This window comes from Pseudomonas sp. B6002, from assembly GCF_013385985.1.
Classification (GTDB): Bacteria; Pseudomonadota; Gammaproteobacteria; order Pseudomonadales; family Pseudomonadaceae; genus Aquipseudomonas.
Window position 1 is genome coordinate 117952 of record NZ_JACAOY010000011.1, and the last position, 53087, is coordinate 171038.

At 59.9% G+C, this 53087-nt stretch carries 54 protein-coding genes and 1 tRNA gene (1 of these 55 running past the window's edge); 39 read left to right on the plus strand and 16 right to left on the minus strand.

Features of this window, described 5'->3' with window-relative positions; all coding sequences use genetic code 11:
- From HX792_RS15975 to HX792_RS15995, 5 genes are all read right to left on the minus strand, one after another.
- On the minus strand, positions 1 to 893 hold the start of the coding sequence (locus tag HX792_RS15975; RefSeq protein WP_176996997.1) for an LTA synthase family protein. The gene continues 1129 nt to the left of window position 1, outside the view; 893 of the gene's 2022 nt are visible here — the first part of the coding sequence; it begins with the start codon at positions 891 to 893; its stop codon lies off the left edge, out of view.
- 68 nt (positions 894 to 961) lie between these two features.
- Entirely contained in the window at positions 962 to 1573 is a 612-nt protein-coding gene (locus tag HX792_RS15980) for a hypothetical protein (protein ID WP_176996998.1), read from the minus strand.
- The gene (locus tag HX792_RS15985) at positions 1573 to 2841 is read right to left on the minus strand and encodes an exo-alpha-sialidase (RefSeq protein ID WP_176996999.1); all 1269 of its coding nucleotides are present in this window, start codon (positions 2839 to 2841) and stop codon (positions 1573 to 1575) included. The genes HX792_RS15980 and HX792_RS15985 overlap by 1 nt, the downstream gene beginning before the upstream one ends.
- A 22-nt stretch (positions 2842 to 2863) precedes the next feature.
- Entirely contained in the window at positions 2864 to 3409 is a 546-nt protein-coding gene (locus HX792_RS15990; RefSeq protein WP_176997000.1) for a cytochrome b/b6 domain-containing protein, read from the minus strand.
- The gene (locus tag HX792_RS15995; RefSeq protein WP_176997001.1) at positions 3409 to 3675 is read right to left on the minus strand and encodes a PepSY domain-containing protein; all 267 of its coding nucleotides are present in this window, start codon (positions 3673 to 3675) and stop codon (positions 3409 to 3411) included. The genes HX792_RS15990 and HX792_RS15995 overlap by 1 nt, the downstream gene beginning before the upstream one ends.
- A 147-nt stretch (positions 3676 to 3822) precedes the next feature.
- Here HX792_RS15995 and HX792_RS16000 point away from each other — a divergent pair, with 147 nt between their 5' ends.
- The 3 genes from HX792_RS16000 (at position 3823) to HX792_RS16010 (ending at position 7014) form a co-directional block, all read left to right on the plus strand.
- Positions 3823 to 4485 carry a response regulator gene (locus tag HX792_RS16000; protein ID WP_176997002.1) on the plus strand — a complete coding sequence of 221 codons (663 nt, stop codon included), beginning with the start codon at positions 3823 to 3825 and terminating at the stop codon, positions 4483 to 4485.
- A complete protein-coding gene (locus HX792_RS16005) occupies positions 4482 to 5834 on the plus strand; it encodes a sensor histidine kinase (protein ID WP_176997003.1) in 1353 nt (450 codons plus the stop codon). Before HX792_RS16000 ends, HX792_RS16005 begins: the two co-directional genes overlap by 4 nt.
- A 607-nt stretch (positions 5835 to 6441) precedes the next feature.
- Entirely contained in the window at positions 6442 to 7014 is a 573-nt protein-coding gene (locus HX792_RS16010; RefSeq protein ID WP_176997004.1) for a hypothetical protein, read from the plus strand.
- Here the strand turns inward: HX792_RS16010 and HX792_RS16015 are convergent.
- From HX792_RS16015 to HX792_RS16030, 4 genes are all read right to left on the minus strand, one after another.
- Positions 6953 to 7513 (minus strand): hypothetical protein, encoded by a 561-nt coding sequence (locus HX792_RS16015; RefSeq protein WP_371319359.1) that lies wholly within the window; start codon positions 7511 to 7513, stop codon positions 6953 to 6955. The genes HX792_RS16010 and HX792_RS16015 overlap by 62 nt on opposite strands.
- A gap of 16 nt (positions 7514 to 7529) precedes the next feature.
- Positions 7530 to 7817 carry a colicin E3-like toxin immunity protein gene (locus HX792_RS16020; RefSeq protein WP_176997005.1) on the minus strand — a complete coding sequence of 96 codons (288 nt, stop codon included), beginning with the start codon at positions 7815 to 7817 and terminating at the stop codon, positions 7530 to 7532.
- 14 nt (positions 7818 to 7831) lie between these two features.
- Entirely contained in the window at positions 7832 to 8992 is a 1161-nt protein-coding gene (locus tag HX792_RS16025) for an S-type pyocin domain-containing protein (protein WP_176997006.1), read from the minus strand.
- Between the two features lie 258 nt (positions 8993 to 9250).
- Positions 9251 to 9622, minus strand: coding sequence for a PH domain-containing protein (locus HX792_RS16030; protein ID WP_176997007.1), 372 nt, complete (start codon positions 9620 to 9622; stop codon positions 9251 to 9253).
- A gap of 123 nt (positions 9623 to 9745) precedes the next feature.
- Between HX792_RS16030 and HX792_RS16035 the strand changes: the two genes are divergently transcribed.
- Positions 9746 to 10381 (plus strand): LysE family translocator, encoded by a 636-nt coding sequence (locus HX792_RS16035; protein WP_176997008.1) that lies wholly within the window; start codon positions 9746 to 9748, stop codon positions 10379 to 10381.
- 8 nt (positions 10382 to 10389) lie between these two features.
- Here HX792_RS16035 and HX792_RS16040 read toward each other — a convergent pair whose 3' ends face one another.
- Positions 10390 to 10719: a hypothetical protein gene (locus tag HX792_RS16040; protein WP_176997009.1), complete on the minus strand. Its 330-nt coding sequence runs from the start codon at positions 10717 to 10719 to the stop codon at positions 10390 to 10392.
- Positions 10720 to 10887: 168 nt separating this feature from the next.
- On the opposite strand from HX792_RS16040, the gene HX792_RS16045 reads away from it, so the two are divergent.
- The 4 genes from HX792_RS16045 to HX792_RS16060 all read left to right on the plus strand — a co-directional run bounded on the left by HX792_RS16045 (position 10888) and on the right by HX792_RS16060 (position 16306).
- A complete protein-coding gene (locus HX792_RS16045) occupies positions 10888 to 11424 on the plus strand; it encodes a sigma-70 family RNA polymerase sigma factor (protein ID WP_176997010.1) in 537 nt (178 codons plus the stop codon).
- Positions 11421 to 12386, plus strand: coding sequence for a FecR domain-containing protein (locus HX792_RS16050; RefSeq protein ID WP_176997011.1), 966 nt, complete (start codon positions 11421 to 11423; stop codon positions 12384 to 12386). The genes HX792_RS16045 and HX792_RS16050 overlap by 4 nt, the downstream gene beginning before the upstream one ends.
- 90 nt (positions 12387 to 12476) lie before the next feature.
- Complete coding sequence (locus HX792_RS16055; RefSeq protein WP_176997012.1) at positions 12477 to 14885, plus strand: TonB-dependent siderophore receptor; 2409 nt, start codon at positions 12477 to 12479, stop codon at positions 14883 to 14885.
- Positions 14886 to 15997: 1112 nt separating this feature from the next.
- Positions 15998 to 16306 carry a DUF3077 domain-containing protein gene (locus HX792_RS16060; protein WP_176997013.1) on the plus strand — a complete coding sequence of 103 codons (309 nt, stop codon included), beginning with the start codon at positions 15998 to 16000 and terminating at the stop codon, positions 16304 to 16306.
- A gap of 165 nt (positions 16307 to 16471) precedes the next feature.
- Here HX792_RS16060 and HX792_RS16065 read toward each other — a convergent pair.
- Positions 16472 to 16556, minus strand: a tRNA-Leu gene (locus HX792_RS16065).
- A 108-nt stretch (positions 16557 to 16664) separates the two neighbouring features.
- Between HX792_RS16065 and queA the strand changes: the two genes are divergently transcribed.
- From queA to HX792_RS16095, 6 genes are all read left to right on the plus strand, one after another.
- Positions 16665 to 17714 (plus strand): tRNA preQ1(34) S-adenosylmethionine ribosyltransferase-isomerase QueA, encoded by a 1050-nt coding sequence (gene queA / locus HX792_RS16070; protein WP_176997014.1) that lies wholly within the window; start codon positions 16665 to 16667, stop codon positions 17712 to 17714.
- A gap of 5 nt (positions 17715 to 17719) precedes the next feature.
- Positions 17720 to 18835 (plus strand): tRNA guanosine(34) transglycosylase Tgt, encoded by a 1116-nt coding sequence (gene tgt / locus HX792_RS16075; RefSeq protein WP_032803964.1) that lies wholly within the window; start codon positions 17720 to 17722, stop codon positions 18833 to 18835.
- Between the two features lie 43 nt (positions 18836 to 18878).
- A complete protein-coding gene (gene yajC / locus HX792_RS16080; protein ID WP_003175975.1) occupies positions 18879 to 19217 on the plus strand; it encodes a preprotein translocase subunit YajC in 339 nt (112 codons plus the stop codon).
- A 62-nt stretch (positions 19218 to 19279) separates the two neighbouring features.
- Entirely contained in the window at positions 19280 to 21148 is a 1869-nt protein-coding gene (gene secD, locus HX792_RS16085) for a protein translocase subunit SecD (RefSeq protein ID WP_176997015.1), read from the plus strand.
- A gap of 9 nt (positions 21149 to 21157) precedes the next feature.
- Entirely contained in the window at positions 21158 to 22072 is a 915-nt protein-coding gene (secF, locus tag HX792_RS16090; RefSeq protein WP_176997016.1) for a protein translocase subunit SecF, read from the plus strand.
- A 123-nt stretch (positions 22073 to 22195) separates the two neighbouring features.
- Positions 22196 to 22738: a glycine zipper 2TM domain-containing protein gene (locus HX792_RS16095; RefSeq protein WP_176997017.1), complete on the plus strand. Its 543-nt coding sequence runs from the start codon at positions 22196 to 22198 to the stop codon at positions 22736 to 22738.
- Positions 22739 to 22935: 197 nt separating this feature from the next.
- On the opposite strand, the gene suhB is transcribed toward HX792_RS16095, so the two are convergent.
- The gene (gene suhB / locus HX792_RS16100) at positions 22936 to 23751 is read right to left on the minus strand and encodes an inositol-phosphate phosphatase (protein ID WP_003175971.1); all 816 of its coding nucleotides are present in this window, start codon (positions 23749 to 23751) and stop codon (positions 22936 to 22938) included.
- Between the two features lie 145 nt (positions 23752 to 23896).
- On the opposite strand from suhB, the gene trmJ reads away from it, so the two are divergent.
- The 21 genes from trmJ (at position 23897) to HX792_RS16205 (ending at position 42698) form a co-directional block, all read left to right on the plus strand.
- Positions 23897 to 24667, plus strand: coding sequence for a tRNA (cytosine(32)/uridine(32)-2'-O)-methyltransferase TrmJ (trmJ, locus tag HX792_RS16105; protein WP_176997018.1), 771 nt, complete (start codon positions 23897 to 23899; stop codon positions 24665 to 24667).
- Positions 24668 to 24669: 2 nt separating this feature from the next.
- Positions 24670 to 25452, plus strand: a complete 783-nt coding sequence (gene cysE, locus HX792_RS16110; RefSeq protein ID WP_176997019.1) for a serine O-acetyltransferase — start codon at positions 24670 to 24672, stop codon at positions 25450 to 25452.
- A gap of 269 nt (positions 25453 to 25721) precedes the next feature.
- A complete protein-coding gene (gene iscR / locus HX792_RS16115) occupies positions 25722 to 26213 on the plus strand; it encodes a Fe-S cluster assembly transcriptional regulator IscR (protein WP_003194020.1) in 492 nt (163 codons plus the stop codon).
- A gap of 50 nt (positions 26214 to 26263) precedes the next feature.
- Positions 26264 to 27478: an IscS subfamily cysteine desulfurase gene (locus HX792_RS16120; protein WP_176997020.1), complete on the plus strand. Its 1215-nt coding sequence runs from the start codon at positions 26264 to 26266 to the stop codon at positions 27476 to 27478.
- A gap of 99 nt (positions 27479 to 27577) precedes the next feature.
- Entirely contained in the window at positions 27578 to 27964 is a 387-nt protein-coding gene (gene iscU, locus HX792_RS16125; protein ID WP_028617851.1) for a Fe-S cluster assembly scaffold IscU, read from the plus strand.
- Positions 27965 to 27992: 28 nt separating this feature from the next.
- Complete coding sequence (gene iscA / locus HX792_RS16130; protein WP_003175963.1) at positions 27993 to 28316, plus strand: iron-sulfur cluster assembly protein IscA; 324 nt, start codon at positions 27993 to 27995, stop codon at positions 28314 to 28316.
- A gap of 8 nt (positions 28317 to 28324) precedes the next feature.
- Entirely contained in the window at positions 28325 to 28846 is a 522-nt protein-coding gene (gene hscB / locus HX792_RS16135; protein WP_038848811.1) for a co-chaperone HscB, read from the plus strand.
- A gap of 53 nt (positions 28847 to 28899) precedes the next feature.
- Positions 28900 to 30762 carry a Fe-S protein assembly chaperone HscA gene (gene hscA / locus HX792_RS16140; protein ID WP_176997021.1) on the plus strand — a complete coding sequence of 621 codons (1863 nt, stop codon included), beginning with the start codon at positions 28900 to 28902 and terminating at the stop codon, positions 30760 to 30762.
- A 3-nt stretch (positions 30763 to 30765) separates the two neighbouring features.
- Positions 30766 to 31107 carry an ISC system 2Fe-2S type ferredoxin gene (gene fdx / locus HX792_RS16145; protein ID WP_017736823.1) on the plus strand — a complete coding sequence of 114 codons (342 nt, stop codon included), beginning with the start codon at positions 30766 to 30768 and terminating at the stop codon, positions 31105 to 31107.
- 14 nt (positions 31108 to 31121) lie between these two features.
- Positions 31122 to 31325, plus strand: coding sequence for a Fe-S cluster assembly protein IscX (iscX, locus tag HX792_RS16150; protein WP_017135947.1), 204 nt, complete (start codon positions 31122 to 31124; stop codon positions 31323 to 31325).
- A gap of 92 nt (positions 31326 to 31417) precedes the next feature.
- A complete protein-coding gene (ndk, locus tag HX792_RS16155) occupies positions 31418 to 31843 on the plus strand; it encodes a nucleoside-diphosphate kinase (RefSeq protein ID WP_060754319.1) in 426 nt (141 codons plus the stop codon).
- Between the two features lie 29 nt (positions 31844 to 31872).
- Positions 31873 to 33021, plus strand: a complete 1149-nt coding sequence (rlmN, locus tag HX792_RS16160; RefSeq protein ID WP_176997022.1) for a 23S rRNA (adenine(2503)-C(2))-methyltransferase RlmN — start codon at positions 31873 to 31875, stop codon at positions 33019 to 33021.
- A gap of 12 nt (positions 33022 to 33033) precedes the next feature.
- Positions 33034 to 33792 carry a type IV pilus biogenesis/stability protein PilW gene (gene pilW, locus HX792_RS16165; RefSeq protein WP_176997023.1) on the plus strand — a complete coding sequence of 253 codons (759 nt, stop codon included), beginning with the start codon at positions 33034 to 33036 and terminating at the stop codon, positions 33790 to 33792.
- Entirely contained in the window at positions 33792 to 34799 is a 1008-nt protein-coding gene (locus HX792_RS16170; protein WP_176997024.1) for a RodZ family helix-turn-helix domain-containing protein, read from the plus strand. The genes pilW and HX792_RS16170 overlap by 1 nt, the downstream gene beginning before the upstream one ends.
- Before the next feature lie 2 nt (positions 34800 to 34801).
- Entirely contained in the window at positions 34802 to 35911 is a 1110-nt protein-coding gene (ispG, locus tag HX792_RS16175) for a flavodoxin-dependent (E)-4-hydroxy-3-methylbut-2-enyl-diphosphate synthase (RefSeq protein ID WP_025859271.1), read from the plus strand.
- Positions 35912 to 35934: 23 nt separating this feature from the next.
- Positions 35935 to 37224: a histidine--tRNA ligase gene (gene hisS / locus HX792_RS16180; protein WP_176997025.1), complete on the plus strand. Its 1290-nt coding sequence runs from the start codon at positions 35935 to 35937 to the stop codon at positions 37222 to 37224.
- Between the two features lie 41 nt (positions 37225 to 37265).
- The gene (locus HX792_RS16185; RefSeq protein ID WP_176997026.1) at positions 37266 to 37907 is read left to right on the plus strand and encodes a YfgM family protein; all 642 of its coding nucleotides are present in this window, start codon (positions 37266 to 37268) and stop codon (positions 37905 to 37907) included.
- Complete coding sequence (gene bamB / locus HX792_RS16190) at positions 37900 to 39051, plus strand: outer membrane protein assembly factor BamB (protein WP_176997027.1); 1152 nt, start codon at positions 37900 to 37902, stop codon at positions 39049 to 39051. Before HX792_RS16185 ends, bamB begins: the two co-directional genes overlap by 8 nt.
- Positions 39052 to 39185: 134 nt before the next feature.
- On the plus strand, positions 39186 to 40655 hold the full coding sequence (gene der / locus HX792_RS16195) for a ribosome biogenesis GTPase Der (protein ID WP_176997028.1): 1470 nt from the start codon (positions 39186 to 39188) through the stop codon (positions 40653 to 40655).
- Positions 40656 to 40770: 115 nt separating this feature from the next.
- Positions 40771 to 41919, plus strand: coding sequence for a pyridoxal phosphate-dependent aminotransferase (locus HX792_RS16200; protein ID WP_176997029.1), 1149 nt, complete (start codon positions 40771 to 40773; stop codon positions 41917 to 41919).
- On the plus strand, positions 41907 to 42698 hold the full coding sequence (locus tag HX792_RS16205; protein ID WP_176997030.1) for an amidohydrolase: 792 nt from the start codon (positions 41907 to 41909) through the stop codon (positions 42696 to 42698). Before HX792_RS16200 ends, HX792_RS16205 begins: the two co-directional genes overlap by 13 nt.
- 159 nt (positions 42699 to 42857) lie before the next feature.
- Here the strand turns inward: HX792_RS16205 and leuA are convergent, their stop codons facing one another.
- The 4 genes from leuA to HX792_RS16225 all read right to left on the minus strand — a co-directional run bounded on the left by leuA (position 42858) and on the right by HX792_RS16225 (position 48070).
- Positions 42858 to 44537 (minus strand): 2-isopropylmalate synthase, encoded by a 1680-nt coding sequence (leuA, locus tag HX792_RS16210; protein WP_176997031.1) that lies wholly within the window; start codon positions 44535 to 44537, stop codon positions 42858 to 42860.
- Positions 44538 to 44964: 427 nt separating this feature from the next.
- Positions 44965 to 45786 (minus strand): peptidoglycan DD-metalloendopeptidase family protein, encoded by an 822-nt coding sequence (locus HX792_RS16215; protein ID WP_176997032.1) that lies wholly within the window; start codon positions 45784 to 45786, stop codon positions 44965 to 44967.
- 3 nt (positions 45787 to 45789) lie between these two features.
- On the minus strand, positions 45790 to 47169 hold the full coding sequence (gene xseA / locus HX792_RS16220) for an exodeoxyribonuclease VII large subunit (protein ID WP_176997033.1): 1380 nt from the start codon (positions 47167 to 47169) through the stop codon (positions 45790 to 45792).
- A gap of 10 nt (positions 47170 to 47179) precedes the next feature.
- On the minus strand, positions 47180 to 48070 hold the full coding sequence (locus tag HX792_RS16225) for a LysR family transcriptional regulator (protein WP_176997034.1): 891 nt from the start codon (positions 48068 to 48070) through the stop codon (positions 47180 to 47182).
- A gap of 98 nt (positions 48071 to 48168) precedes the next feature.
- Here HX792_RS16225 and HX792_RS16230 point away from each other — a divergent pair, with 98 nt between their 5' ends.
- From HX792_RS16230 to guaA, 4 genes are all read left to right on the plus strand, one after another.
- Positions 48169 to 48936, plus strand: a complete 768-nt coding sequence (locus tag HX792_RS16230; RefSeq protein ID WP_176997035.1) for a sulfite exporter TauE/SafE family protein — start codon at positions 48169 to 48171, stop codon at positions 48934 to 48936.
- Between the two features lie 135 nt (positions 48937 to 49071).
- On the plus strand, positions 49072 to 49620 hold the full coding sequence (locus HX792_RS16235; RefSeq protein ID WP_176997036.1) for a sugar ABC transporter ATPase: 549 nt from the start codon (positions 49072 to 49074) through the stop codon (positions 49618 to 49620).
- Positions 49621 to 49841: 221 nt separating this feature from the next.
- Positions 49842 to 51311 carry an IMP dehydrogenase gene (gene guaB / locus HX792_RS16240; protein ID WP_176997037.1) on the plus strand — a complete coding sequence of 490 codons (1470 nt, stop codon included), beginning with the start codon at positions 49842 to 49844 and terminating at the stop codon, positions 51309 to 51311.
- Positions 51312 to 51392: 81 nt separating this feature from the next.
- Positions 51393 to 52970, plus strand: coding sequence for a glutamine-hydrolyzing GMP synthase (gene guaA / locus HX792_RS16245; protein ID WP_028617834.1), 1578 nt, complete (start codon positions 51393 to 51395; stop codon positions 52968 to 52970).
- Positions 52971 to 53087: the final 117 nt, after the last annotated feature.

Genomic DNA, 53087 nt, shown 5'->3' on the forward strand with positions numbered 1-53087 from the left:
AGGGATTCGAGCATCACAAAGACGATGTTGGGCGGCTGGCTGCCGGCCAGGCGATAGGGCTGCACGCCTTGCTCGCGGATGAAGTTCAGTTGCGCTGCGTCAGGTTGATTGACGCCCAGGTAGTGGGCGACTTGCGGGTACAGCTCGCGCACTTTGGTTTCATCGAACTGCGACTGGCCGACCTTGAGTGTGTCGTATAAAAACAGCACCGGGTTCAAACCCACGGCGGCCACTTGGCTGTTGCCGGAAAAGAACGCATCGCTCCAGCGCAGCGGTACCGGGTTCTCCAGGTTGAGGTTAGCCACGCGGCCGAGCAGGGCCAGCAGCACGGTGATCACGCCGACCACTGAAACGGCGACCAGCATCGGCTTGCCGATGGCCTTGGGTTCGCGGTCCAGGGTGATTCGTTCCAGGCACACCAACGCCCACACCCACAGCGCCACGGCGGCCAGCCAACAGGCAGTTATCCACAGCACCGGGTAGGTTTCCCACACCATCTGCCGAGAAATCTGCGCGTCTTGCAGGTAACGCAGCACCGTCGCGTTGATGCGCACGCCGAGGTAGGCGTAGTGGCCGAAGTCGATGATGTACACCAGGCCGACCACGGCCAGCGCTATCACCAGATAACCCCGCGCCAGCCAGCGCAGGGCGGGCAGGGTGGTGAGGTTCCAGCGCGGCAGCCACGCCAGCACGGCCAGCGGCAGCAGGATCAGTACCGCCAGGCGCAGGTCGAAACGCAGGCCGATACCTAGGGTTTCCAGCAGCGCTGGCGTGTTGAACCCGAGGCCCGAAAAGCCCACCACAAACACCAGCCGCAAGGCGGCCAGCAACACAAACACCAACCCGATCGCGCCCACGCCGTAGCGCAGGCGGCGTGATTGCAACGCACTCATTTTTATCCCCATTCTTTAAATCGACGCAGTCTCAATGTGGGAGCGGGCTTGCCCGCGAAAGCGGTGTATCAGTGCCAAATATGTAGCCTGACACTGCGCATTCGTGAGCAAGCCCACTCCCACAGTTTGAGTTGCATGAATCCCGCGATGACGCAGTAGCCCGCCAACAGCGGGTCTACCAGATAATCCCAATAGTTTTCCGACGCCTTGAGCCGCAACGCGAACGCCAACGTGCCCACCGCCAACATCCACACCGCCAACGAATGGCGCAGCCACAGCATCAGCAGCGCTGCCGCACCCACCAGCCCAATCATCGGCCGAGGGTTGAACCCCCAGCGATACGGGTCCACATACGTCAGCCCCAGGGTGGCTGGATACAGCAGCAGGCTCAGCCCGCCAAACAGCACCAGCAGTTGCAGCTTTTGTGGGCAATGCAGCGGTTGCAATACACCCAACCGGCACAGCGCAACCCACGCCAGCAACACCAACGTGCTGAACGCCAGGTCATCGGTAAAGCTGCGCACATACGCCGCCAGGGGCAGTTCATTCACCGGCATAACACTGAGCACCACTAATACTGGCAGTAGCCATGGGCGCCACTTTGCGGTGAATCGAAACGTGCTCAAGAGCACAAACCCCAACAGCACAAAACTCAAATGCGCCTGCCATAAAGCAGTCATCACAAACGCTCCGCCAGCCAGGCTTCGTTGAAGCTGACATGTTTGATAAAGGTGTTATTCCACGAGTACACCACGTGGTACATGCCGTCCGGGCTGCGGCTGAAATACGGGTACTCGTACTCAAAATCGCAGCCACGGGGTTTGCACACGCGGTAATCCAGGTTGCTCAGGAAACGTTGTTCCAGCGGCAGACGCTTGGCACCGCTGGAGGCGCGGAAGCCCTCGCCGATGATGGCCTTGTACGCCTCGGGGGTGAACGGTTGGCCGAGCGGGTCGGGGGACTGGTCCAGCTCGACCACGGTGCGCCATTGGCTGAGCTGGGCGTCGGTGCCGTAGAGGCTGAGTTTGAAGCGGCCGTCCTGCAGGTCGTTGAGGGCCACCAGCAAACCGTCGTCCTCGGTGGCCACGGCCGCGAGCGACGAGTTGGGGTTGGCCGGTTCCAGCGGGTACGGCTCGCTCCAGGTTTGCCCGGCATCTTCGGTGCGGCTGGCGAGTACGCGGTGATGGGTTTCACCGGCGTAGCGCAGCATCGCCACGGCGCGTTGGCCGTCCTGGGGCACGATGGTCGGTTGCAGCGAATGTTTGCCCCGGCTGATGCGGAATTTATCGATCACTGCCCCGTCGGCACTCAAGTACAGGTACTCGGCAAACTTGCCCATGAACTCGTGGTACACCGGCAAGCCAATCGAGCCGTCCGCATGGAACACGGGCGCGGCGCGCACCAGCGTACTGATGTTGAAGAACGGCGAGGTCACCAACTGCTTGGGTGCCGACCAGGTGGCACCCAAGTCTTCCGACACCATCAGATTGATCGCACTGGTGGCCCAGCCGCCGACCGACACCGACACGTAAAACATCCACAGGCGTTTGTCCGGCCCCAGGGCGATCACCGGGTTGCCGAGCTTGCGGATATAGCGCTGCGTGCCGTCGCGGGTACTTTCCCGCGTGGCCAGTACCTGCTCGGCGCCCCATTCGCCGCTGTGCGCATCAAAGCGTGCGCTGCGCACCTGCACATCGGCGGCGCCCTCGCGGGAGCCGGCAAACCACACGGCCATCAGGTCGCCGCCAGGCAGTGCGGTGACGGATGACGCGTGCACAAAATCGGTGAGCTGCGAAGACACAAAACGACTGCTGTACTGCGGAGCCGCTGCCACCTTGGCGGTGTTCGGGCTGGCCTGTGCAAAAGGTGCCAGCATATGGGGCGGATGGCTCAGCCAGGCGGCGAGAAATACCCCCAGCAGGCTGCAGATCAATAAGGCGGAGCGCATAGGGAACCTGTCTGGAAAAGGATTACTGCACAGGCTCATCCGGCAGGCGCTTCCTGCGACCGGTGAGCATGGATAACGGCAGGTTGTCCCGCACCTGGACACTTTCAAACAGCGCCGCCAGTACATGCACACCTACCAAACCGAGCAGCACATTGGCCGCCGTTTCGTGCAGTTGCAGCGGCCAGTCGGCGCCCCACAAGGCATCGACTTCCTGCATCAGGAAGCCACTGACGCCGAGGGTCAGCAGCGCGAGCAACATCAACAGCATCACCAGGGCGCCAATGGGCGAATGGCCCAGACGATGCTGTGGCCGGCCCTTGAGCAGTGAGTGCGCGTGGGCTTTCAGGCGCGCGGGTGTCGGCCAAAAATCTGCCCAACGCGCGCTGCGTGGCCCGACAAATCCCCACACCGTCCGCACCAGCAGCCAGGCCATGGCGTAGTAGCCCAGCCAGACGTGCCAGTCATCGCCAGCCTCATTGAAGAAGTAATTGGCGATGAAGACCCCGGCGATAGACACATGAAACAGCCTCACCAGCGGGTCCCACAGGCGCAGGGATTGCTCTGGCATCAGCCCTTGATCTCAGTCTTCACTGCCTTGCCGGTGACGGGGTCGTGGTAGATCTCGACCTTGCGTTTGTCTTTGTCGAAGCCGTAGATCTCGTAGCAGTTGCCGTCGGTGACCTTGAACTTGCTGATTTCGTAACCTTGCGCCTTGAGCTTGTCCTGGAAGGCTTGCTGGTCTTGCCATTGCGAGCGCTCCGCGGTGGTGCACTGTGGGCCGGCAACGGCCAGGGGGCTGGCGAGAATCAGGGACAGCAGGAGAATTTTGCGCATGGAAAAGCTCTCGGCGTTTGTAGGAGATTTCACAGTGCAAAACCAACCTTAGTGCAACCTTAGTTGGCAACGAGCCGTAACATCTTTAGCGGAATCGCCCGCGCCAGAACCCGGCATGATGCCGCCGTTTCCTACAGAGATTTTGCTATGCGCCTACTCCTTGTCGAAGATGATCGTGCCCTCGGCCAGGGGATTCGTGTGGCGTTGGGCGCCGAAGGCTACACCCTGGATTGGTTGCAGGACGGCGTGGCCGCCCTGCATGCCCTGCGCACGGAAAATTTCGACCTGTTGCTGCTCGACCTCGGCCTGCCACGCCTCGATGGCTTGGACCTGTTGCAGCAATTGCGCGCCGAACAACATGACCTGCCGGTGCTGATCCTCACTGCCCGCGACGGCACCGCCGAGCGCATTGCCGGGTTGGACGCGGGCGCCGATGACTACCTGATCAAGCCGTTCGATGTGGAAGAACTCAAGGCCCGCGTGCGTGCTTTGTTGCGCCGCAGCCAGGGCCGTGCGCAACCGATGCTGGAGCATGCTGGCATCAGCCTCGACCCGGCCACGCAGCAGGTGCGTTATGGGGATGAAGAAGTCGTCGTGACGCCGATGGAGTACCAACTGCTGCACCAATTGATGGTGCGCCCTGGCAAAGTGGTGACCCGTGAACGGCTGTCCCGTGCGCTGTATGGCTGGCAGGACCGGGTCGAGAGCAACACGCTGGAGGTGTTGATTCACAACCTGCGCAAAAAGTTATCCACCGAGCTGATCCGCACCGTGCGTGGCGTGGGTTATGTGTTGGTGCTCAAGCCATGACCTCGGTTCGCGCGCGCATTTTGATCCCAGTGCTGGTGCTGATCCTGCTGGGGGACGCCCTGATCAGCTGGCTGGTGCTGCGCGACAGCCACCACGAAATCGAAGAAGTCTACGACGCTCAACTCGCACAAAGCGCACGTTTGCTGCAGGGTGTGTTGCGCCAGCGTGACCCTGGGGACGCTGATTGGGACCGCCTGCACCAGGCCTTTGACCAGGCCATGAGTCGCGTGGGCGAGGAGGGCGTGGCCCATCCCTATGAAACCCGCCTGACCTTCCAGGTGTGGAACAGCGCGGGTGAATTACTCGTGCGCTCGGCCGAAGCGCCGGTGCTGAAGGCGCCACCGGCGACCCTCGGTTCCCACGACCTGATGGATAACGGTAATGACTGGTGCGCCTTCCTCCTGGCCGACCCGCAGCAGGGGCTGCTGATCTGGGTGGGCGAGCGCGACGACATCCGCCAGGACGTGATCCAGCGCATCATGCGCCACACGCTATGGCCCACCCTGATTGGCGTGCCGTTGCTGGCGCTGCTGATCTGGCTGGTGATTGGCTGGGGGCTTGAGCCGTTGCGTGTCATGGCCCGATCGATCCGCGGCCGTACCACTGACACGCTGCAGCCGTTGCAGCTCAAGCCGTTGCCCAGCGATCTGGAACCGATGCAAACGGCGCTGAATCGGGTGTTGGTGCAAATCGATGACCTGCTGGAGCGCGAGCGCCGTTTTATCGCCGATGCCGCCCATGAGCTGCGCACGCCGTTGGCCATCCTGCGTATTCATGCTCAGAACGCCCAAACTGCCGTTACAGATGAGCAGCGGCGCGAGGCGTTGGATTTTCTGGTGAGCGGTGTGGACCGCGCAACGCGCATTGGTAGCCAATTGTTGACCATGGCGCGCATCGAACCGCACTTGAGCAATCCCGTGCGCAGTCGTGTGCAACTGACGGAACTGGTGCGGGAAGAACTCGCGGAGCTGACGCCCCTGGCGATGGAGAAGGGCGTGGAGTTGGTGCTTGAAGGCGAGGAAGCGTGCTGGGTGGAAACCGAACCGGTGGCGCTGGCGATTGCCCTGCAAAACCTGGTGACCAACGCGCTGAATTTTTCGCCAGAAGGCAGCGAAGTCAAAGTGATCATCGGCGCCTATTGCCTGAGTGTGGAAGACGCTGGGCCTGGCATTGATGAAGCGGAAATGGGGCGATTGGTGGAACGCTTCTACAGCCGTGGCAATGCCAACGGCGCCGGGTTGGGGTTGGCGATTGTCGACATGATCGTCGGCAAGATTGGTTGCCGGCTGGTGTTGCAGAATCTGGAGCAGGGCGGGTTGAGTGCGCGGTTGGTGTTCGGCGAGCGTTGAGGGTGGGGGCATTGCGGGCATTTTCGTTGCCTGACAGGCCGCTTTCGCAGCCTCGCTAAAGCTCGACAGCTCCCACAGGGGGCCGCGTAACGACGACGATCCACTGTAGGTGCTGGCTTGTCAGCGATGGCGGTGGGTCAGTTGCAACGCTGTTCACTGATGGATCGCTATCGCCGGCAAGCCGGCTCCTACAGTGAGGGCAGGTCAGCGGGTGTACTCGGTCAACTGTGGGCGTTTTTATGGCTGTCTTGATGATGATTCTTTAAAACCTTTAAGACAGTTGCTCCCACAGGAATAGGTGCTACTGGCCGCGACGCTGATCAACTGTAGGAGCTGGCTTGCCAGCGATGGCGGTGGGTCAGTCACCGATGATGTGACAGATAAGCCCAGCTCCCACAGGAATAGGTACTGCTGGCCGCGACGCCGATCTAATGTGGGAGATGTCGAGCCCTGGCGAGGCTGCGAAGGGATCACCTCGGTAGGCCTGCCAAGCCACAACTCTTGCATCGCTGATTGCTTGAGCATCAGCCGCTTATTCGGTCCCAGCGGAACAAAATGTTTAAACTCGGGTCCAGTCTTCACTCTCATCCCCGATAAGGACATCCCCATGAAGCGCATCACGCTGCTCTCCCTCGCCCTGGCCCTGGGCGCCTGCCAATCCAACCAACGCGACTCTTCGCCTAGCCTGCTCAAGGACGGCGTGCAATTTCGCCAGAAAACCGTAGCGGTCGATGCCGAACACGCCAAAGTCATCATGAAAGCCTACGGCGGCACCAACCCCGTCGAATTTTCCATCCGCCGCGAAGGCGACCCCGACCAACGCGTGGAAACCTTGGGTACGGTGGTGGACACCGGTGAAGGCCGCGTTTTCAACTGGATCGCCAAACTCAACCAGACAGTCGCCAGCGCCGGGTTCAAACGCTTTCCGCAGTTGGAGATCCAGGCGGACCCAGGCAAGAAACTCACCGTATTTGGTCGGGCGGGAAACATAGGCAATGGCGCTTATTACAGCTGCATACCGCCGGAGAGCACGTTCACCCCAGAGAAAGCGAAGGTGTATCTGGTGGAGTTCCAGTTCACGCCTAGTCGTTCGGCGTGTGCACAGCAGGTATTTGATATCACCGATCCGGCGAATCGGGTGTTGATGGGTGGGGAGGGGAGTGAGACGAAGGCGGGGTAGGCTGAGTTGATTGAATGGTGGGCATTGCCCACCGTTTGTGTGGTAAAGGCTGGGCGAATATCACCCCGTTGAAGGTGTGGGTGTAGCCGTCGTAAAAGGGTTTCATCTGCTCGGGCGTCAGATGCGGATTGACCTTTTGCAGCAGGCCGGCTTCGTCGACCCACAGACCGCTGAAATAGCTGTTCTCATCCGTTCTTACATATTCCTGTTTGTCGCTTTCATGTAGCGCAACCATCCAGAACACCGGCTCCAGGCGATCCAGGCGGGATTTGGCTTCGCTGAAAACCTGACCCCATGGCTGACCGACTTTAGACAGGAGAAAGCGGAACAGCGGGGTGTAATCAAAACCGTGACGTTGATGGCTGTGCATTGAGCCGTGGGTTGATAGTGCGCTTTGTTCTTTCTTGGTGTGTCGGTCGTACCTATAGGAGTGGTGACTTCCATGGTTTACGCCATGGGTTCGGGTGTTGACTGAGCGGTAGAGGAGGGGCTTTTGCATATTTGGCGTCATCGCATTAAGACTCTTTTTTAGGCGGCTTTGGAGTAGGTGGCCAGGCGCCTTGGTATCGGAAGGAAATTTGGTAGTCGAAAAGGCTCGGTTCTATAACGTGCCGGAAATGTGGCTGGAGAATCGCTATCCAGTCTGGGAGAACATCGAATCCTCCGGCATAGATCTGTGGTTCCTCGTGTAAATCGAGTGCTTTAAGAATACTGTCGTCTTCCTCAAAGTCCTCTGAAGGTTCTGCTGCCTCCAAACTTTCAGTTTTTTTGTTGAACCATTGCAGCCGTATCTTCATTGCCATAGAGCAATCTCCACCTATTTTTCTATACGTCGGTCATCTTTTGCCGGGCCTCGCTGCTCGCCGGTGTAAGGGTCAAAAGAGCCTAGGTGTTTCACATCACTGTATCGGTAAACCTCTAATTCACCCTTCTCTGAATCCCACTCAAAAATCCTCCTCCCTTTCGCATCTTTCCAACGCTCCCTTAGACCACCGCCGTTTCGTTTTCGGGTCTTTCTCTTTTGCTCAATTAAACCTGGGAAGCCAGTAATGTCTTCTGTTTTGGGTGCCGGAAAGTAATCGTAATCCGGATTTTTCATGCCCTTCCGTGGTTCATTAACCACCACATACAGCGGCCGAACTCCCGACTCCACTGGGAACACCAGAATAAAATCCCGATACTCCGGCGGATAAATCGGGTTCACCAGAATCTGCGCGGCCTTTTCCGTCGGCGGATAAATCCACATCACCGGCGCTTGCGGCGCAGCCTCCAGAGCCGGAATACCAAGCGTGTCGCCCGGATCAACCGCAGGCGTCCAGACCAGCTCAACACCCTCCCCCAAGTCCGCCACAAACTGATCGCCACTGACGTGAAACTGCACCACATCAATCATTTGCCAATCGGTATGGTTGCCCGTGTAAAACCCATACCCCTTGAGCGTGCCATCCTCACGTTGCTCAACATGCAACCGCATCTGCGAACGCGCCCGCTGCATCGAACGCAACTGTTCTTCACTGTAAAGCGCGCTATCCCCCAACTCCGCTGGCCAGACCAGCGCGACCAACCCCGCCAACAGTCCTGCGGCCACAGTGCCCGCCGCCGCGACTGCCGTCTCCAACGCTACCGAACGCAGCGCCAACTGCCCCAAGCCGACAGGTAGCGCGCTGCCGCTGATCTTGCGTAGGGCAACGCCCTGGCTATTCACCTCGCGCCCGCCCAACAGGCTGAAATGGCCGTAGTCCTTGATCAGTTCAAGCGGCACGTAACCTGTTGGATCGCTATAGCGAATGAGGCCGTCGGGGAGTTTGCAGGGTTTGGTGAAGGTGCAGCCGGGAGGTTTGGCGGGGGGCGGTTTTGGGGCGGGAGTGGGAATGAAAGAATCGATCAACGGCGAATAGGGCACGCGCGATGGTTGCGGGGTCAGGATGCGGTGTTTGAGCAGTTCTTTTTCGGTGGGAGGGTAAAAGCGCTCTGACATGACCGGCTCACTTCCTTGTGTGGGGGAGTGAGCCTACGAGGGGAGAGGTGAGGGTTGATATTGGCTATGTTCGAGGCGGAGCGTGGGAAAAGTCAGCGTGTTTGTAATGGCCGAATCGTCAGGAGGCGTTCTCTTATCTGGGTATAGGGAGAGCGCCGGTCGTTTTGCCAGGGAGGCATATTAGGGGGGCGGTAGGAGATTTGATGGTGTACGGGCAGGCGCCATCGCCGGTAAGCCAGCCCCTACATTTGATGCTGTTCAGCCCAGCAGGTGCTTGGAAATCAACCGCGAGATTTCCACAATCGAGGTCTTCCCGGTGAACTCAAACTTCACTTTCCCCAGCGATGAAAAGTAGATCTCCAACTCCGAGTCCAGATCAAACGTCCCAGCCGTTTCCACCGAGTACGCCACGATGTTCTTGTACGGCAGCGAGGTGAAGTCCTTCTTGCTGCCGGTGATCCCCTGCACGTTGACCGCGATGATGCGTTTGGTGGTGAAGACCACCCCGTCGCGCATGGCCTTGTAGGCGTCGACCACTTCTTCGCCGTCCAGCAGCAGCGCCGAGACGCGTTCGGCGTATTCGTTGTTTTGCTTGAGTTTGAAAAAGCCTTTGTTGTTGAAGTCGATCATATGCCTGTCCTTGTGTATGCCGTTTTGCTCACGGATCTGTATCTAACGCGGGCATTTTGAACGCCCTACCATGGCGGCCAACCTGACAACCTTGGCCAGAAGATAAAAAAGCGGAGCCCCATCATGCCTGAACTGTCCAACTGGCTTGCCTATGCGCTGATCTCCCTCGGCATGGTGCTCACCCCCGGCCCGAACATGATTTACCTCATTTCACGCTCGATCTGCCAGGGGCGCACGGCCGGGTTGATCTCGCTGGGCGGCGTGGCGTTGGGGTTTCTGGTTTACATGCTGTGCGCGGCGCTGGGGATCACGGCGTTGGTGATGGCAGTGCCGTTTGCCTACGACGCCCTGCGTTTTGGCGGTGCGTTGTATCTGCTCTACATGGCCTGGCAGGCCGTGAAACCGGGCGGGCGTTCACCGTTTCAGGTGCGGGACCTGCCGCAGGACAGCCCGCGCAAGCTGTTCATGATGGGGCTGGTGACCAACCTGCTGAACCCCAAGGTGGCGGTGATGTACCTGTCGTTGCTACCCCAGTTCATCGACCCGAATGGCCATGGCAGTGTGCTGACGCAATCGTTGGTGCTGGGCTTCACGCAGATTTTTATCAGCGTGAGCGTCAACGCGATGATCGCCACTATGGCCGGTTCCATCGCGGTGTTTTTCGTCACCCGGCCGGGCTGGCAGGTGGTGCAGCGCTGGTTGATGGGGTCGGTGCTGATGGGGTTGGCGGTGCGGATGGCGGTGGAAGGGCGACGCTGAGTCGCGCTTCACAAAATGGCTTTCAGATAGTCCTTGAGGGTGTTGAGCGGGGCATTGAGTGCTTCAAGTGTTGATGCTTGGCGCACGTCCACCGCAAGCCGTTGCAGCTCGCGGCCCATCACGGTATCGGCGCCGCCCAGGGATATGAGTGCCAGCGTCAGGCACTCATCAACCTTCAGCTGAATAGCAGCCAAATCCCCCTGCCGCACCAACAACCCAAACACCTCGCGGTCATACCCGACCATCATTGGGTCATCACGCAAAACCGGGCTGCCGCCGTCCGTCTCGTGCACCAGTTTCAGTGCAAAGAGCGCCACCGCTTCCAGCGTCAATTCCATGGTTTCGGTTCCTCGGCGTCTTTTGGGAGGGCGATGATCCCTGTTCTGTACCGGAAAAAAAAGACCTCGTGCTTCAAGCCGTCCGCCGCAATGCCATCGCTTTTGCTCGTTGTAGTGGTCAGTTTTTCTCATTACCATTGGGAACAATTCTTATTCGTAGGGCTGTGTATGCCACCGCTTCCCGAGCCCGGCACCGCATCTTTGAGCATCAGCAGCCTGTATTGCGCCCATCACGGCTGGATTCAACGTTGGCTGGCGCGAAAACTCGGCAATGTCAGTGATGCCGCCGAGCTGGCTCATGACGTGTTTGTCAGGCTGTTGAGCCACCCGCGTGAGTTCGGCAGCGAAGGGCATGCGCGTGCGTACCTCAGCACCTTGTCGCGCAATGTGTGTGTGGATTTTTTCCGACGCAAGCACGTGGAGCAGGCCTGGCTTGAGGTGTTGGCGAGCCGGCCTGAAGCGTGCGCGCCTTCGGAAGAACATCGCGCATTGGTGTTGGAGGCCCTGGTGCATTTGCAGGCGATGCTTGATCGCTTGCCGGCCAAGGTGTCCGAGGCATTCTGCCTAGCCCAGATCGAGGGCTTGAGCTATCGCGAGATCGCGCTGCGGATTGGCGTGAGCGAGCGCACCGTTACCAAATACATCGGCCAAGCCATGTTCCAGTGCATGGTGCTGGAGGCTGAGTTGGACGGTGCCTTGGCATGAGCACCAACCCCGGTGGCCTCGACCATGCCACTTTGCAACAGGCCGCCGACTGGTTCGCTCGTCTGAGTGCCGAACCCAACGCCTTGCCGGTGCATGAGGCCTGGCGCCAATGGCATGCCCACAGTGAAGTCAATCGTCTGGCCTGGAGCTATGTCGCGCGTGTGGGGCAACGCTTTGCACCGTTGCAGGACGATGCCGTGGGTGCCAACAAGACGCTGGAGAGTTTGCGGCAGTCCCAGCGTTCGCGGCGCCAGGTGTTGCGCGGGCTGTCGGTGGTCTTGGGCGGCACGCTACTGAGCTGGGCCGGTTGGCAGCAGCGTTGGGTGTCGGGCACCTGGCGCGCGGATTTCCATACGAACACCACGGTGCTGGGCGAGCAGCTGTTGGCCGATGGAACGCGTATTTGGCTCAACAGCGGCACGGCGTTGGATGTGAATTTCAGCGCCGGTCAGCGCGAGTTGAAACTCTACAGCGGCGAAATCCTGATCAATACCGGCAAGGACGGTCGCCCCTTCGTGGTGGATACACCGCAGGGCCGCTTGCGTCCGCTCGGCACACGCTTCAGCGTGCGTGAGCAGGATGGGCACACGCTGCTCAATGTATTTGAGGGCAGCGTGGAGGCCAGCTGCGGCGACACGGATCAACGCCGCATCATACCGGCGGGGCAGGGTGTTCTATTCGACCGTCAGCACCTGGGCGCAATGCAACGTGCGCAACCTGGGCGTGAGGCTTGGGCAAAAGGTGTGCTGATGGCGAACGATATGCGCCTGGGGGACTTTATCGGCGAACTGGCCAGCTATCGCCATGGCCATCTGGGCATCGACCCACAGGTCGCCAACCTTCGGGTGATGGGCACGTATCCCCTGCAAGACACCGATCAGGCTCTGACCATGCTTGAGCAGGTCTTGCCCGTGCGCACCGAGCGGCGCTTCGCCTGGTGGACCACGGTGGTTCCGCGCTGATTTTTTTGCATCGTGTGCTTCCGGTTTTGATTGCTCATTCGAATTAGTGAAGGACAACGGCTTGATGCCTCCTTCGACCGGAACTGTTTTATGTCCTCATTCCTGCGTAACTCACCACAACCCTTGGCGCTGGCTATTGCGTTTGCCTTGGCCATCCCCACCAGCATGAGCATGGCGCCACGGGCGGCAGCCGCCGAGCAGTCCAGCGTGCAGACCTACGATCTGCCGGCCGGTGCCCTGGCTGACCAACTCAACCGGCTCGCCGCCCAGGCCGGCATCTACCTGGCAGGCAATGCCGCGCTCACCGCCGGCAAGACAGGCCCGGCGCTGCACGGCAGCTACACGGTCGACCAGGCACTGCAAACGCTATTGGCTGGCAGTGAGCTTACGGTGGTGCAGACCGGCGAAGGGCGCTATCAATTGCAGCCGGGTGCAGGCGGCGCGTTGCAACTGGGCACGGTGTCGATCTCCGGCATGGCGCCGGGTTCGACCACTGAGGGCACCGGCTTGTACACCACGTATTCGTCCAGCAGTTCGACGCGGTTAAACCTGACCCAAAAAGAAACCCCGCAATCGCTCACGGTCATCACCCGTCAGCGCCTCGACGATCAGAAGCTCACCAACCTCACCGAAGTGCTGGAAGCCACGCCGGGCATCACCGTGCTGCGCGTCGGTGTAGGCGCGGAGAACGATACATACTGGTCCCGTGGTTTTCAGATCAACAACTTCGAGATCGACGGCGTACCCACCTCGGCGCGTCTGGACAACACCACGCAAAACACCGCGATGTACGACCGTGTTGAAGTGGTGCGCGGCGCCACTGGTCTGATCAGCGGCTCGGGCACGCCCTCGGCGACCATCAACCTGATCCGCAAGCGCCCGACCGCCGAGGTCCAGGCCAGCATCACGGGAGAGGCGGGCAGTTGGGACCGTTATGGCACGGGCTTTGATGTCTCCGGGCCTTTGAACGACAGCGGCAATGTTCGCGGGCGCCTGGTGGTGGACTACAAGAAACAGAACTCCTGGGTCGACCGCGTCAACACCGACTCGCAACTGGTGTACGGCATTTCCGAGTTCGACCTGAGCGACGCCACCATGCTCACGGTGGGTTTCAGCTATATCAACAACCAGGTCAACGACCCGCTGCGCACCGGCTTCCAGATGTTCTACAGCAACGGCAACCGCACCCATTTCAGCCGCTCCGCCAACAGCGCGCCGGACTGGGCGTACAACGACCGCAAGCAGACCAACGTCTTCACCTCCATCGAGCACCAGTTCGACAACGGTTGGAGCGGCAAGGTGGAAGTTAGCCACACGCAGAATCAGTTCGATGAACTGATCAACTACATGAATGGCGACATCGATCAGGCCACGGGTGCGGGCGCTTACCTGTACCCCAACCGCTGGTCCGGTACACCGCGCCAGAACAACCTCGATGCCTACCTTACCGGCCCCTTCAGCCTGCTCGGCCGCGAGCATGAGTTGATCGCCGGCGTCACGATGTCGCGCTACAACGAAAACACCCCGAGCCACGGCGGTTGGTTCGGCTCCTGGACCGGCTACGACGGCACGGTGCCCAACATCTTCAACTGGAACGGCAGCGGCGCCAATCGCCCGGACACCACGCCGGTGGGCAAGACCCACATCGAAGAAAACCAGTACGCCGCCTACCTGACCTCGCGCTTTCATGTCACCGACAACACCGCGGTCATCCTCGGCAGCCGCGTCACCAACTGGAAGCGCAACAACGAATCCAGCGTGTACGCCGATCCAACCCAAAACACTGAGAGCAAGGAAACCCGCAACGGCGTTTTCCTGCCCTATGCCGGTATCGTCTACGACCTGAGCGAGACGTGGGCGGTGTACGCCAGCTACACCAAAATCTTCAACCCGCAGGCCTACGGCGTCCACGACGAAAACAACAAAGCCCTCGACCCCCAGGAAGGCACCGGCTACGAAGTCGGGGTAAAAGGCAGCTTCAACGACGACAAACTCAACGCCAGCCTGGCGCTGTTCAAGATCGACCAAGACAACCTCGCGGTGTACGTGCGCGCGCCGGACATCTACCGCCTGGAGCAAGGCACCACCACCCAAGGCGTCGAACTGGAACTCAACGGCGAACTGAGCGAAGGCTGGCAAGCGTCGGCGGGCTATGCGTACAGCGTGAGCACCAACCAGGACGATCAGCGCATTGTCACCACCAGCCCACGGCACAGCCTCAAAACCTTCACCACGTATCGCCTGCCGGGTGTGCTCGACAAGATCACCGTGGGCGGTGGCGTGAACTGGCAGAGCAAGACGGGGATGGACCTGCACACGTTCGATCAGGGCAGTTATGCACTGACCAATTTGATGGCGCGGTATGACATCAGCAAGAACCTGAGTGCCACGTTGAACGTGAATAATGTGTTTGATCGCAGCTACTACGCGTATGCGGATAGCTGGAGTGTTTATGGCGCGCCGCGTAATTTTATGACGAGTTTTAAGTATACGTTTTGAATCGCACCGGATTCGCTAGACGCCTTGCAGCCCCGTTTGGCGAATGAGGTGGTGCTCAAGCGTGTGTGTAGGTCGGTGAGTTGAAGTTGTATGAGCTGGCGTCTTCGCAGGAAAGCCAGCTCCCACAGGGGGATTGCGTTTCAAGGTGGAGAGGGCGGTGAGCAGTGAATTCGCTGGCTGCCGACTTCTCTGCAGGCGAAAAAAAAGACCTTGAATTTCAAGGTCTTTTTTTAAGATGGTGCCCCGAGGGAGGCTGGAGCCTCCCATATCATCCGTAGCTTACAGATCGGTAATATGGTTAGGGATACACGGAGGGATACAAGCTGCTTGGGCCTTTGATCTTGCAATCCTAAGTTTGGTTATGAACGATCCGTAAACCCCCTCGTTCTCTGCCAGGAATTTAGCTGGTGTGGCAAGGATTGCAGCAATAGTAACAACCATTAATTTTTAGTGTGGGATTTGCTACCCGAGCGGCGCTGACTGCGCCGGTGCAGGTGAGATGATTTCCGAGTGGTACCTGATTCTCCGGCCTTGGCATGAAGCTGCAGCCAATCGTTGTGTTATGCACTTCGTAGTCGCCGTTGGCCTGTACGTTTCTATTCACGACAAATGATTGCATTGGCTAGTCCTCGCTTCCGTGTGTCGGATCGGTAATGACTCAATATTTAGCAATGTGTGCTGTGTTCGCTGAGTTGCACGAAGACCAGCACGGAAGGAGGGTAGCTGGAGGATGGCAGAAAGCAATCAGTCTCCAGAATGGTGCTGGGGACCCTGGCACTATCTGAAGTACACGGGGCATGAAACCCGCGGGATCGAGTGAGTGGGAGGTGCCGGAAGTTACTGAAATTTCAATCGTTGAAATTGAAAGGATCTTGAAGAAAAAGGGCCATCGTTTCAGCTTCGGTAAAGGTGGCTATATCTGTTGCTGATAGTGAGCACCTGCATGGCGTCAACCATGGTGATGGATGTCAGCCCGCGCATAGCTGCCACCTATTCGCATGAGAAACGAACGTGGCAGCTCTCTACATTAGGAGCTAAGCAATGAGCGTTTCTGATAGGTCGTATCTTTGCAATCCCACAACCCAGACCTCCACCTATCTGGGAGGTGCCCAATGATCAACCCACCCCTCAACAAAACCCTCGGAGTCATCACCTTCTCCACCTGCGGCAAACAGCCCAACCTTCACCGCCTATTCCGCGTCAATTCCGGCGTACCCATTCGCGATGCCCTTGAGCATGCCTCAGAGCTTCTCCACTGTTCAAAAATGCTGGCATTGGGTGCGGCGATGGACACGAACGCGGATTGCTATGCCTGGGCGGCACATTATTTGGCGGAGATGGCGAAGGCGGTGGTGGATGATTTGGCGAATGGAATGTTGCCGAATGGGCTGGTGGAGGAGGGTGAAGCGGTTGGTGTGTAGGCGGGTGATTTGATGGTGTTGGGGCTGGCGCCTTCGCAGGCAAGCCAGCTCCCACAGGGGGATTGCGTTTCAAGGTAGAGAGGGCGGTGAGCAGTGATTTCGCCGGCTGCCCACTTTTCTGCAGGCGAAAAAAAAGACCTTGAATTTCAAGGTCTTTTTTTAAGATGGTGCCCCGAGGGAGACTCGAACTCCCACTCCTTTCGAAAACGGATTTTGAATCCGCCGCGTCTACCAATTCCGCCATCAGGGCTCAATGGCGGCGAAGTATAGAGAGGTGATTACCGTTGGTCAATCACGTTTCATGGTCAATTTTCACTATTTCCGCTAGACTTCCCGGCCCTGCTAGACGAACCCCATCATGCGCGTTGCTGACTTTACTTTTGAGCTCCCTGATTCGCTGATCGCTCGCCACCCTTTGGCCGAGCGTCGCGCCAGTCGACTGCTGACCCTGGACGGGGTGAGCGGTGCCCTCGCACACCGTCAATTCACTGATTTGCTTGAGCATTTGCGCCCAGGCGATCTGATGGTGTTCAACAATACCCGGGTGATCCCGGCTCGCCTTTTTGGCCAGAAAGCCTCCGGCGGCAAGCTGGAAATTCTGGTGGAGCGGGTGCTGGACAGCCATCGCGTGCTGGCCCATGTGCGCTCCAGCAAGTCGCCGAAGCCGGGTTCCAGCATCCTCATTGATGGCGGTGGCGAAGCCGAGATGGTGGCGCGCCATGATGCGTTGTTCGAGCTCAAGTTCGCCGAGGAAGTGTTGCCGTTGCTGGAGCGCGTCGGCCACATGCCGCTGCCTCCTTATATAGACCGCCCCGACGAAGACGCGGACCGCGAGCGCTATCAGACCGTTTATTCCCAACGCCTCGGTGCTGTTGCCGCGCCAACGGCCGGGCTGCATTTTGATCAGCTGCTGCTGGATGCGATTGCCGCCAAGGGCGTCGAAACGGCTTATGTGACCCTGCACGTGGGGGCCGGTACGTTTCAGCCGGTGCGTGTGGACAAGATCGAAGACCACCATATGCACAGCGAGTGGCTGGAAGTCAGCCAGGAAGTGGTGGATGCGGTGGCCGCGTGCAAGGCGCGCGGCGGTCGGGTGGTTGCCGTGGGCACCACCAGCGTGCGTTCGCTGGAGAGTGCGGCGCGTGATGGCGTGCTCAAGCCGTTCAGTGGCGACACCGATATCTTTATTTTCCCGGGCCGGCCGTTCCATGTGGTCGATTGCCTGGTGACCAACTTCCATTTGCCGGAATCCACGCTGTTGATGCTGGTGTCGGCATTTGCCGGTTACCCGGAAACCATGGCCGCTTATCAAGCCGCCATCGCCAACGAGTACCGTTTTTTCAGCTACGGTGATGCGATGTTTATCACCCGTAATCCGGCGCCGCGCGGCCCAGAGGAACAATCATGAGTCGTATGTCGTTTGAATTGCTGGCCACGGATGGTAAAGCTCGCCGCGGCCGTTTGACCTTCCCGCGCGGCACCGTCGAAACCCCGGCCTTCATGCCGGTGGGTACCTATGGCACCGTCAAGGGCATGCTGCCGCGCGACATCGTTGCCACCGGCGCCGAGATCATCCTCGGCAACACCTTCCACCTGTGGCTGCGCCCGGGCACCGAAGTGATCAAGAAGCACGGCGACCTGCATGACTTCATGAAGTGGCAAGGCCCGATCCTGACCGACTCGGGTGGTTTCCAGGTGTTCAGCCTGGGCGCCATGCGCAAGATCAAGGAAGAGGGCGTGACCTTCGCCTCGCCGGTAGACGGCGCCAAAGTGTTCATGGGCCCGGAAGAGTCGATGCAGGTGCAGCGCGACCTGGGTTCCGACATCGTAATGATTTTCGACGAGTGCACCCCGTACCCGGCCGATGAAGACGTCGCGCGGATCTCCATGGAGTTGTCCTTGCGCTGGGCCCAGCGCTCGAAAAATGCCCACGGTGATAACACCGCAGCACTGTTCGGTATCGTGCAGGGCGGTATGCATGAAAGCCTGCGCAAGCGCTCGCTGGAAGGCTTGGACAAGATCGGCTTTGACGGCCTGGCCATCGGCGGTTTGTCGGTGGGCGAGCCCAAGCACGAGATGATCAAGGTGCTGGATTACCTGCCGGGCCTGATGCCCGCTGACAAACCTCGTTACCTTATGGGCGTTGGCAAACCGGAGGATCTCGTAGAGGGTGTGCGCCGCGGTGTGGACATGTTCGATTGCGTGATGCCAACCCGTAATGCCCGCAATGGGCATCTGTTCATCGATACGGGCGTGCTGAAGATCCGTAACGCGTTCCATCGCCATGATGATTCGCCGCTGGATCCCACCTGTGATTGCTACACCTGCCAGAACTTCTCCCGTGCTTATCTGCACCATCTGGACAAGTGTGGGGAAATGCTGGGTAGCATGTTGAATACCATCCACAATTTGCGTCACTACCAAGTCCTGATGGCTGGTTTGCGCGAGGCTATTCAACAGGGTACATTGGCCGCCTTCGTCGATGCCTTCTATGCCAAGCGCGGGCTCCCTGTGCCGCCCTTGGACTGAGTTTTCCGACCCTAAGATTCACTATTTGCAACTGGAGTGCTAAATGAGCTTTTTTATCTCTAACGCCATGGCTGATGCCGCTGCGCCTGCCGCTGCCGGTCCTATGGGCGGTGGTTTCGAGTGGATTTTCCTGGTCGGCTTCCTGGTCATCTTCTACCTGATGATCTGGCGTCCACAGGCCAAGCGCGCCAAAGAGCAGAAAAACCTGCTGGGCAGCCTGCAAAAAGGTGACGAAGTTGTGACCACCGGCGGTATCGCTGGCAAGATCACCAAGGTTTCCGACGCTTTCGTGGTTCTGGAAGTCTCCGACACCGTAGAAATGAAGTTCCAGAAGGGCGCCATCGCCGCCACGCTGCCAAAAGGCACGCTCAAAGCGATCTGAGTAACAACCTTTACCAATCGACGGGGCGCGCAAGGCGCCCCGCGTTATAAGCGGGCGGCGTGATGCTGAACAAATACCCTCTGTGGAAATACGTACTGATCCTGGCGGTGCTGGCGATCGGTTTTATTTATTCCGCTCCCAATCTTTATCCTGATGACCCGGCGATCCAGATCACTGGCGCCAGCACTTCGCTGCAGGTCAATCAGGCTGACCTGGAGCGCGCGAGCAAAGCGCTCACCGACGCGGGCATCCAGGTCAAAGCGGCAACATTGGCGGCTGATGCGAAGGGCGGCTTGTTGCGCCTGACCAAGGCAGAAGACCAATTGCCGGCCAAAGACGTCGTGCGCAAGGCCATGGGCGACGACTACGTAGTCGCGCTCAACCTGGCACAGACCACGCCAAAATGGCTGCGCAGCATTGGCGCGCACCCGATGAAGCTGGGTCTGGACTTGTCCGGTGGTGTGCACTTCCTGCTGGAAGTCGACATGGACAAAGCCCTCGACGCGCGTCTGAAGGTCTACGAAGGCGACGTAAAGAGCCTGCTGCGCAAAGAGAAGTTGCGTTATCGCAGCCTGCCGCAGCTCAACGGTGCCATCCAGCTGGGCTTCTCTGATGAAGCGTCCCGCGAACAGGCCCGTGCGCTGGTGCGCAAGAACTTCAACGATTTCGACATCGTACCGGCCGACCTGAACGGTCAACCTGTACTGCGTCTGGCGATGACCCCGGCCAAGCTGGCGGAAATCCGTGAATACTCCATCAAGCAGAACTTGACCACGGTACGTAACCGCGTCAACGAACTGGGTGTGGCCGAGCCGATCGTTCAGCGCCAAGGTGCCAACCGCATCGTGGTTGAGCTGCCGGGCGTACAGGACACCGCTGAAGCCAAGCGTATCCTGGGTAAAACCGCCAACCTGGAATTCCGATTGGCCGCTGAGCCGGGTGCTACCCGTGCCACTGCCGAGGAATTCGAGTTCCGCGAAGGCAACCGTCCTCCAGCGCTGATCGAGCGTAGCCTGATCATCACCGGTGACCAGGTCACCGACGCCAAGGCGGGTTTTGGCGAGCACGGCACGCCTGAAGTGAACATCCGCCTGGATGGTCACGGCGGCGAACTGATGAGCCGCGCCACGCGCAGCAACGTCGGTCGCAGCATGGCGGTAATCTTTATCGAACAGCGTCCGGTCACCACTTACACCAAGCAAGTGGTCGACGGCGTCGAGAAAGACGTACCGGTACAGACCTTCAAGGAAGAGAAGAAGATCATCAGCCTGGCGACCATCCAGTCGCCGCTGGGGGCTCAATTCCGCATCACCGGCCTGAATGGCCAGGGCGAGTCGTCCGAACTGGCGCTGCTGTTGCGTGCCGGTGGCCTGGCGGCTCCGATGTACTTCGCTGAAGAACGTACCATCGGCCCAAGCCTGGGTGCTGACAACATCACCAAGGGTATCGACGCGGCCTTGTGGGGCATGCTGTTCGTTTCCCTGTTCATCATCGCCATCTATCGCTTCTTCGGCATCATCGCCACCGTAGCCCTGGCGGGCAACATGGTGATGCTGCTGGCCCTGATGTCGTTGCTGGGTGCTACCCTGACCTTGCCAGGTATCGCCGGTATCGTACTGACCATGGGTATGGCGGTAGACGCCAACGTGCTGATCTTCTCGCGGATCCGTGAAGAGATCGCGGCGGGCATGACCGTACAGCGTGCAATCAACGAAGGCTTCGGCCGGGCATTTACCGCGATTCTCGACTCCAACTTGACCACCTTGCTGGTCGGCGGGATTCTCTTTGCGATGGGCACCGGCCCGGTCAAAGGTTTTGCGGTGACCATGTCCCTCGGTATCTTTACCTCGATGTTCACGGCCATCATGGTGACCCGCGCAATGGTCAACCTGATCTTTGGCGGGCGTGACTTCAAGAAGTTGTGGATTTAAGGGGCTGCCATGTTACGTACAATCAACTTCATGGGCGTTCGCAACGTTGCGTTCGGCGTCACCGTACTCCTTACCGTTCTGGCGTTGTTCAGCTGGTTCCATAAGGGGCTGAACTATGGTCTGGACTTCACCGGCGGTACGCTCATCGAGCTGACCTACGAGAAGCCGGCCGACGTTACCCTGGTGCGCAGCGAGTTGGTCAAGGCCGGCTATCACGAAGCCATCGTGCAGAGCTTTGGTGCAACCACCGACCTGCTGGTGCGTATGCCTGGCGAAGACCCGCAACTGGGTCACCAGGTGGCCGAGGCCTTGCAGAAGGTCGGCGGCGACAACCCGGCGTCGGTCAAGCGTGTCGAGTTCGTGGGCCCGCAAGTAGGTGAAGAGCTGCGCGACCAAGGCGGCCTGGGCATGCTGATGGCGCTGGTCGGCATCATGATCTACCTGGCTTTCCGCTTTCAGTGGAAGTTCGGTGTCGGCGCCATTGTGTCGCTGATCCACGACGTGATCGTGACCGTGGGTATCCTGGCGTACTTCCAGGTGACCTTCGACCTGACCGTACTGGCGGCTGTGCTGGCGATCATTGGTTACTCCCTCAACGACACCATCGTAGTATTCGATCGGGTCCGTGAGAACTTTCGCGTACTGCGCAAGGCGTCGTTGATCGAGAACATCAACGTCTCCACCACTCAGACCCTGTTGCGGACCATGGCGACGTCGATCTCCACCTTGCTGGCGATCGCGGCCCTGATGATCTTTGGTGGCGACAACTTGTGGGGCTTCTCCCTGGCGCTGTTCATCGGCGTTCTGGCGGGTACCTACTCGTCGATCTACATCGCCAACGTGGTGTTGATCTGGCTGAACCTCAACAGCGAAGACCTGATCCCTCCTGCTGCAACCGGCAAGGAGGTCGACGACCGCCCTTGATGGGTGCTTGTTGATCTGCTGTTACAAAGAAGGCACGAGTATTGAACTCGTGCCTTTTTTTTTGCTCCAAGGCTGGGTATAGCGCGGACGTTTCGGTCCGTTTGTGATGGTCAGGAGGTTCACGTGAACAAGTCGTTGCTGGTTGGTGCGGTATTGGGTGCTGTCGGTGTGACTGCCGGGGGTGCTGTTGCCACCTACAGCCTGGTAAAAAGCGGCCCTGAGTATGCGCAAGTGCTGGCGGTGCAGCCGGTCAAGACCCAGATCAAAACCCCGCGCGAGGTCTGCAAGGACGTCGCCGTGACCCGGCAGAAGCCGGTAGAAGATCAACATCAGATCATCGGCACCGTGGTCGGTGCGCTGGCAGGTGGCCTGTTGGGCAACCAGGTCGGTGGCGGTAATGGCAAGAAGCTGGCCACCGTGGCCGGTGCAGTAGGTGGTGGTTATGCCGGTAACAAGGTTCAGGAAGGTATGCAGAACCGCGATACCTACACCACCACACAAACCCGTTGTAACACCGTCAACGACATCAGCGACAAGGTGGTCGGTTATGACGTGCGTTACACCCTGGATGGCAAAGAGGGCTCGGTGCGCATGGAGCGTGATCCGGGCAACCAGATTCCGGTCGACAAAGAAGGTCGCCTGATTCTCGGCCAGAACCAGCAGTAATTGACACCACAATACCTGTAGGAGCCGGCTTGCCGGCGATAGCGGTAGGTCAGTATTAAGAGCGCTGACAGATAGATCGCCATCGCCGGCAAGCCGGCTCCTACAGTGAATTGTGTGTTGCTCAGTAGTTTTTGGGTTTTCCTAAAGCCCAGGCATAAAAAAAGCACCCCGAAGGGTGCTTTTTTGTGCCCGCTCGCTTAGCGCTTCAGCGAGGCCGGCAGGTGCGGCTGGATCGCCGTCAGTACTGCCTTGAAGCATTTGGTGTTACCGGCAACCACGTGGCCTTTCTCAAGGAAGTCATGACCACCGGTGAAGTCGCTCACCAGGCCGCCCGCTTCCTGGATCAGCAGAGCGCCTGCTGCCATGTCCCACTCGGACAGGCCCGACTCCCAGAATGCATCGAAGCGACCAGCGGCCACATACGCCAGGTCCAGGCTTGCAGCGCCAGCGCGACGGATGCCAGCGGTCTGGCCAACCAGGGCGCGGAACATGCCCAGGTAGTTTTCCAGGTTGTCCATCTGGTCATCACGGAATGGGAAGCCGGTGCCCAGCAGGGCGCCGTCCAGGCTGGTGCGACCGCTGACGCGCAGGCGACGACCATTCAGTTGGGCGCCACGGCCACGGCTGGCAGTGAATTCTTCTTGGCGGACTGGGTCCAGAACAACGGCGTGTTCCAGGCGGCCACGGTATTTGCACGCGATGCTCACGGCAAAGTGCGGGATGCCGCGCAGGAAGTTGGTGGTGCCATCCAGTGGGTCGATGATCCACAGGTAGTCTTCGCCTTCACCGCTGCCTTTGTGCAGGCCGGTTTCTTCGCCGAGGATCCCGTGGGTAGGGTAGGCCTTGCGCAGGGCGTCGATGATTTTTTGTTCGGCGGCGCGATCCACCTCGGATACGTAATCCTTGGCGTCTTTTTCGTCGACCTTGATGGTATCCAGGCGCTCGATGGAGCGGAAGATCAATTCACTGGCGCTGCGGGCGGCGCGCAGCGCGATATTCAGCATGGGCTGCATGGATGTGTCACCTAAGGTTGTTAAAGAAAGCCGAGCATTCTAGCAGAAACTTTCTTCAGGTGAAGGACGACGTTAGCTTTCATGGCATAACCTTAGGCTGTTCTGTAAGATTTGCTCCCCTTTCCCGTGTCCGAGAGCGCCTCCCTTGCTGCAAAACATTCGTGTCGTCTTGGTCAATACCAGTCATCCCGGCAACATCGGCGGGGTGGCGCGAGCCATGAAAAACATGGGGTTGACGCGCCTGGTGCTGGTCGACCCGCGCGTGTTCCCGCACCACGAGGCTGATGCCCGTGCATCGGGTGCCAATGATCTGCTTGAAAAAGCCCAGGTCGTCGCCACCTTGGAAGATGCCTTGGTCGGCTGCAATTTGGTGCTAGGCACCAGTGCTCGCGACCGTCGCATCCCCTGGCCGCTGCTGGATCCGCGTGAATGCGGGACCAAAGTGGTCGAGGAGGCCGCAGGCGGCGCTGAAATCGCCTTGGTCTTTGGTCGTGAGGACTCCGGCCTGACCAATGAAGAGCTGCAGCGATGTCATTACCACGTGCATATCCCATCGGACCCAGGGTTCAGCTCGCTGAACCTTGGGGCGGCGGTGCAGGTGTTGACCTACGAAGTGCGCATGGCCTGGTTGGCCGCTGCTGGCCAGCCGAGCAAGGTAGAGAAGGAAGAGGTTGCGTCGACCAAGAGTGGTGAGTTGGCCACCATGGACGAGCTGGAGCGATTCTATGAGCACCTGGAACAAACCCTGGTGGCCATCGAGTTCCTCGATCCGGAAAAACCACGGCACTTGATGGCGCGCCTGCGTCGCCTTTACGGACGTAGCTCGGTCAGTCGGGCGGAAATGAATATATTGCGTGGCATCCTCACGGAAACCCAGAAAGCGGCCCGTGGCGAGCTGCTTAAGCGGAAGGATTAAAAATGTTCGAGCGTTTGCGAGAAGATATCCAGAGTGTTTTCCACCGTGACCCGGCGGCGCGCAACGCCTTTGAAGTGCTGACCTGCTACCCGGGCATGCACGCGATCTGGATTCACCGGTTGTCCGGTGCCCTGTGGGGCATGGGCTGGAAATGGATGGCGCGGCTGGTCTCGAACTTCGGACGCTGGCTGACCGGGATCGAGATTCACCCGGGTGCCAAGGTGGGTCGCCGCTTCTTTATCGATCACGGTATGGGCATCGTGATTGGCGAAACCGCCGAGATCGGCGATGACGTGACCCTTTATCAGGGCGTGACCCTGGGCGGCACCAGCTGGAACAAAGGCAAGCGCCACCCGACGCTGGGTGATGGCGTGGTGGTGGGGGCGGGCGCCAAGGTGCTCGGCCCGTTTACTGTTGGTGCGGGTGCCAAGGTCGGCTCCAATGCGGTGGTGACCAAGGCGGTTCCGCCCGGCGCTACCGTTGTCGGTATCCCGGGTCGAATTATCGTCAAGCCCGAAGCAGGTGATGAGCAGGAAGCCAAGCGCAAGGCCATGGCCGAGAAAATCGGCTTCGATGCCTATGGCGTCAGCGAAGACATGCCTGACCCGGTGGCCCGGGCCATCGGCCAGTTGCTCGATCATTTGCAGGCCGTGGATGGCAAGCTGGACGGCATGTGCGGTGCGTTGAAGGATCTCGGCAGTCCTTACTGTGCGAAAGATCTGCCTGAGCTGCGCGAAGAAGATTTCGCCGAGATCAAGGCCGAAACCAATCAGCAAGCCAGCTGAAATACTCCCTGGTAGGAGTCCGGCTTGCCGGCGATGGCATCTTCAGGGTCGCAATCGCCGCGGTGCGACGATTCGACAAGCCGGGCTCCTACAAGGTGTACGCTTTATCGGCCACATGATGTTGAATGTGCCATTACCCCTCGCACCCTGCTATGATTCGCGCGCCCTTTTTACGGGTAATCCTGACTAAAGTACTAGGTCTTATAGTTGACTTAAATACTCGGGAATCGCATACTTGCTCCCATTCTGAAACACCTTGGTACTTGTCCATGAGACTGACTACAAAAGGCCGATACGCGGTGACCGCCATGCTTGACCTGGCCTTGCACGCGCAAACTGGGCCGGTGTCCCTGGCCGATATCTCCGAGCGCCAAGGCATTTCCCTGTCCTACCTCGAGCAACTGTTCGCCAAATTGCGCCGTAGCAATCTGGTTTCCAGTGTGCGTGGGCCGGGTGGCGGCTATCAGTTGTCCCGCGACATGCAGGGCATCCAGGTAGCGCAGGTGATCGATGCGGTCAACGAATCCGTCGATGCCACCAAATGCCAGGGTTTGGGTGATTGCCACGCCGGCGACACCTGCCTGACGCACCACCTGTGGTGTGACTTGAGCCTGCAGATCCATGAGTTTTTGAGTGGTATCAGCTTGGCTGATCTTGTGACTCGCCGTGAGGTGCAAGAAGTAGCCCAGCGTCAGGACCAGCGCCGTTGCAACACCAAGGCGCCGCGTCTGGACAAGATTGAAGCGTCCGCCGTCGAGTGACAGCCGAAGAGCTAACGGCACGCCAGCCAGCCTGATTTAGGAGAAAGTCCATGAAATTGCCGATTTACCTTGATTACTCTGCGACCACCCCGGTTGATCCGCGTGTCGCGCAAAAGATGAGCGAATGCCTGCTGGTTGACGGAAACTTCGGCAACCCAGCCTCCCGTTCCCACGTATTCGGCTGGAAAGCCGAGGAAGCGGTCGAGAACGCTCGTCGCCAAGTCGCCGACCTGGTTAATGCCGACCCACGCGAAATCGTCTGGACTTCCGGTGCTACCGAGTCCGACAACCTGGCAATCAAGGGCGCGGCGCATTTCTACGCGACCAAAGGCAAGCACCTGATCACCACCAAGATTGAGCACAAGGCTGTCCTCGACACCATGCGCCAACTGGAGCGTGAAGGTTTCGAGGTCACCTACCTCGAGCCAACCACCGACGGTATCGTCACCCCGGCCATGATCGAAGCGGCCCTGCGTGAAGACACCATCCTGGTTTCCGTGATCCATGTGAACAACGAAATCGGCACCATCAACGACATCGCGGCCATTGGCGAGCTGACCCGCTCCAAGGGCGTGCTGCTGCACGTCGACGCTGCCCAGTCCACCGGCAAGGTCGACATTGACCTGTCGAAGCTGAAAGTCGACCTGATGTCGTTCTCTGCCCACAAGACCTACGGCCCTAAAGGCATCGGCGCGCTGTACGTGAGCCGCAAGCCACGTGTGCGCATCGAAGCCACCATGCACGGCGGCGGTCACGAGCGCGGCATGCGTTCGGGCACCCTGGCGACCCACCAGATCGTCGGCATGGGCGAAGCCTTCCGCGTAGCCAAGGAAGACATGGCTGCCGAAAATATCCGCATCAAAGCCCTGAGCGACCGTTTCTACAAGCAGGTCGAAGGCCTTGAAGAGCTGTACATCAACGGCAGCATGACCGCCCGTGTACCGCACAACCTGAATTTGAGCTTCAACTACGTCGAAGGCGAGTCGCTGATCATGGCGCTCAAGGACCTGGCGGTTTCGTCCGGTTCGGCCTGCACCTCGGCATCCCTTGAGCCTTCGTACGTACTGCGCGCCCTAGGCCGCAACGACGAACTGGCACACAGCTCGATCCGCTTTACGTTCGGCCGTTTCACCACCGAAGAGCAAGTCGACTACGCCGCGCAGAAAGTCTGCGAAGCCGTCAACAAGCTGCGCGTTCTGTCGCCGCTGTGGGACATGTACAAAGACGGTGTCGATATTTCCAAGATCGAGTGGGCGGCACACTAACTATAGAAGCCGCCACCCCAGCTCTGTAGGAACGTGGCGGAAAACGCAGGCGTTTCTACAGGGTTCCAGAGCGGCCCTGATGAGTGAGGATTCAGTACCATGGCTTATAGCGAAAAGGTCATCGACCACTACGAAAACCCGCGTAACGTCGGCAAGATGGACGCGGAAGACCCAGATGTCGGCACCGGCATGGTCGGCGCCCCGGCGTGCGGCGACGTGATGCGCCTGCAGATCAAGGTCAACGACGCGGGCGTTATCGAAGACGCCAAGTTCAAGACCTACGGCTGCGGTTCGGCCATCGCCTCCAGCTCCCTGGCGACCGAATGGATGAAAGGCAAGACCCTGGATGAGGCTGTCACTATCAGCAACACCCAGCTGGCCGAAGAACTGGCCCTGCCGCCAGTGAAAATCCACTGCTCGGTACTCGCAGAAGACGCCATCAAGGCAGCTGTTCGCGACTACAAGCAGAAGAAAGGCTTGATCTAAGCATTTGGCGACGAGTAAGGAGTCAACGATGGCTATCAGCATGACAGAAGCGGCTGCGCAGCACATTCGCCGCTCCCTGAATGGGCGCGGTAAAGGTGAGGGGATTCGTCTGGGTGTTCGCACCACGGGCTGTTCCGGCCTTGCCTACGTGCTGGAGTTTGTCGACGAGGTGGTTGCGGAAGACCAGGTGTTCGAAAGTCACGGCGAAAAAGTGATCATCGACCCTAAAAGCCTGACCTACCTGGACGGCACCGAACTCGATTTCGTCAAGGAAGGGTTGAACGAAGGCTTCAAGTTCAACAACCCCAACGTGCGCGGTGAATGTGGCTGCGGCGAAAGCTTCAACATCTGAGGCTATTCGTGGGTACTCCTTGTCATTTCGCTTTATTCGAGCTGCAGCCGAGCTTTCGCCTGGACCTCGAGCAGCTTGCCACGCGCTACCGAGAATTGGCGCGTGGCGTGCATCCAGACCGCTTCGCTGACGCTTCCGAGCGTGAGCAGCGCGTGGCGCTGGAGAAGTCGGCCAGCCTCAACGAAGCCTATCAGACGCTGAAAAACCCACCCAAGCGTGCGCGCTATCTGCTCGCAATGAACGGTGGGGAGTTGCCGCTTGAAGTCACGGTGCACGATCCGGACTTTCTGATGCAGCAGATGCAATGGCGCGAAGAACTCGAAGACTTGCAGGACGAAGCTGACCTAGCGGGTGTCGCGGTCTTCAAACGTCGTCTGAAAACGGCCCAGGACGAGCTCAACGAAAGCTTCGCAGCCTGTTGGGATGATGCAGCGCAACGCGAACAGGCCGAACGCCTGATGCGGCGCATGCAGTTCCTCGACAAGCTCACCTACGAAGTGCGCCAGCTAGAAGAGCGCCTCGACGATTAACCCCGTGTGCTGCCCGTGATGCACGCCTGATAGACAGATAAGACCTGATTACCATGGCCCTACTGCAAATCGCCGAACCCGGCCAAAGCCCTCAACCGCACCAGCGTCGCCTGGCGGTCGGGATTGACCTGGGCACCACCAATTCCCTGGTTGCTGCCTTGCGCAGCGGCCTGTCCGAGCCGTTGCCCGACGCTGATGGCCAGGTGATCCTGCCGTCTGCCGTGCGCTACCACGCCGATCGCACCGAAGTCGGTGAGTCGGCCAAGCTGGCAGCGTCTACCGACCCTTTGAACACCGTGCTGTCGGTCAAGCGCTTGATGGGTCGTGGTCTGTCCGACGTCAAGCAATTGGGTGACCAGCTGCCGTACCGTTTTGTCGGTGGCGAATCCCATATGCCGTTCATCGACACCGTCCAGGGCCCGAAAAGCCCGGTGGAAGTGTCGGCCGACATCCTCAAGGTGCTGCGCCAGCGTGCGGAAAACACCTTGGGTGGCGAATTGGTCGGTGCGGTGATCACGGTGCCTGCTTACTTCGATGATGCTCAGCGCCAAGCCACCAAGGACGCGGCGAAGCTTGCCGGCCTGAACGTGCTGCGCCTGCTCAACGAGCCGACTGCGGCGGCTGTGGCCTATGGCCTGGACCAGCACGCCGAAGGCCTGGTCGCTATCTATGACCTGGGCGGCGGCACCTTTGATATTTCGATCCTGCGCCTGACCGGCGGTGTCTTCGAAGTGCTGGCCACCGGTGGCGACAGCGCCCTGGGCGGCGATGACTTCGACCACGCCATTGCAGGCTGGATCATCAGCAGCGCCGGCTTGTCGGCTGACCTGGACCCGGGCGCGCAGCGTAACCTGCTGCAAACCGCCTGCGCCGCCAAGGAAGCGCTGACGGATGCTGCTTCTGTTGAGGTTTCCTACGGCAATTGGTCGGCTCAGCTGACCCGTGAAGCCTTCGATTCGCTCATCGAGCCGATGGTCGCCCGTAGCCTGAAAGCCTGTCGCCGTGCCGTGCGTGACTCCGGTATCGAGCTGGAAGACGTCGGCGCCGTGGTCATGGTCGGTGGTTCCACACGCGTGCCGCGCGTTCGCGAGGCGGTGGCTGAAGCCTTTGGTCGTCAGCCGCTGACCGAAATCGACCCGGATCAAGTGGTGGCCATTGGTGCTGCGATCCAGGCCGATACCTTGGCCGGCAACAAGCGCGATGGTGGCGAACTGCTTCTGCTCGACGTGATTCCGTTGTCCCTGGGGCTGGAAACCATGGGCGGCCTGATGGAGAAGGTGATTCCACGCAACACCACCATCCCTGTCGCCCGTGCCCAGGACTTCACCACCTACAAAGATGGCCAGACGGCCATGATGATCCATGTGCTGCAAGGCGAGCGCGAGCTGATCAGCGACTGTCGCTCCCTGGCGCGCTTTGAATTGCGCGGTATCCCGGCCATGGTCGCGGGTGCGGCGAAGATTCGCGTGACCTTCCAGGTCGACGCTGACGGCCTGTTGAATGTGGCTGCGCGCGAGCTGGGTTCGGGCGTTGAAGCCAGCATCCAGGTCAAGCCGTCTTACGGCCTCACCGACGGTGAAATCGCCAAGATGCTCAAGGACTCCTTCCAATACGCCGGTGACGACAAGGTCGCCCGCGTATTGCGTGAGCAGCAAGTGGACGCTCAGCGCCTGCTTGAAGCGGTGCAGGGCGCCCTTGATGTTGATGGTGAGCGCCTGCTGGATGCCGAAGAGCGCATGGTCATCGACCTGCAGATGCAGGAGCTGGCCGAACTGATGAAAGGCTCCGATGGTTACGCCATCGAGCAACAGACTAAGCGCCTGTCGCAAGTGACCGATGCCTTTGCCGCCCGTCGTATGGACCAGACGGTCAAAGCCGCTTTGGCGGGACGCAACCTGAATGAAATCGAGGAATAATTAATGCCGCAGGTCATTTTTCTGCCACACGCCGAGCATTGCCCGGACGGTATGGTCGTGGAGGCTGAGACCGGCAAGTCCATCCTCGAAGTTGCCCATGACAACCACATCGAGATCGAAAGTGCCTGCGGCGGTGTCTGCGCCTGCACCACTTGCCACTGCATCATTCGTGAGGGTTTCAACACCCTGGAAGAAGCTGACGAGCTGGAAGAGGACTTTCTTGATCGTGCATGGGGCCTGGAAGCGCATTCGCGCCTAAGCTGTCAGGCAAAGGTCGGAACGGAAGACATCACCGTCGAAATCCCGAAATATTCCCTCAACCATGCCGCCGAAGCGCCGCATTGATTCAAGGAAATGTCATGAGCCTGAAATGGGTTGATGTACAAGAAATCGCTATACAACTTGCTGAAGCTCACCCTGAGGTCAATCCTCTTACCGTGAACTTCGTCAAGTTGCGGGACCTCGTAATGGCGCTGCCGGAATTCGACGACATCCCGGACCGGGGTGGCGAAAAGGTTCTGGAGGCGATTCAGGGTCTGTGGATAGAAGAAGCAGACGACTGAGCCGCATTTTTACGCAGTTAGGCAATACCCAATAACCCGCGTATAATTCGCGGGTTTAATTTTTCGTAAATTACCGTTTCTGGAGTTACACCATGGCTGTTCAACGTACTTTCTCCATCATCAAGCCTGACGCTGTTGCAAAAAACGTCATCGGCGAGATCACCACTCGTTTCGAAAAAGCCGGCCTGAAGGTTGTAGCTTCGAAACTCAAGCAACTGTCCAAGGCTGAAGCTGAAGGCTTCTACGCTGAGCACAGCGCTCGTGGTTTCTTCGGCGACCTGGTTGCCTTCATGATCTCCGGTCCTGTTGTTGTTCAGGTTCTGGAAGGCGAAAACGCTATCGCTCTGAACCGTGAGCTGATGGGCGCTACCAACCCTAAAGAAGCAGCTGCTGGCACCATCCGTGCTGACTTCGCTGAGTCCATCGACGCCAACGCTGTTCACGGTTCGGACTCCGAAGCCGCTGCTGCTCGCGAAATCGCTTACTTTTTCGCTGCTACTGAAGTAACCGCTCGCTAAGCATCGGCTTAAAGAGTGAGGGTGAATCCATGACTACATCGACTGTTAAAACCAACCTGCTGGGTCTGACTCAGCCGGAAATGGAGAAATTCTTCGACTCAATCGGGGAGAAGCGTTTCCGTGCCGGTCAGGTAATGAAGTGGATTCACCACTTTGGCGTCGACGATTTCGACGCCATGACGAACGTCAGCAAGGCCCTGCGCGACAAGCTCAAGGCCATTGCTGAGGTCCGTGGTCCCGAAGTGGTCAGCGAGGACATCTCCAGCGACGGCACCCGTAAGTGGGTGGTGCGCGTGGCGTCCGGCAGCTGCGTCGAGACCGTGTACATTCCCCAGGGCAAGCGCGGCACCTTGTGCGTTTCGTCCCAGGCAGGCTGTGCCCTGGACTGCAGTTTCTGCTCCACCGGCAAGCAAGGCTTCAATAGCAACCTCACCGCCGCCGAAGTCATCGGCCAGGTGTGGATTGCCAACAAATCCTTTGGCAGCGTCCCGGCGACCGTCGACCGTGCCATCACCAACGTGGTGATGATGGGCATGGGTGAGCCGCTGCTGAACTTCGACAACGTCATTTCGGCCATGCACCTGATGATGGACGACCTGGGGTACGGCATCTCCAAGCGCCGTGTAACCCTGTCGACCTCCGGCGTGGTCCCGATGATCGATGAGCTGGCCAAGCACATCGACGTCTCCCTGGCGCTGTCGCTGCACGCACCCAATGACGCATTGCGTAACCAATTGGTGCCGATCAACAAGAAGTATCCGCTTAAGATGCTGCTCGAATCTTGCCAGCGCTACATGGCAACCCTCGGCGAAAAGCGTGTGTTGACCATTGAGTACACACTGCTCAAGGACATCAACGACAAGGTCGAGCACGCGGTCGAGATGATCGAGTTGCTCAAGGACACGCCGTGCAAGATCAACCTGATTCCGTTTAACCCGTTTCCCCATTCTGGCTACGAGCGGCCGAGCAACAACGCCATCCGCCGTTTCCAGGATCAACTGCACCAGGCTGGCTACAACGTCACCGTCCGCACCACCCGTGGTGAAGACATCGACGCTGCCTGTGGCCAATTGGTAGGGCAGGTAATGGACCGCACCCGCCGCAGCGAACGTTATATCGCCGGACGCGAACAGAACGCCGCCGACGATTTACCGCTGATTGCTGTGAATCGAATCTGAGAGAGGATCTCTATGCCCTTGCGCCTTGCGCTGCTTTTGCTTGTTACCGGCCTGTCGGCTGGTTGTGTTTCATCGGGCCATGACCGCCCTTTGCAAACCGGTAAAGGCCGTGACGAGGCGCGAGTTGCCTATGTGCAACTGGGTTTGGGTTACCTGCAGCAAGGCATGAGCGAGCAGGCCAAGGTGCCGTTGAAGAAGGCCCTTGAGCTGGACAGCGACGATGCCGACGCCAATGCGGCGCTGGCCCTGGTGTTCCAGGCCCAGGCCGAGCCTGAATTGGCCGATCAATATTTCCAGAAGGCCCTGGCCTCCCGTCCCGCCGATGCGCGGCTGCTGAACAACTACGGCAGCTTTTTATTCGCGCAGAAACGTTATGACCAGGCCTCCCAGTATTTCCAACAAGCCAGCGCTGACGCTCTCTACCCAGAGCGGTCGCGGGTATTCGAGAACCTTGGGGTGACCTCGATGCGCCTCGGCCAGCGCGACAGCGCCCGCCAGCAGCTGGAAAAAGCCCTGCATTTGAACAGTCGCCAGCCACGTGCATTGCTCGAAATGGCTGAGATGTCTTACGAAGACAGGCATTATGTGCCGGCACGTGACTATTACGAGCGTTTTAGCCTGCTCAGCGGGCAAAATGCACGTAGTCTATTGCTCGGTGTGCGCCTGGCGACGGTTCATGAAGAACGCGACACGGCCGCACGTTTTGGCCAGCAACTCGAACGACTCTATCCCGGTACGCCGGAATATCAGCAATACCTGTCGGAGCAATGATGAAAGCGGCGCACCCGGAAGTTGTAGCAGCTAATCGCGTAAACCCAGGCGAGACCTTGCGTCAAGCCCGCGAAAGCAATGGTTGGTCGCTGGCAGAAGTGGCCCTCAAGCTCAATTTGACCAGCACATCCCTGGCCAACCTGGAAGCCGGCGCGTTCGACAAGCTGCCTGGGCATACCTTTGCCCGCGGCTATATCCGCGCCTACGCCAAGTTGCTGGGCATTGACCAGGCCACCCTGGTCCAGGAGTTCGACCAGTTCACCGGCACCGACTCCCAGGGCAGCAATGTGCATGGCCTGGGCCGTATCGAAGAGCCGGTGCGGGTTTCCCACACTATTTTGCGCATCGTCAGCCTGTTGCTGCTGATCGCCGTGATCGGCGGCGGTTTCGTCTGGTGGCAAGACCAGACCTCCCAGCGCAACAAAGACCTGACCAGCAACGCCATGGAGCACGTCGAAGTCGAAAGCGCCGACGGCACCACCCAGATTCACCCGCTGGATGAGCCGGAAGACCAGGCCGTGGCCGAGAGCCAAGCCGCGCCTGAAGCACCTGCTGCCACCGAGCAGCCAGCGCCTGAAACCGCGCCTGTCACCACCGCAGCCGTGCCCGCCCCGGCAACACCGGCTGCACCGGCCCATACCCCGGCGGCTCCCGTTGCCCAGGCCCACACGCCTGCCGCGCCGGTTCAAGCGCCAGCGACCCCTGCGCCAGCCAACCCGGCTGCACCAGCGATTTCGCCACCCACCACCCCTGCATTGATCGCGGGCGACGGGCGTATCCAGATTACCTTCATTGCCGACTGCTGGACGCAAGTCACCGATGGCAATGGCAAAGTGCTGTTTAGCGGACTGAAGCGTAAGGGAGATACGCTCGACCAGGGCGGCAAGCCTCCTTTGACGCTGCGTCTGGGCTTTGCCCGTGGCGCGCAAGTGGCCTACAACGGCCAGCCTGTGGACGTAGCGCCGTTCACCAGTGGCGAGACCGCTCGCCTGAAGTTGGGACAATAGTCATGCACGGCGAATCTCCAATCAAACGTCGCGTATCGCGCAAGATCTGGGTCGGCTCGGTGCCGGTGGGGGGCGACGCCCCCATCGCGGTACAGAGCATGACCAACAGCGACACCAATGATGTGGCTGCCACCGTTGCCCAGATCAACCGTCTGGAAGCGGCCGGTGTGGACATCGTGCGGGTATCCGTGCCGGACATGGACGCTGCAGAAGCCTTTGGTCGCATCAAGCAACTGGTCAAGGTGCCACTGGTTGCCGACATCCACTTCGACTACAAGATCGCGTTGCGTGTAGCCGAACTGGGCGTTGATTGCCTGCGGATCAACCCGGGCAACATCGGCCGTGAAGACCGCGTGCGTGCGGTGGTGGATGCCGCCCGTGATCGCGGTATTCCAATCCGAATCGGCGTGAACGCCGGCTCCCTGGAAAAAGACCTGCAAAAAAAATACGGCGAGCCGACGCCGGCTGCGCTGGTTGAATCGGCGTTGCGCCACGTCGAGCACCTTGAACGCCTGAATTTCCAGGACTTCAAGGTCAGCGTAAAGGCCTCCGACGTGTTCATGGCGGTGGAAGCCTACCGCCTGCTGGCCAAGGAAATCGTGCAGCCCCTGCACCTGGGTATCACTGAAGCGGGCGGTTTGCGCTCAGGCACAGTGAAATCTGCGGTGGGTCTCGGTATGCTGCTCGCCGAAGGGATTGGCGATACCATCCGCATCTCCCTGGCGGCAGACCCGGTAGAGGAAGTGAAAGTCGGTTACGACATTCTCAAATCCCTGCATTTGCGTTCCCGTGGCATCAACTTCATTGCCTGCCCGAGCTGCTCGCGGCAGAACTTCGACGTGGTGAAAACCATGAACGAACTGGAAGGGCGCCTCGAAGACCTGCTGGTGCCGCTGGATGTTGCGGTCATCGGGTGCGTGGTCAACGGCCCGGGTGAAGCCAAAGAGGCACACATCGGGTTGACCGGCGGTACACCGAACCTGATCTACATCGACGGCAAGCCGTCGCAGAAGTTGACGAATGACAATCTGGTGGATGAGCTCGAAAGACTGATCCGCGAGAAAGCGGCCGAGAAGGTCGCGGCTGACGCAGCGCTGATCGCGCGCGGCTGATTGAACGAATTTAAGGATTTGATGTGAGCAAGTCTCTGCAAGCCATTCGTGGCATGAACGACATTCTGCCGGAGCAGACGCCGTTGTGGCGTTACTTCGAAAGCACCGTCGCGCGCCTGCTGGATAACTACGGTTACAAGCAGATCCGCATGCCGATCGTGGAATTCACCGAGCTGTTCAAGCGCTCCATCGGTGAAGTGACCGACATCGTCGAAAAAGAGATGTACACCTTTGAAGACCGCAACGGCGACTCCCTGACCCTGCGTCCGGAAGGCACCGCGGCTTGCGTGCGTGCTGTGCTTGAGCATGGTCTCACCGGTGCTGGCCAGCCGCAGAAGTTGTGGTACATCGGCCCGATGTTCCGTCACGAACGTCCACAGAAAGGCCGTTATCGCCAGTTTCACCAGATCGGCCTGGAAGTGTTCAACATCGAAGGCCCGGACATCGATGCCGAGCTGATCGTACTGACCTGGCGCCTGTGGGGCCTGTTGGGCATCCGTGACGCGGTCAAGCTTGAACTCAACAGCCTGGGCACCAGTGAATCCCGTGGCCGCTATAAAGTGGCCTTGGTCGAGTACCTGTCGGCCCACCTGGACAAATTGGACGAAGACAGCCAACGCCGTCTGAAAACCAACCCGTTGCGCGTGCTGGATACCAAGAACGCTGACACCCAGGCTGTGCTGGTCAATGCACCGAAAATGGCCGATTACCTGGACGACGAGTCCCGTATCCACTTCGAGGGCCTCAAGGCTCGTTTGGACGCGGCCGGTATTCCGTTCGTGATCAACACCAAGCTGGTGCGCGGCCTCGATTACTACAGCAAGACCGTGTTCGAGTGGGTCACCGACAAACTCGGTGCCCAGGGCACCGTCTGTGCCGGTGGTCGTTACGACGGCCTGGTCGAGCAGATGGGCGGCAAGCCGACCACGGGCGTGGGCTTTGCCATGGGCATCGAGCGGCTGATCCTGCTGCTGGAAACCCTGGAGAAGGTCCCGGAAGAAATCTCCCGTCAGGTGGACGTGTACCTGTGCGCCTTTGGCGAGGCCGCCGAACTGGCAGCCCTGGCCTTGAGCGAAAAAGTGCGCGACCAACTGCCGAACCTGCGCCTGCAGGTCAATGCCGGCGCCGGCAGCTTCAAGAGCCAGTTCAAGAAGGCCGACAAGAGCGGCGCGTTGTATGCGCTGATCCTGGGCGATGACGAACTGGCCCAGCAAGTGATAGGTTTCAAACCCCTGCGTGGCCAGGGCGAGCAACAGAACATTGCCTTTGATGCGCTCGCCGCGCACTTGGCCACCTGCGTCGTGCAGGGTTGAAGCTGTCGAACAGCCGAATTTAGCGATTAAGGAGTATTGGGGTGTCGAGTACTGATGATGAGCAACTGGCCGAGCTGAAGGACTGGTGGCAGCGTAACGGCAAGCCCCTGGTAACTGGCGGCCTGCTGGCTTTAGTGGTGGTGTTCGGCTGGCAAGCCTGGCACAAGTATCAGGCCAACCAGTCCCAAGGTGCCTCGATCCTCTATCAGCAATTGCTGGAAACCACGCTGACGCCGGACGGCAAGCCTGACCCTGCGCAAGTGGCAGACCTGGCGGGCAAGCTGAAAAGCGAATTCGGCGGTAGTACCTACGCCCAGTACGGCAGCCTGTTCGTCGCGAAGGTCGCGGTCGACACCGGCAAGCTGGATGACGCTGCGGCTGAGCTGAAAGCCATCGCCGACAAACCGACCAACCCGACCCTGGGTGAAATCGCACGTCAGCGCCTGGCCCAGGTATTGGCAGCACAGAACAAGGCTGACGAAGCACTCAAACTGCTCGACGGCGATGCTGACAAGGCATTCGTAGCCACTCGTGAAGAGCTCAAGGGCGACCTGCTGGTCCAACTGGGTCGTAACGACGAAGCCAATGCTGCGTACAAAAAAGCCAAGGCGGCGCTGTCTGATGAAGCGGCGGTCGGTGGCTTACAAATCAAGCTGGACGACTTGGCCAAAGGGGATGCGTGACGTGATCCGTTGGAAACATGCAGCATTGCTGGCTCTGGCCGTTTTGGCCGCGGGTTGCAGCAGCAACAGCAAAAAAGAACTGCCTCCTGCCGAGCTGACCAGCTTCAAGGAAGAAGTGATCCTGCAAAAGCAGTGGAGCCGCTCCGTTGGTGATGGTCAAGGTGACCTCTACAACCTGCTGCAGCCAGCGATCGATGGCGACAACATTGTCGCCACTGACTCCACTGGCGTAATCATCTCCATGGATCGCATGAACGGCGACGTGAAGTGGAAAAAAGACCTCGAACTGCCGGTTTCCGGTGGTGTGGGCGTCGGCTACGGCCTGGTGCTGGTGGGTACGCTCAAGGGTGATGTGATTGCCCTGGACTCCAGCAGCGGTGAAGAAAAATGGCGCGCTCGAGTGACCAGCGAAGTACTGGCTGCACCGGCTACCAACGGCGATGTCGTTGTGGTGCAAACCCAGGATGACCGCGTGATTGGCCTGGATGCCGCTACCGGCAACCAGCGCTGGTTGTACGACAGCACCCCTGCGGTCCTGACGTTGCGCGGCACCAGTGGTCCGATTGTGACTAATAATCTGGCCGTTGCAGGCCTGTCGACCGGTAAAGTGGTCGCCCTGGATACCCAGAACGGCGTGCCGGCCTGGGAAACCCGTGTGGCCATCCCTCAAGGTCGTTCCGAACTGGACCGCGTAGTGGACATCGACGGCGGCCTGCTGCTGTCGGGTGAAACGATCTACGTCGCGACCTACCAGGGCCGCGTGGCTGCGCTGGACCTGCAGAGCGGCCGCATCAACTGGCAGCGTGATGCTTCCAGCTATGCCGGTGTCGCCCAAGGGTTTGGCAGCGTCTATGTGAGCCTGGCGTCGGGCACCGTTGAAAGTGTCGACGAGCGTTCCACCACTGCGTTGTGGAGCAATGACTCCCTGGCTCGCCGTCAACTGTCGGCACCGGAAGTCTTCTCCAGCTACGTCGCCGTGGGTGACTTCGAAGGCTACCTGCATCTGCTGAGCCAGGTGGACGGTCGCTTTGTCGGTCGCGAGCGTATCGACAGCGACGGCCTGCGTGCTCGTCCGCTGGTCGTGGGTAACATGCTTTATGTGTTTGGCAACAGCGGCAAGCTGGAAGCGCTGACCATCAAGTAAGAACTATGCTTGGGGTAACACCCAGGCGGCCCCGCTTCGGCGGGGCATGCGGCATCTGACGATGCTGCCCCGAGCACCAGCCGCTGCCTTGCAGCGGCTTTTGTATTTTCTGAAATAACGAAGTGGAGAGCCGCATGGTTCCCGTAATCGCCCTGGTGGGCCGACCTAACGTCGGCAAGTCCACCTTGTTCAACCGCCTGACCAGGACTCGTGACGCCATCGTTGGCGACTTGTCCGGTCTGACCCGTGATCGCCAATACGGTGAGGCAAAGTGGCAAGGGCGCTCCTACATTATTGTCGACACCGGTGGTATCTCCGGTGACGAGCATGGCATGGACGAAAAGATGGCCGAGCAGTCGCTGCTGGCCATTGAAGAAGCCGATGTCGTGTTGTTCCTGGTGGACGCCCGCGCGGGCTACACCGCTGCTGACCAGATGATTGGCGAGCACCTGCGCAAGCGCAACAAGCGTTCCTACGTGGTCGCCAACAAGATCGACAACATCGATCCTGAACTGGCCCGCGCCGAATTCAGCCCGATGGGCCTGGGTGATGCGATCCCGATCGCCGGTGCCCACGGTCGCGGCATTACGCAGATGCTGGAAATTGCCCTGAGCAGTTTCCCGAAGGATGACGTCGAGGAAGAAGAGGGCGAAGAAGAAGTCGTTGCCGAAGGTGAGGAAGCCAAGCGCATTCCTGGCCCGAGCGAAAAAGACGGTATCAAGATCGCCATCATCGGCCGCCCCAACGTCGGCAAGTCCACGCTGGTCAACCGCATGCTCGGTGAAGACCGGGTTATTGTGTACGACCAACCTGGCACCACCCGCGACAGTATCTACATCCCGTTCGAACGTAACGACGAGAAGTACACGCTGATCGATACCGCCGGCGTGCGCAAGCGCGGCAAGATCCACGAGGAAGTTGAAAAGTTCTCCGTGGTGAAAACCCTGCAAGCGATCAAAGACGCCAACGTGGTGATCTTTGTGATGGACGCCCGCGAAGGTGTGGTGGATCACGACCTCAATCTGCTGGGCTTTGCCCTCGAAGCTGGTCGGGCGCTGGTGATCGCGATCAACAAGTGGGACGGCATGACGCCGAGCGAGCGCGACTTCGTCAAGATCGAGCTGCAACGCCGGCTGTTCTTCGTTGAGTTCGCCGACATCCACTTTATCTCGGCCCTGCACGGGACCGGCGTGGGCAACCTCTACGCATCCGTCCAGAACTCGTTCAAGTCCGCGGTCACGCGCTGGCCGACCAACCGTCTCACCCAGATCCTGGAAGACGCGGTGGGCGAGCACGCACCGCCGATGGTCAACAACCGCCGGATCAAACTGCGTTACGCCCACTTGGGTGGTGCCAACCCGCCGATTATCGTGATCCACGGTAACCAGATCGAGAAGGTGCCAAAGTCCTACGTGCGTTACCTGGAAAACACCTACCGTCGTGTCTTGAAGCTGGTCGGTACGCCGATCCGCATCGAGTTCAAAGGCGGTGACAACCCGTACGAAGGCAACAAGAACACGCTGACTGACCGCCAGGTGAACAAGAAGCGTCGTTTGATGACTCACCACAAGAAGGCCGACAAGAAGCGCCGCGACAAGCGCTGATTTCGACCTCGCAAAAAGGGCTCTTGATGAGCCCTTTTTTGTGCGCGAAGGTTTGTGCCTTGACCCCGTGCGGCCGGCAGCTTAAAACTTGGGGTTCACCTGCAGGGGCCTTTCGATGATCACCAGCAAGCTGCCGAACGTCGGCACGACCATTTTCACCACCATGTCGCAATTGGCCGCCGAAACCGGTGCGCTCAACCTGTCCCAGGGCTTCCCGGACTTCAATGGCCCCCAAGGCTTGCTCGATGCAGTTGGCAAGCATATCGCCCTCGGCCACAACCAATATGCACCCATGACCGGCCTGCCCATCTTGCGTCAGCAGGTGGCTGCCAAGATCGCCCGTAGCTATGGCGCCACGGTCAATGCCGACAGTGAAGTGACCATCACCCCGGGCGCGACCGAGGCGATCTTCTGCGCGATCCAGGCGGTGATTCGCAACGGTGATGAAGTCATCGTGTTTGACCCCAGCTACGACAGCTATGAACCGTCGGTCGAGCTGGCCGGTGGCCGCTGTGTGCATGTGCAACTGAGCCTCGATGGCTTCGCGCTGGACTTTGAGAAGATCAAGGCGGCGCTGTCACCGCGTACACGCATGATCATCCTCAACTCGCCGCACAACCCGACCGGCGCGCTGATCAGCCGTGCCGAGTTGGACCAGCTGGCCGATTTGATCCGTGACCGTGATATCTACCTGGTCAGCGATGAAGTCTACGAACACCTGGTCTTTGATGGCGTAGCCCACGTCAGCGTGCTGGCCCATGAAGAGCTGTACCAGCGGGCTTTCGTGGTCAGCTCGTTCGGCAAGACCTACCATGTCACGGGTTGGAAAACCGGTTATGTAGTCGCCCCACCGGCCCTCACGGCCGAGTTGCGCAAGGTGCACCAATACGTCAACTTCTGCGGCGTGACCCCGCTGCAATACGCGTTGGCCGACTTCATGGCCGAACACCCGGAACACGTCGAGGAACTGCCGGCGTTCTACCAGGCCAAGCGCGACCTGTTCTGCGACTTGCTGACGCCGTCGCGGTTCAGCTTTACCCGGGTGACCGGCACCTATTTCCAATTGGTCGATTACTCACAGATTCGCCCGGACCTGGATGACGTCGCCATGTCCTTGTGGATGACCCGCGAGCACGGCGTGGCGACCATCCCGGTCTCGGTGTTCTACCAGGACCCGCCCCAAGGCCAGCGCTTGGTGCGCCTGTGCTTTGCCAAACGCGAGGAGACGCTGCAGCAGGCAGCGAAAAAACTATGCGTGATCTGAATGCATTGCCCGACCTGAACATCGCCTTGATCCAGACCACCCTGGCCTGGCACGACCGCCAGGCCAACCTCGAACATTTCGAGGTGCTGCTGGAGCTGGCCAGGGGCGCTGACCTGATCGTGTTGCCGGAGATGTTCACCACCGGCTTCTCCATGGCCTCGGCAACCCTGGCCGAGCCGGAGCGCGGCCCGACCCACCATTGGCTCCAGGCCCAGGCTGCCAAGTACAACGCGGTGATCACCGGCAGCGTGATTATCCAGGCCGCCGACGGCAGCCACCGCAACCGCCTGTTGTGGGCACGGCCGGATGGCGAAGTGCTGCATTACGACAAGCGTCACCTGTTCCGCATGGCAGGGGAGCACGACCACTACACGCCGGGCGAGCGCCAAGTGCAGTTCGAATTGAAAGGCTGGCGCATTCGCCCGCTGATTTGCTACGACCTGCGCTTCCCGGTGTGGAGCCGCGACGCTCACGACACCGACCTGCTGCTGTACACCGCCAACTGGCCCGGTGCCCGGCGCCAGCACTGGAACCGCCTGTTGCCGGCGCGCGCCATCGAGAACCTGTGCTACGTGGCGGCGGTGAACCGGGTGGGTACCGACGGCAAGGGCTTTGCCTACACCGGCGACAGCCAGGTGCTGGACTTCCAGGGCGAGACGTTGCTGAGTGCGGGGGAGGCGGATGGGGTGTTTCAGGTGAGCCTGAGTGCTGCGGAACTGGCGGCGTATCGCACTAAATTCCCGGCGAACCTGGATGCTGATACTTTCCAGTTTGTCTGACTGACCGCAATCGCGGGCAAGCCCGCTCCCACATTTGGAATGCATTCCCCTGTGGGAGCGGGCTTGCCCGCGAAGAGACCATCAGCATCACCCAAGACCCCAAACAAAAAAAGGCCCCTGGATTCACACCCAGGGGCCTTTCGCATTTCAGCCGTCAGCTTACGCCGCCTTGGCTTCCTGCTGGCTCAGCGAGCGATTCAAAGCGCTGAACAGCGCCTTGAAGCTGGCAGTCGTGATGTTTTCATCAATACCTACACCATGCACCGGGCGTTCGCCGTTCACACGCAGTTCGATGTACGCCGCGGCCTTGGCGTTGGTACCCGCACCGATGGCGTGTTCGTTGTAGTCCATGATCTCCACGCCAATCGGCAAGCCGGCCACCAGTGCTTCCAGGGCGCCGTTGCCTTTGCCTTTCCAGTGCAGGTTGGTTTCGCCCTGGCCTTTGCCGGAAACTTCCACCTCGACAAAGCTGTTGCCGTTCTCTTCCTGCAGGCGATGGCTGACCAGCGCGTACGGGGTGTTGGCTTGCAGGTATTCACGCTGCAGCAAGGCGTAGATCTGCGGCGCCGTCATTTCCAGGCCCACACGGTCGGTTTCGGCCTGTACCACCTGGCTGAATTCGATCTGCATGCGGCGCGGCAAGCTGATGTCGTACTCCTGCTCCAGCAGGTAGGCGATGCCGCCCTTGCCCGACTGGCTGTTCACGCGGATCACCGCTTCGTAGCTGCGGCCGATGTCGGCCGGGTCGATCGGCAAGTACGGCACTTCCCACAGCGCGCCGTCTTTCTGCTGAGCGAAGCCCTTGCGAATCGCGTCCTGGTGGGAGCCAGAGAAGGCGGTGTGGACCAGGTCGCCGACATACGGGTGGCGTGGGTGAACCTGGATCTGGTTGCACTCTTCGACGACTTTACGCACGCCGTCAATGTCGGAGAAGTCCAGCTGCGGGTCCAGGCCCTGGGTGTACATGTTCAGTGCCACGGTGACGAGGTCGACGTTACCGGTACGCTCGCCGTTGCCGAACAGGCAACCTTCGACGCGGTCGGCGCCGGCCATCAGGCCCAGCTCGGTAGCGGCCACGCCAGTGCCACGGTCGTTGTGGGTGTGCAGGCTGATGATCACGCTGTCACGGCGGTTGATATGGCGACCAAACCACTCGATCTGGTCGGCATAGATGTTCGGCGTGGCGCATTCAACGGTGGCCGGCAGGTTGAGGATCACCTTGTGCTCAGGCGTCGGGTTCCATACCTCGATCACCGCGTCGCAGACTTCCTTGGCGAACTCCAGCTCGGTGGCGCTGAAGGTTTCCGGGGAGTATTCGAAGGTCCACTGGGTTTCTGGCTGTTGTGCTGCGTACTTGACGAACAGCTTGGCCGCGTTGACCGCAATGGCCTTGATACCGTCCTTGTCCTGGTTGAATACGATGCGGCGGAAGGACGGTGAGGTAGCGTTGTACAAGTGCACGATGGCCTTCTTGGCACCGCGCAGGGATTCGAACGTACGTGCGATCAAGTCTTCACGGCCCTGGGTCAGCACCTGGATGGTGGTGTCCTCGGGGATATGGTTGTCTTCGATCAGGGTGCGCACGAAGTCGAAGTCGGTTTGCGAAGCCGCCGGGAACGACGCTTCGATTTCTTTCACGCCCACCGCTACCAGGGTCTTCCAGAAACGCAGCTTTTTCGCCGCGTCCATCGGCTCGATCAGCGACTGGTTGCCATCACGCAGGTCGGAGCTGCACCAGATCGGCGCTTCGGTGATGGTTTTCGACGGCCAGGTACGGTCTGGGAGATCGATAGTCGGGAACGCGCGGTACTTCGAAGACGGGTCTTTGAGCATGCTCATCGGGAAATCCTTTGTAGTAGGGGCCGAGAAAAGGCGGCCTGCCGAGTAACTATTGTTTGGGATAAAACGTGGGACGAGGCAGATCGATTCAGCCTGGCAGTCGTGCGCTGACGAGGCACAGGCTGCGGTGCTGGCGGAGCTGAATGAGGGTGTGAGAGGTTTTCATAAGCCCAACCCTAACCGCCGAGGTGAAAGATGGCAAGCAGTCGAGAAAAATTGAGAGAAGTTCTGCTATCCCCGCCTTGTACGAGATTTTATTGCTGTTTTTTGTGAAGGGTTATGTTTTGTTTGCGCTGCATTTGTTGGCCGCGCAATAGGGGCGACAGGTCTGACGCCATCGCAGGCAAGCCAGCTCCCACAGTCGGGGGGTGTTCCCTTGTGGGAGCCGGGCTTGCCCGCGATGAGGCCAGTAGCCTCACCCTTCATATCAAGGCTGGAACGCGCCGATAAAGATCGCCGGGTCGACCCGTGCATCGTTGAGGCTGATGTTCCAGTGCATATGCGGCCCGGTGGCGCGACCCGTCGAGCCGACCTTGCCTACTACTGTGCCGCGGGCCAGTTGGTCGCCGACCTTCACGTCGATCTTGGACATGTGGCAGAACATGCTGATAAAGCCCTGCCCGTGGTCGACGAATACGGTGTTGCCATTGAAAAAGTAGTTGCCGGTCAGGATCACCTTGCCGGCTGCCGGGGTCTTGATTGGCGTACCGGCGCCGACCGCGAAGTCCAGGCCCGAGTGCGGGTTGCGCTCTTCGCCGTTGAAGAACCGGCGCACGCCAAACTTGCTCGACAGCGGCCCGTTGACCGGTTTATCCAGCAGCAGGTTGCTCGGTGTGTTCGGGCTGAAGCTGCGGTAGGCCTTGAGCTGCACCGCCAATTCACCCTCGATGCGCTTGAGCTGCGCCGGGTCCGGGTTCACCTGGCTTTTGTTCTTCAGGGTGATGTGCTGTTCGGGATACTTCTTGAAACCCACCACAAACGGCAGGTTCTGCGTGCCGCTGATAACGCGCTGGGTGCCGGGCTTGACGGTCAGCGGGATACCGACGATCGCCAGCCAGTTGTTCTGTTCCTTGACCACCAGCACGGGCCGGTTCAGGTACGTGGCCTTGGGGGCGGTCGCCGCCGTGCCCAGGTCGACCACCGCCACGCCACCGGGCACCGGCTTGTTCAGCAGGCGGGTGATGTAGCTGTCGGCGTGGGCATTGAAGGTCAGGCAAGCGAGCATCAACAAACCGAGAAAACGTGGCATCGATCAATCCAGTAACGAAAGGGTGACGGGTGTCAGGTGGTTGTCTTCCACCCGCACCTGCAATTGGCCTTCACCCAGGCGTGCAGTGAGACGCTGGCCGGTGTGGGTCTGCGCGGCATTGCGGATGGCCTGGCCACGCTCGTCCAGCAAGATGCTGTAGCCACGGCCCAGGGTCGCCAAGGGGCTGATCACGTGCAGCGTCTGCACCTGGCTTTGCAGCTGCAGGCGGCGCGCCTTGAGGCCTTCGCGCATGGCGCGGGGCAGGCGTTCGGCGAGGCTGTTAAGGCGCTGGCGCAGCAGGGCCAACTGGCGGCCCGGGTGTTGGCCGGCGAGGCGGGTTTCCAGGCGGATCAACCGCTCGCGGCGGGTATTGAGGCTGCGCTCGAACGCACGGCGCAGGCGCATGTCCAGGTCATCCAGACGCTGGGCCTGTTGGCGCAGGCGTTCGCCAGGGTGACGCAGGCGACGGGCCATGCCCTCCAGGCGCAGGCGGTCGTGGCTCAGGCGATTGCGCATCAGCATCACCAGGCGGCGGTGCAGGTTTTCGACCTGGCGCACCAGGTGGCTAGCGTCTGGCGCGAGCAGTTCAGCTGCGGCGGAAGGCGTAGGGGCGCGCACGTCGGCGACGAAGTCGCTGATGGACACATCGGTCTCATGCCCGACGGCGCTGACGATTGGTGTGACGCAGGCGTCCACCGCACGGGCCACGGCTTCTTCGTTGAAACACCAGAGGTCTTCCAGCGAACCGCCGCCACGGGCCAGGATCAGCGCATCGAAGCCCCGCGCATCCGCCAGTTTCAAGGCGCGCACAATCTGCGGGATCGCTTCGCGGCCTTGCACGGCGGTGGGGATCAGGGTCAGTTCAACGTTCGGTGCACGGCGGCGGAACACGCTGATGATGTCGCGGATGACCGCGCCGGTCGGCGAACTGATGATGCCGATGCGACGAGGGTGCGCCGGCAGTGGCACCTTGCGCTCGGCGCTGAACAGGCCCTCGGCGCTGAGTTTTTCCTTCAGCGCATCGAACGCCAGGCGCAGCGCGCCATCACCGGCCGGCTCCACGGTATCGAGGATCAGTTGGTAATCACCCCGGCCTTCGAACAGCGAGACCTTGCCCCGCACCTTCACCGCCAGGCCATCCTTCAACGCCTGGCGTACCCGCGCGGCGTTGTTGCGAAACAGTGCACAACGCACCTGCGCGCCGCTGTCCTTGAGGGTGAAATACACGTGGCCGGAGGCCGGGCGGGCGAGGTTGGAGATCTCGCCTTCGACCCAGATATTGGTGAACACGTCTTCCAGCAACACCCGCGCGCGGCCGTTGAGCTGGCTGACAGTCAGGACTTCGCGGTCCAGGCCCAGGCGGGCAAAAGGATCTTTAATCATGGGCGGCAGTTTATAGGCAATCGTGCAAGGTTTGACAGAACTGCTCTACCAGCGCACTGGGTGTCTGTGCGCATGCCAGGGCAACGGTGCTGAGGCACTCCGGGTCGGCCAGGGGCAAAAAGTGCACATTGGCCGGGGCGATGTCCTGCATGGATTTTGGTAACAAGGCAATTCCGAAGCCGGCCTGAATCAACTGCAGCTGCGTGGTCTTGCGCGACATGACCCGCGCTGCTTTGGGGAAAAATCCGGCGCGCATGCATAACTCGGCTGACAGGTAACTCAGGCCTCCGCGCTGGGGATGAGGGATCGAAATAAACGCCTCATCCTTGAGCTGCGCCAGTTCGACCGGTGTGTCGCTGTGCGCCAGCCGATGGTTGGGCGGCACTGCCAGCAGCAGTTGTTCGCTGTATAACGGCACGATCCGCACGCCTTCACGCTGGCGCAACACGGGCAGGCGCAACAGCCCGACTTCCAGGCGCCCGTCGGCGATTTCCTCCAGCTGCGCCTCGGAGGACAGTTTGACGATATCCATCGACACCCCCGGGCAGCGCTCCAGCCAGGTGCTGATGCCTTGCAACAACGGGCCGCTCATCGGCACTGTGCTGGAGTGGCTAAGGCGCAGCGTGCCCAGTTCGCCATTGCCCACTTGCGTTGCCATTTCGCTGGCCTTGAGCAACTCGCTCAGCAGGTTGCGTGCGCGGGGGTAAAAGGCCTCGCCCGCCGCGGTCAGCCGGGGTTGGCGTGCCGTGCGTTCGAACAGCGGGGTTTGCAGCTGGGTTTCCAGCTCCTTGATCTGCCGGCTCAGGGCCGATTGCGCCACGAACAGGCGTTCGGCGGCGGCACTGAAGCTGCCGCTGTCGGCGATTTCAACGAAGTAGCGCAGTTGGCGGGTTGAGATCACACGTCATGCCTTTTCGAGATGGGTGGAGGGCTTTGAAGATATTAGTCGCAACACTCGCCGATGGCTAAAGTGATCGCCACGTCGAATAAGGAATAGCCATGAGCCCGGTTGAGCTGATGAGTCAGTGGTCGTTTGGTGGTGTGGAGTGGCTGGTGATCGGCCTGGGCATCATCGTGGCGTATGTGGTGTTCGGCATTGCCGGCTTTGGCACGGCGCTGGTGGCGGGGCCGGTGCTGATCCTGTTCATGCCGTTGTCGAAGATCATCCCATTGCTGGTGCTGCTGGATTTTGTCGCGGCGTTCGGCAACCTGCTGCAATCACGGCGGGAGGTGAACAAGCCGGAATTGCTGCGCTTGCTGCCGTGCATGGCCATCGGTTGCACACTTGGCGTGGTGTTTTTGTTGAACCTGCATTCGGACCTGTTGCTGCTGTTGATGGGCCTGTTCATCAGTGCCTACGCACTCTATAGCCTGGCGGTGAAGGCTCGGCCGACACAACTGGCGGCCGGGTGGTCGATTCCCATGGGGACGGTGGGCGGCTTGTTTGGCGCGTTGTTCGGCAGTGGCGGCTTTTTATATGCGATCTACCTGAACAGCCGCCTGCCCAAGGACGCGGCGCGCGCCACGCAAAGCGCGTTGATCAGTTGCAGCACGGTGGTGCGCCTGAGCCTGTTCCTGATCGCTGGGGTGTATGCGGATTTGCCGCTGTTGATGTTGGCGCTGTGCCTGTTGCCGGCGATGGCAGTGGGGTTGTGGGTTGGGCGCAGGCTGACGATGCGTATGTCGCGGGAGGCGTTTGTGCGGTTGGTGACCTGGTTGGTGTTGGCCAGTGGCATTGCCTTGATAGGGCGGTACTTGAGTACTTGACCTGTGTGGGGTAGGGATTAAGCTGCCAGCCTTTAGGGCCCCTTCGCGGGCAAGCCCGCTCCCACATTGGAATGCGATCCCCTGTAGGAGCTGGCTTGCCAGCGATGGCGCCAGTGGCCACACCGCAGGACTCCCATGAATTCCCAAAGCATCCTTGTCCCGAAAATCTCCACCTTGCCCGTCCACGAACCCCGCGCCCGGGCGATCGTGCGTTGGCTGGTGCGCAAGAACATCATCAAGGAAGAACTGACCACCTGCGGCCGCACCGGAAACCGCATGGGCTACGCCCTGGCCGACGGCGCCCGCGCCGTGGTGCTGCACCCCCAGGCGCTGCCGTTCAACGAGCCGATCAATGGCCTGGAGATCATCTACAAGCGCTGCATCTATACCCCGGCCAAAGGCTTTCTTGAAGAAGCCGGCTGCCCGGAGTGCCGCAAGGAAGTCGGCGAGGCCCTGTTCGAAAGCCTGGAAGAGTGGATGCCCGGCTACACCGACAACTTCACCTGCCCGTTGTGCGGGCATGAAGATGACATCAACGGCTTCCTGTTCCTGCAGGAATGCGGCTTCTCCAACCTGGGCTTCATCTTCAACAATTGGGCTGAAGCGGGCTTCAAGCAAAGTTTTATCGACGAATTTGCCGACTGGCTGGACCAGAAGATGAGCTGGGTCAAAGTCGAGCTCTAATCTTCTGCCACCCAACCCTGTAGGAGCCCGGCTTGCCGGCGATGGCGTCCTCTGGTTTGGCACAAGGCTCAAGGGCCTCATCGCCGGCAAGCCGGCTCCTACAAGGCGCTGTTTTTCTCCATCTATCAGTATTACCAAGTTTGTCAGAGTTTTACATTGAGCCGGGCAGGGTGCATGTATATAATGGCGCGCTTCCATTTTCCCGCTCGGGAGCCCCCGCGATGCTGCGTATCAGCCAAGAAGCTCTGACATTCGACGACATTCTCCTAGTGCCCGGTTATTCCGAGGTGCTTCCTAACGAAGTCAGTCTCAAGACCCGCCTAACCCGTGGCATCGAGCTGAATATTCCCCTTGTTTCTGCTGCCATGGACACCGTCACTGAAGCCCGTCTGGCCATCGCCATGGCTCAGGAAGGCGGCATCGGCATCATCCACAAGAACATGACCATCGAGCAGCAAGCTGCCGAAGTGCGCAAGGTCAAGCGTTACGAAGCCGGTGTGGTGAAAGATCCAATCACCATCGAGGCCGACGCCACCGTGCGTGACCTGTTCGACCTGACCCGCCTGCACAACATCTCCGGTGTTCCTGTGCTGCACGATGGCGACCTGGTCGGCATCGTCACTTCCCGTGACGTGCGTTTCGAAAACCGTCTTGAAGTTACCGTCCGTGAAGTGATGACGCCGAAAGAGCGCCTGGTCACTGTCAAGGAAGGCGCCGACAAGAACGATGTGCGCGAGCTGCTGCACAAGCACCGTATCGAACGCGTGCTGATCGTTGACGACAAATTCGCCCTCAAGGGCATGATGACCGTCAACGACATCGAAAAAGCCAAGGCTTACCCGCTGGCCAGCAAGGATGACCAAGGTCGTCTGCGCGTTGGTGCAGCAGTCGGTACCGGCAAAGACACCGGTGACCGCGTTTCGGCCCTGGTGGCTGCGGGTGTTGACGTGGTGGTGGTCGACACCGCCCACGGTCACTCCAAAGGTGTGATCGACCGCGTGCGTTGGGTCAAAGAGAATTTCCCTGAAGTGCAAGTGATCGGCGGCAACATCGCCACCGGCGCTGCTGCCAAGGCCCTGGCCGAGGCGGGCGCGGATGCGGTCAAGGTCGGTATCGGCCCTGGCTCGATCTGCACCACGCGTATCGTTGCGGGTGTGGGCGTGCCGCAAATCAGCGCTATCGCCAACGTCGCCGCTGCCCTTGAAGGCACGGGCGTACCGTTGATCGCCGACGGCGGCATCCGTTTCTCCGGTGACCTGTCCAAGGCCATCGTGGCCGGTGCTTCCTGCGTGATGATGGGTTCGATGTTCGCCGGTACCGAAGAAGCGCCGGGCGAGATCGAACTGTTCCAGGGCCGTTCGTACAAGGCTTACCGTGGCATGGGTTCGCTGGGCGCCATGTCCCAGGCTCAAGGTTCTTCCGACCGCTACTTCCAGGACTCTTCGGCAGGCGCCGAGAAGCTCGTACCGGAAGGCATCGAAGGCCGTGTTCCTTACAAGGGCACCCTGAGCGCCATCATCCACCAGCTGATGGGCGGCCTGCGTTCCTCGATGGGCTACACCGGTAGCGCCAACATCGAAGAAATGCGCACCAAGCCAGAGTTCGTGCGGATCACCGGCGCCGGCATGGCTGAATCCCATGTCCACGACGTGCAGATCACCAAGGAAGCGCCAAACTACCGCGTAGGTTGAGGCTTCCAGCAAAACGTTAAGTAACCGGGGCTGTTCTTTCAGCCCCGAGTTGTTTCTGATTCATTAGACGAGACTGACTTCATGGCCCTCGACATTCACGCCCACCGCATCCTGATCCTCGACTTCGGTTCCCAGTACACCCAGCTGATCGCCCGCCGCGTGCGTGAAATCGGCGTGTACTGCGAACTGCATCCGTTCGACATGGACGACGAAGCGATCCGCGAATTCGCACCCAAAGGCGTCATCCTCGCCGGTGGCCCAGAGTCCGTGCACGAAGCCAACAGCCCGCGTTGCCCGCAAGCCGTATTCGACCTGGGCGTGCCTGTCTTCGGTATCTGCTACGGCATGCAGACCATGGCCGAGCAACTGGGTGGCAAGGTTGAAGGTTCCGAGCTGCGTGAATTCGGTTATGCCCGTGTGGACGTGGTCGGCAAGAGCCGCCTGCTGGACGGCATCGAAGACCACGTCGACGCCGACGGCCTGTTCGGCCTCGACGTGTGGATGAGCCACGGTGACAAAGTCACCAAGATGCCGGAAGACTTCCACATCCTGGCCAGCACCCCGAGCTGCCCGATCGCCGGCATGTTCAGCGACGAGCGTCGTTACTACGGCGTGCAGTTCCACCCGGAAGTGACCCACACCAAGCAAGGCGGCCGCATCCTGTCGCGCTTCATCCTCGACATCTGCGAGTGTGAAGCCCTGTGGACCCCGTCGAAGATCGCCGAAGACGCCATCGCCCAAGTCCGTGCGCAGGTCGGTACCGACAACGTGCTGCTGGGCCTGTCCGGTGGTGTTGACTCCTCCGTGGTTGCTGCGTTGCTGCACAAGGCCATCGGCGACCAACTGACCTGCGTCTTCGTCGACAACGGCCTGCTGCGCCTGCACGAAGGTGAGCAAGTGATGGCCATGTTCGCCGAAAACATGGGCGTCAAGGTGATCCGCGCCAACGCCGAAGATCAGTTCCTGAACAACCTGGCCGGCGAGTCCGACCCGGAGAAGAAGCGCAAGATCATCGGCCGCACCTTCATCGACGTATTCGATGCTCAGTCCAACAAACTGGACAACATCAAGTTCCTCGCCCAGGGCACCATCTACCCCGACGTGATCGAGTCGGCCGGCGCCAAGAGCGGCAAGGCCCACGTGATCAAGTCCCACCACAACGTGGGTGGCCTGCCGGAGGAAATGAACCTCAAGCTGGTAGAACCGCTGCGCGAACTGTTCAAGGACGAAGTCCGCCGTCTGGGCCTGGAACTGGGCCTGCCGTACGACATGGTCTACCGCCACCCATTCCCGGGCCCGGGCCTGGGCGTGCGCATCCTGGGTGAAGTGAAGAAGGAATACGCCGACCTGTTGCGTCGCGCCGACCATATCTTCATCGAAGAACTGCGCAAAGCCGACTGGTACCACAAAGTCAGCCAGGCGTTCGTGGTGTTCCAGCCAGTGAAGTCCGTTGGCGTTGTCGGCGATGGCCGTCGTTACGCGTGGGTCGTGGCCCTGCGTGCCGTAGAAACCATCGACTTCATGACCGCCCGTTGGGCGCACCTGCCATACGAATTGCTGGAAACCGTCAGCGGCCGGATCATCAATGAAATCGAAGGCATCTCGCGCGTGACGTATGACGTGTCGAGCAAGCCGCCGGCGACGATTGAGTGGGAGTGATCCTGCGCTAGCAGGTGAGTGCTGAATAACAAAACCCCGGCCATGCGCCGGGGTTTTGTATATCTGGAATACGATAAATCAAACGCCTCGATTCTCTGTAGATACCGTCTTGACCCT

Excerpts from the sequence above, each read along its gene's own strand:
- HX792_RS15980 (WP_176996998.1), bottom strand. The coding sequence starts at position 1,573 with ATGACTGCTTTATGGCAGGCGCATTTGAGTTTTGTGCTGTTGGGGTTT.
- HX792_RS15985 (WP_176996999.1), bottom strand. The coding sequence starts at position 2,841 with ATGCGCTCCGCCTTATTGATCTGCAGCCTGCTGGGGGTATTTCTCGCC.
- HX792_RS15990 (WP_176997000.1), bottom strand. The coding sequence starts at position 3,409 with ATGCCAGAGCAATCCCTGCGCCTGTGGGACCCGCTGGTGAGGCTGTTT.
- HX792_RS15995 (WP_176997001.1), bottom strand. The coding sequence starts at position 3,675 with ATGCGCAAAATTCTCCTGCTGTCCCTGATTCTCGCCAGCCCCCTGGCC.
- HX792_RS16000 (WP_176997002.1), top strand. The coding sequence starts at position 3,823 with ATGCGCCTACTCCTTGTCGAAGATGATCGTGCCCTCGGCCAGGGGATT.
- HX792_RS16005 (WP_176997003.1), top strand. The coding sequence starts at position 4,482 with ATGACCTCGGTTCGCGCGCGCATTTTGATCCCAGTGCTGGTGCTGATC.
- HX792_RS16010 (WP_176997004.1), top strand. The coding sequence starts at position 6,442 with ATGAAGCGCATCACGCTGCTCTCCCTCGCCCTGGCCCTGGGCGCCTGC.
- HX792_RS16015 (WP_371319359.1), bottom strand. The coding sequence starts at position 7,513 with ATGCAAAAGCCCCTCCTCTACCGCTCAGTCAACACCCGAACCCATGGC.
- HX792_RS16020 (WP_176997005.1), bottom strand. The coding sequence starts at position 7,817 with ATGGCAATGAAGATACGGCTGCAATGGTTCAACAAAAAAACTGAAAGT.
- HX792_RS16025 (WP_176997006.1), bottom strand. The coding sequence starts at position 8,992 with ATGTCAGAGCGCTTTTACCCTCCCACCGAAAAAGAACTGCTCAAACAC.
- HX792_RS16030 (WP_176997007.1), bottom strand. The coding sequence starts at position 9,622 with ATGATCGACTTCAACAACAAAGGCTTTTTCAAACTCAAGCAAAACAAC.
- HX792_RS16035 (WP_176997008.1), top strand. The coding sequence starts at position 9,746 with ATGCCTGAACTGTCCAACTGGCTTGCCTATGCGCTGATCTCCCTCGGC.
- HX792_RS16040 (WP_176997009.1), bottom strand. The coding sequence starts at position 10,719 with ATGGAATTGACGCTGGAAGCGGTGGCGCTCTTTGCACTGAAACTGGTG.
- HX792_RS16045 (WP_176997010.1), top strand. The coding sequence starts at position 10,888 with ATGCCACCGCTTCCCGAGCCCGGCACCGCATCTTTGAGCATCAGCAGC.
- HX792_RS16050 (WP_176997011.1), top strand. The coding sequence starts at position 11,421 with ATGAGCACCAACCCCGGTGGCCTCGACCATGCCACTTTGCAACAGGCC.
- HX792_RS16055 (WP_176997012.1), top strand. The coding sequence starts at position 12,477 with ATGTCCTCATTCCTGCGTAACTCACCACAACCCTTGGCGCTGGCTATT.
- HX792_RS16060 (WP_176997013.1), top strand. The coding sequence starts at position 15,998 with ATGATCAACCCACCCCTCAACAAAACCCTCGGAGTCATCACCTTCTCC.
- queA (WP_176997014.1), top strand. The coding sequence starts at position 16,665 with ATGCGCGTTGCTGACTTTACTTTTGAGCTCCCTGATTCGCTGATCGCT.
- tgt (WP_032803964.1), top strand. The coding sequence starts at position 17,720 with ATGTCGTTTGAATTGCTGGCCACGGATGGTAAAGCTCGCCGCGGCCGT.
- yajC (WP_003175975.1), top strand. The coding sequence starts at position 18,879 with ATGAGCTTTTTTATCTCTAACGCCATGGCTGATGCCGCTGCGCCTGCC.
- secD (WP_176997015.1), top strand. The coding sequence starts at position 19,280 with ATGCTGAACAAATACCCTCTGTGGAAATACGTACTGATCCTGGCGGTG.
- secF (WP_176997016.1), top strand. The coding sequence starts at position 21,158 with ATGTTACGTACAATCAACTTCATGGGCGTTCGCAACGTTGCGTTCGGC.
- suhB (WP_003175971.1), bottom strand. The coding sequence starts at position 23,751 with ATGCAGCCCATGCTGAATATCGCGCTGCGCGCCGCCCGCAGCGCCAGT.
- cysE (WP_176997019.1), top strand. The coding sequence starts at position 24,670 with ATGTTCGAGCGTTTGCGAGAAGATATCCAGAGTGTTTTCCACCGTGAC.
- iscR (WP_003194020.1), top strand. The coding sequence starts at position 25,722 with ATGAGACTGACTACAAAAGGCCGATACGCGGTGACCGCCATGCTTGAC.
- HX792_RS16120 (WP_176997020.1), top strand. The coding sequence starts at position 26,264 with ATGAAATTGCCGATTTACCTTGATTACTCTGCGACCACCCCGGTTGAT.
- iscU (WP_028617851.1), top strand. The coding sequence starts at position 27,578 with ATGGCTTATAGCGAAAAGGTCATCGACCACTACGAAAACCCGCGTAAC.
- iscA (WP_003175963.1), top strand. The coding sequence starts at position 27,993 with ATGGCTATCAGCATGACAGAAGCGGCTGCGCAGCACATTCGCCGCTCC.
- hscA (WP_176997021.1), top strand. The coding sequence starts at position 28,900 with ATGGCCCTACTGCAAATCGCCGAACCCGGCCAAAGCCCTCAACCGCAC.
- fdx (WP_017736823.1), top strand. The coding sequence starts at position 30,766 with ATGCCGCAGGTCATTTTTCTGCCACACGCCGAGCATTGCCCGGACGGT.
- iscX (WP_017135947.1), top strand. The coding sequence starts at position 31,122 with ATGAGCCTGAAATGGGTTGATGTACAAGAAATCGCTATACAACTTGCT.
- ndk (WP_060754319.1), top strand. The coding sequence starts at position 31,418 with ATGGCTGTTCAACGTACTTTCTCCATCATCAAGCCTGACGCTGTTGCA.
- rlmN (WP_176997022.1), top strand. The coding sequence starts at position 31,873 with ATGACTACATCGACTGTTAAAACCAACCTGCTGGGTCTGACTCAGCCG.
- pilW (WP_176997023.1), top strand. The coding sequence starts at position 33,034 with ATGCCCTTGCGCCTTGCGCTGCTTTTGCTTGTTACCGGCCTGTCGGCT.
- HX792_RS16170 (WP_176997024.1), top strand. The coding sequence starts at position 33,792 with ATGAAAGCGGCGCACCCGGAAGTTGTAGCAGCTAATCGCGTAAACCCA.
- ispG (WP_025859271.1), top strand. The coding sequence starts at position 34,802 with ATGCACGGCGAATCTCCAATCAAACGTCGCGTATCGCGCAAGATCTGG.
- bamB (WP_176997027.1), top strand. The coding sequence starts at position 37,900 with ATGCGTGACGTGATCCGTTGGAAACATGCAGCATTGCTGGCTCTGGCC.
- der (WP_176997028.1), top strand. The coding sequence starts at position 39,186 with ATGGTTCCCGTAATCGCCCTGGTGGGCCGACCTAACGTCGGCAAGTCC.
- HX792_RS16200 (WP_176997029.1), top strand. The coding sequence starts at position 40,771 with ATGATCACCAGCAAGCTGCCGAACGTCGGCACGACCATTTTCACCACC.
- HX792_RS16205 (WP_176997030.1), top strand. The coding sequence starts at position 41,907 with ATGCGTGATCTGAATGCATTGCCCGACCTGAACATCGCCTTGATCCAG.
- leuA (WP_176997031.1), bottom strand. The coding sequence starts at position 44,537 with ATGAGCATGCTCAAAGACCCGTCTTCGAAGTACCGCGCGTTCCCGACT.
- HX792_RS16215 (WP_176997032.1), bottom strand. The coding sequence starts at position 45,786 with ATGCCACGTTTTCTCGGTTTGTTGATGCTCGCTTGCCTGACCTTCAAT.
- xseA (WP_176997033.1), bottom strand. The coding sequence starts at position 47,169 with ATGATTAAAGATCCTTTTGCCCGCCTGGGCCTGGACCGCGAAGTCCTG.
- HX792_RS16230 (WP_176997035.1), top strand. The coding sequence starts at position 48,169 with ATGAGCCCGGTTGAGCTGATGAGTCAGTGGTCGTTTGGTGGTGTGGAG.
- HX792_RS16235 (WP_176997036.1), top strand. The coding sequence starts at position 49,072 with ATGAATTCCCAAAGCATCCTTGTCCCGAAAATCTCCACCTTGCCCGTC.
- guaB (WP_176997037.1), top strand. The coding sequence starts at position 49,842 with ATGCTGCGTATCAGCCAAGAAGCTCTGACATTCGACGACATTCTCCTA.
- guaA (WP_028617834.1), top strand. The coding sequence starts at position 51,393 with ATGGCCCTCGACATTCACGCCCACCGCATCCTGATCCTCGACTTCGGT.